Source organism: Solwaraspora sp. WMMA2101, from assembly GCF_049179175.1.
Lineage (GTDB): Bacteria > Actinomycetota > Actinomycetes > Mycobacteriales > Micromonosporaceae > Micromonospora_E.
In genome coordinates, this window is sequence record NZ_JBMHMA010000006.1 from 977,409 (window position 1) to 1,033,998 (window position 56,590).

Sequence of the window (56,590 nt, forward strand, 5' to 3'; positions counted from 1 at the left end):
ACCTGCGCCGTGGTCTGTCGGACTACCTGATCTGAAGGGGGTACGCCAGATGGACTTCGGCGTCGTGTTCCAGTGTGACCCGCCCGCCCGGGAGCTGGTGTCGCTGGCCCAGCGGGCCGAGCAGGCCGGCTTCAGCCACGTGTGGACGTTCGACTCGCACGTACTGTGGCAGGAGCCGTTCGTCATCTACAGCCAGATCCTCGCCGCCACCTCGTCGGTGACGGTCGGGCCGATGGTGACCAACCCCAGCACCCGGGACTGGACCGTCACCGCGTCGACGTTCGCCACCCTCAACGAGATGTACGGCAACCGTACGGTCTGCGGCATCGGCCGGGGCGACTCGGCCGTCCGGGTCCTCGGTGCCCGCCCCACCACCCTCGCCGAGCTGCGCGAATGCGTCACCGTCATCCGCGACCTGGCCGCCGGACGGACCGTGCGCTACCGCGACCGGGACATCACCCTGCCGTGGGTCGACGACGGGGCGCTGGAGGTGTGGGTCGCCGCGTACGGGCCGAAGGCGCTCGCCCTGGCCGGCGAGGTCGGCGACGGCTACATCCTGCAGCTGGCCGACCCGGACATCGCCGCCTGGATGATCGGCGCGGTCCGGGCCGCCGCGCAGCGCGCCGGCCGTGACCCCGACGCGGTCACCTTCTGCGTCGCCGCCCCCGCCTACGTCGGCGACGACCTGGCCCACCAGCGGGAGCAGACCCGCTGGTTCGGCGGCATGGTCGGCAACCACATCGCCGACATCGTCGCCCGCTACGGCGGTGACGGCGGCGGAGTGCCGAAGGTGCTCACCGACTACATCGCCGGCCGCCAAGGCTACGACTACGCCGAACACGGCCGGGCCGGCAACACCCACACCGACTTCGTACCGGACGAGATCGTCGACCGGTTCTGCCTGCTCGGCCCGGTCGACGAACACCTGCGCCGGCTCGCCGAGCTACGCGACCTCGGCGTCGACCAGTTCGCCGTCTACCTGCAACACGACGCCAAGCAGGAAACCCTGGCCGCGTACGGCGAGCAGATCATCCCCGCGTACCGCCGGGTGGTCGCGTCTTGACCAGCGGCCCGACCAGCAGCTGGGCGCGCCGGGCCGGCGTCGCCGGGGCCGCGCTGGGTGCGCTCGCCCTCGCCGCCGCCGCGTGGGAAGGCTACAAACTGGTCGGCGACCCGGACGGCACCGACCTGTTCGGCGTACCGCTGCTGCCGCGCGCCGACGACGCCGCCATGCCGCACCTGGCCGACGTGGTCGCCGGCCTCGGCGCCGTCGACGTCGCCGCCGGCCAGCCGGTGTGGCGGGTGGTCGTCGACGCCTGCCTGTTCACCCTCGGGGTGACCGGCGTCGGGTTCGCCGCCGGCACCCTGGTCGGGATGGTCCTGGCGGTGGCGATGCAGCGGCTGCGGATCGTCGAACGGGGACTTCTGCCGTACGTGGTGCTGTCGCAGACCGTGCCGCTGGTCGCCCTCGCCCCGGTGATCGCCGGCTGGGGCGGGCGGCTGTCCATCGGCACCTACCCGTGGCAGCCGTGGATGTCGGTCGCGGTGATCGCCGCGTACCTGGCGTTCTTCCCGGTCGCCGTCGGCATGCTGCGCGGCCTGCAGTCGCCGCCGGCCGCCGGGGTCGAGCTGATGCGCAGCTACGCGGCCGGCTGGTGGCGCACCCTGTGGAAGCTGCGGGCTCCGGCCGCGCTGCCGTACCTGTTCCCGGCGCTGCGGCTGGCCGGGGCCGCCGCCGTGGTCGGCGCGGTCGTCGGGGAGATCTCCACCGGCACCCGGGGCGGCATCGGCCGGCTGATCCTGGAATATTCCCGGCAGGCCACCAGCGCCCCGGCGAAGGTGTACGCGGCGATCCTCGGCGCCGCCGCCCTCGGCCTGGTCGTCGCCGCCACGGTGACCCTGCTGGAGCTGGGGCTGACCCGGCACCAGCGGCGGGTGGCGGTGACCGGATGAGCAGTGCATTCGCCGTCGAGATCACCGGGGTCGACAAGGTCTTCAACGCCGGCCGGGCCGACGCGGTCACCGCGCTGACCGGGGTGGAGCTGACCATCGGCCGGGGCGAGTTCGTGTCGCTGATCGGGCCGTCCGGCTGCGGCAAGAGCACCCTGCTGCGGCTGATCGCCGACCTGATCACCCCGACCGCCGGCACGGTCACCGTCAACGGCAAGGCCGCCCGGCAGGCCAGACTCGACCAGGAGTACGGCATCGCCTTCCAGCAGGCCGGTCTCTTCGACTGGCGGACGGTGCGGCGCAACGTGGAGCTGCCGCTGGAGCTGCGCGGGGTGCGGCGGGCGCAGCGCCGGACCCGGGTCGACGAGATGCTGGCCCTCGTCGGGCTCGCCGACTTCGCCGGCCACTACCCGGCTCAGCTCTCCGGCGGCATGCAGCAGCGGGTGGCGATCGCGCGGGCGCTCGCCGTACACCCGCCGTTGCTGTTGATGGACGAACCGTTCGGTGCGCTCGACGAAATGACCCGCGAACGCCTGCAGGACGAGCTTCTCGGCATCTGCGCCCGCACCGCGACCAGCACCGTCTTCGTCACCCACTCGATCTCCGAGGCGGTGTACCTGTCCGACCGGGTGGTGGTGATGTCGGCCCGGCCGGGGCGGATCACCGCCGTCGTCGACGTCGACCTCGGTGCGCGCACCGATCAGACCCGGCAGTCGGCGGAGTTCTTCACCGCCGTCACCGAGGTCCGCCGGGCACTGCGCGGCAGCGGCGCTGCGGCCACCGAGCCGGCAGCGACGTGAGGTCGTTGCGGGCGGCCGGGCCGCCGGTCGCCGTCGGGCTCGTCGGGCTGGCGCTGTGGGAAGCGACGGTACGGCTGGGCCGGGTCGCCTCGTACGTGCTGCCGTCGCCGTCGGCGATCGCCGAACAGTTCTGGGCCAGCCGTACGGTGGTGCTGTCCGCCGGGCTGGCCAGCGGCACCAACGCGCTGATCGGACTGCTCGCCGGGGCGGCACTCGGGGTGCTGGTGGCGTTGGCGGTCAGCCGGCTGCGGCTGCTCAGCGAGGTGTCGGTGCCGCTGGCGGCGCTGGTCAACGCGCTGCCGATCATCGCGCTCGCCCCGGTGCTGAACAACATGTTCGACGCGGCCAGCAGCGTGCCCCGGCGGATCGTCGTCGGGCTGGTCGCGTTCCTCCCGGTCTTCGTCAACACGCTGCGCGGGCTGCGTCAGGTGCAGCCGATCCACCAGGAGCTGATGGCCAGCTACGCCGCCGGTGGTTGGACCTTCGCCCGGCTGGTCCGGCTGCCCGGCGCGCTGCCGTTCGTCTTCACCGGGCTGCGGCAGGCGTCGTCGCTGGCGGTGATCGCGGCCGTGGTCGCCGAGTACTTCGGCGGGCTGCAGGACGGGCTGGGGGCGCGGATCACCTCGGCGGCGTCGCTCACCGCGTACCCCCGGGCCTGGGCCTTCGTGGTCGGCGCCTGCCTGCTCGGCCTGGTCTTCTACCTGGCGACCCTGCTGCTGGAGCGCCTCGCGATGCCGTGGCGCACCGGCCAGACCCCGTGACCTCTGCTTCCCCTGGCGCTCCCGTCCGCGCGCCGCAGTCCCCCGCTCCATCATCGCGACCAGGAGGAACACGAAGATGAGAAGACGGTTGGCCGCCGCGGCGGCATTGACGGGCGCCGCGCTGCTGATCAGCGCCTGCGGTACGGCGGACGAGGAGCCGGACGCCGGTGGCGGTGCCACCGACGGCACCACCACGGTGAAGGTGCAGTTGCAGTGGTTTTTCCAGGCCCAGTTCGCCGGCTACATCGCGGCCGTCGAAAAGGGCTTCTATGCGGAGGAAGGGCTCGACGTCGAGCTGCTCGAAGGCGGGGTGGACATCGTCCCGCAGACGGTGCTCGCTCAGGGGCAGGCCGACTACGCGATCGCCTGGGTGCCGAAGGCGCTCGCGTCGCGGGAACAGGGTGCTGAGATCACCGACGTGGGGCAGATCTTCGCCCGCTCCGGCACCTACCAGGTGGCGTTCGCCGACTCCGGCATCAGCGGGCCGGCGGATCTGCGCGGCAAGAAGGTCGGCAACTGGGGCTTCGGCAACGAGTTCGAACTGTTCGCCGCGATGACCCAGGCCGGGCTGGACCCGGGGTCGGATGTGACCCTGGTGCAGCAGCAGTTCGACATGCAGGCGCTGCTGCGCGGCGACATCGACGCCGCCCAGGCGATGAGCTACAACGAGTACGCGCAGCTGCTGGAGGCGGAGAACCCGGACACCGGTGAGCTGTACACGCCGGACGATTTCACGGTGCTCGACTGGAACTCCGTCGGGACGGCGATGCTGCAGGACGCCATCTGGGCCGACACCACCAAGCTCGACGACCCGGCGTACCAGGAGCAGACCGTCAAGTTCCTCACCGGCACCATCAAGGGCTGGGCGTTCTGCCGGGACAACCCGGAAGAGTGCCGGGACCTGTCCGTCGCGGCCGGGTCGACGCTGGGTGCCAGCCACCAGCTGTGGCAGGTCAACGAGGTCAACAAGCTGATCTGGCCGTCGACCGGCGGGATCGGGCTGATCGACGAGGCCGACTGGGCGCGTACGGTCGAGTTGTCGCTGGCCACGAAGAACCAGGACGGCCAGACGGTGCTGACCGCCGAGCCGGAGGGGTTGGCCTACACCAACGACTACATCACCCAGGCGCTCGAAGCGGCGGAGGCGGACGGCGTCGACGTCACCGGTGCCGACTTCACCCCGCTGACCGTGACCCTCAACCCCGGCGGCGCCTGAGCACCTGCTCTCTGGGAGTCGACGAGAACGCAGGCGCACATCGATGCGGTGACCGGGCCGGTGGCAACTGCCATCGGCCCGGCCGTCGATCCCGTAGGCATCCCCCGTCGAGACAGGGTGGTGGCGCCACCGGGTTTCTGGACTACGCGACGTCCAAGCGGACGTTCCCGATTCGCGCAACTATGTCGAGGTGCCCGCCAAGGCCCGTGACGTAGGCTCTCAGTGACTCGAGGCTCGTGGCCTCACCGTTCTCGATCTGGCTGATGCGCGCTTGCGACAGGCCCGCAGCCTCGGCCAGCTGCACCTGGGTGAGGCCCAGCTGCTTCCGAATCTCGGCGAGCTGGGCACCGCTCACGGAAGCCAGCATCTGCTGACGCATCGCGGCGCGTTGGGCGACGCGGGCAGGGCTGTCCCATTCAGGGTCGGCCGCCCGAGCCTTGGCTTTGACGTCTCGCCAGTTCGTCGGACTCACTCGTCCTCCTTGAGTCGCTTCAGGTGCTCGTCGAACCTCGCATCGGCCAGCGGGATCGCCGTCTCGTACCAGTCCTGCCACCGGCCAGACTTATCGCCCGCAACGATAAACACAGCCTCCCGAAACGGATCGAAAGCGAAGATCATCCGGATCTCCGAACCGCCAGTCGATCCCGGTCGAAGCTCCTTCATGTTGTGGAACAGGCTGCCTTTGAGCCGGTCCACAAGGGGTCTACCCAGAGCCGGACCGTGCTCGGCCAACAGGTCTACGGCTTCCGCCACCCGGTCGGCGGTGACTGGGTCGGTTCGGCAGAGTTCGATGAACCAAGCCTCGACTTCGGGATGTAACGACACCTCCCACACGACGTGATTATAAGCCAAGCTTATTGGCACGCGCTCGCCGGGCGTCCCAAGAAACCGCCGGACGCCAGGCGGAGAGCCTCGACGCCCAGGCGCTCGAAGCGGTGAAGGCTGACGACATCGACATCACCGCCTCCGGGTTCACCCCGCTGACCGGCACCCTCAACCCCGACTGCGCCCGAGCCGGGGTCAGCAGCCGGCCGACTGCGACACGCCCACTCCCCATGATCAGTTGACGAGGACCGGGCGGCACGCCGGCACCGTCTCGGTTTTCGTCAACTGATCTTGCTGGCCCCGCTCTAGCCAGCGCCGGCGCTACCGGTGGACACTTGGAAGTCGTATGATTTCCATATGGTAACCACAGTCAACCTGCCGGACGATCTTCACGCGCAGCTCAAGCAGATCGCTGAGACTGAGCACCGGTCGGCCAACGCCACCATCGTCGTCGCCGTCGAAGAGTACGTCGCCCGGCACAGCAAGCGCTCCAAGGTGCGTGGGTTGGCCGCCGAGGTGGCCGAGCGCCACCGTGAGCTGCTCGACCGGCTGGCCCAGTGACCGTCTACCTCGACGTCGAAGACCTGCTGGAGATCGGCTCGATCGTCTTCGGCACGCCGGCCAAGGTCCGCGACTACGGGCTGCTCGCCTCCGCCGCTGCCCGACCGAGCACGATCGTCTTCGGGCAGGAGGCCTACCCCGACCTCGCTGGCAAAGCGGCCAGCCTGCTGCACTCGATCTGCGGCAACCACGCACTTGTCGACGGCAACAAACGCCTGGCGTGGGCCGCCGCGCTGGTCTTCATCAACCTCAACACCGGGACGCCGATCCCGGACGTCAATGTCGACCGCGCCGAGGCGTTCATGCTCGCGGTCGCCGACGGCAGCCTGCACGAGGTCGACGCGATCGCCGCCGAGCTGCGACGGCTTGGCGTCGTCTACTGAGCGCCCCCGGTTCGTCGGTACTGCCGGCGCATACCGTTGATGGCGGGATGTTCGCGCCGAATTGAAAGCGTCGACTTTAGCGAGGCAGTTGGGCAGTGGTCAGTTCGCCGCAGCGGGGGCACCAGCGGCTCTTCACCTTGAACGAGAACAGCCCGGCGAGGTAGCCGAGCAACACGGCGCTGGTCAGGGCACAAACGTCCATCGTGATCCACTTTCCATTGCAGTTTGGAATGGGTCGGGCTGGTGGTTGCCGCCACCGGCCCGACCCCGGCTCAAGCGGACGGCGGGCAGCGGGCTGCAGAGGTCTACGGATGTGCGGCGGGGAAGGGGTCGACGCCGTTGGGCGGCTGGTGCCGCTGCAGTACGCCGGGACGAGCCAACGCGGACTTGTAGACGCCGATCGCGGCCATCCGCCCGTCCCGACCCGCCAACGTGATCGTGGCGAGGATGCCGACCACCGGGGAATCGGCGTCGTCCAGGCCGTACCGGATGTCGGAGACCCGGACCGTCATCGACCGGTCGCCGAACACCCAGTCGGCCTTGCCGAGATGCAGGGTGTCACCGACCCGCAGGAGTTCACCGTCGGCCATCAGTCGTCCCGCCCGTCGTGGACGTACCCGTCCGGCCAGAGCCCGGCGTACTGCAACACCGCCCGCACCCGACGCGCCTTGACCTGGTCCCACCGGTCCAGCACCGCCAACGCGCTGGTGAACGGCGGACACAGCGCCGGCCCGTCGCACGCCCGGCACTCGGCCAACCGACTCGGCATGTGCACGGCGACCGTCTCCCGCGCCCGGTCCAACACGTCAGCGTCCGGCCGGTTCCGCATCGCCGCCGCCACCTCGTCCAGCACCGCCCGCTCGGCGTCAACAGCCGCACGCTCGGCATCCGGCGCAGACGCCACCCCACGCGCGGTCAGCAGCCGGAAACGCGGATCACTCCCGATGTCCGTCTGCCCCGGCGTCCGTCGCGGCAACGGCGGCCGGTTCGGCGTCGGACCTTCATTGCGAACGACGTACGGCGACCCGCCATACCTACTGCGGGGACCTTGGTTCCTGGTCAAGAGCTTCTCCTTCGCAGGGAGGACTGTTGAGAGGTCTGCGGCAGGTACAGGGCCGAATTCAGGCACAGCGGGCAAGAGCACTGGGGTCACCAGTGCCCTCGATTCAACATCCGTGATCCGTGGGGGCCGGGATCCTTGGCCGACTGACCAGCGCAGGAACCTCAAGTAAGCAGAGCTTATAATGATTGTGATAAGGCTGCAGTGGCGTTGGCCAACAAGGTTCCCCACCCGAGTACGGTCAGTGAGCCAAGCCGCCACGCATCCGGCACCATGATCGGAGGCAGCAACCGGAGGCAACCATGACAGACCAAGGCTGGACCAGCAGCTCAGACCCGTACCTCGTCGCGCAGCAGCACGACGCGTGGTCCGCCGAGGCCGCCGGCCGGGGACGCGTCGGCACCCAACAGCTCCTCGGCGTCGAGACCGTCGACGCGGACACACAGGTCAGACGCGCACTCGGACTCGCCGCCGGCGAACGAGCCATCGTCCGCCGCCGACTCATCCTCGAAGACGACCGGCCCGTCGAACTCGCCGACTCCTACTACCCGGAACCCATCGCCGCCGGCACCCCACTCGCCGACAACCACAAGATCAAAGGCGGCGCGGTACGGGTCCTCACCGACCTCAACCTCACACCCCACCAGGTCACCGAACACGTCACCGCACGACGGCCGACCGACCACGAACAGGAACTCCTCGACATCGCCGCCGACGAACCACTCCTCGTCCTCACCCGCATCAGCCGCGCCGCCACCGGCCAACCCGTCGAGTACGCCGTCATGCGCACCGTGACCAGCCGCTCCACCGGCCACACCTACCAGATGCAGGTCCCACCCGCATGACCAACGAACCCGACCCCGCCGCTGCCAATGACGTACGCGACCGCCAGCGCCAGATCGCGGCCGATCTCCGCCGACAGATCCTCACCGGCGAGTTCAAGCCCGGCGACAAGGTGCCCTCCACGGCCCAGCTCTGCGAGCGGTACGGCGTCTCCAACCTCACCACCCAACGCGCACTCGCCATCCTCAAGAAGCAAGGATTCGTCCGTGGCGAGTCCGGGGTCGGCGTGTTCGTCACTGCCAACCAGCCGATCGTGGTCGAAGCGAACCACTACCCGGGCCAGACCAGCAGCGCCAATCCGTACCCGTGGATCAGTGAGATCGCCAGTCACGGCCGCCGCAAGACCAGCCGCCTGCTCTCCGTTGACGAGGTAGCGCCGCCGGTCGCGGTCGCCGCGGCGTACGACCTCGAACCCGACACCAGCGTCATCCGCCGGCGGCTTCTGCTCCTGCTCGACGACGTCCCGGCCGAACTGGTTACCAACTACTACCGCACCGACCTCGCGCATGGCACCTCGCTCGCCGAGCACCGCCTGATCAAAGGCGGATCCCTCCGGGTGCTCGCCGAACTCGGCAAGCACGCCGGACCAGCCGTCGACGACGTCGAAGCCACCATGCCCACCATCGACGAGTTCATCGCCCTACAGATGCCCGACGACATGCCCGTGCTGCGCCAGTTCCGCATCATCTACACCACCCACGGCGAACCCATCGAAGTGACCGAGATGATCAAAGCCGCCCACCGGCACAAGGCCAGATACCTCCTACCCGGACCGCAGGAAGGCTGACCCTTCGGTGCTTCCTGCCGGACCTGGAAAGATCGACGGCGCCGAGGCGGCGACTCAGTCAACCAGGTCAGCGCGGGGGTCGATCACCCAATGGTGCGACCGGATGACGCGGTCGGCGAACGGCACGCTGGTCTCGCCAAGCAACGTGAATCCGAGGCTTCGGCAGACACCGTTCGACGCGACGTTGGACACCGCCGGGTACGCGTGCACACTGCCCCAACGGCCGTCGGCGGCAGCCCGACGCAGCAGCGTACCGGCCGCCCACCTGGCAAGCCCTCGGCCCTGAAACTCGGGCAGCACCATCCACCCGATCTCGGACACCGGCCCGTCGTCGAGGTCATGGGTCCACAGAGCCACCGAACCGGCGACCGTGGTCGGGTCGGCCGCGTCCGGCACGATCATCTTGATCCACTGGGTGTCGGCGGCCGCCGACTGGACGTCCCGCTCGACCTTGGCCGCGATGCCGTCGACCGGCAGTGGCCCGCCGAGGTCGGCCATCATCACTGGGTCGCAGCGCATCCGGACGTACGCGTGGACATCATCGGGCCGTACGTCTCGTAGCAGCACGCTGACTCCCCCTGCTTCGTCGAGCACCGCCTTCAGGTTGGCACACCGTATGCACCCATGCCGGGCCGGCTGGTCGGACCCTCGATAGAGTCGAACGCGGTACCCGCACCCACGGAGAAGGTGACCGATCACATGGCGACGCAGGTCATCGTGCTCAACGGTGGTTCCAGCTCCGGCAAGTCCGGGATCGTCCGGTGCCTCAAGCACCTGCTGCCCGGCCCGTGGATCAGCTTCGGCATCGACGACCTGATCGAGCGGCTGCCGCCGACCGTGGTGACGTTCGGCGCACAGGGCGAGGTCATCCTCGGCGACGGCTTCGACGAGCTGCAGCACGCCTGGCGGGTGGGCGTCGCGGCGATGGCGAGGGCCGGGGCGCACATCATCATCGACGAGGTCTTCCTCGGCGGCGGTGTCTCCCAGGAGCAGGCGCGTCGATATTTGGACGGCCTGTCCGTGCTGTGGGTCGGGGTGCGGTGTGCTGCGGACATCGCGGCGGCGCGGGAGATCGCCCGTGGTGACCGGGTGGTCGGGATGGCAGCGTCGCAGGCCCAGATAGTCCATCAAGGAGTTAACTACGACATCGAGGTGGACACCAGCCACCTGGAGTCGCTGGACTGTGCCCAGACGATCGCCGCGCGGGTGGACGCCACGCCGCAGGGCTGACCGGCTCAGCCCTCCGTCTCTGGAGGCTCGACGTATCCAATTGGGCTGATCTCCGGCAGGTGCAGGAGGACGTCCACGGATCCGGCGAGGTCGTCGAGCGCGGAGTAGTGTCGCTCGTCCTCGTCGGGGTGATACATGCCCGAAACCAGGCGCACGGCGTGCCCGCCGGCCAGCCACCGCCCGACGGCTTCGGGCTTCGGGGCGGTGGTCAGGTCGACGGCGTACCCCGTGCCCAGCCTGGCCGCGACGTGGTCGAGGGTCTGGTCCAGGCTGCCGGGGCGCGGTGCCGGCAGGCGCAGGTCCCGGATGCGACCGGACCCGAAGGTGGTCAGCACGCAGCGGTAGCCCGTCCCGAGATGTGCGCGGAGTCGGGAGCCGAAACTGGTCCCCCGCGCCGCCAGGTGACCAATCCCGTCCCAGACGACGGCTCGCCGGCCGGTGGCCCGCAGGTGTTCGACCAGTCGATCCGCTGCGACCGCCTCCTCGTCCTCGCCGTCGTGGCCCTGGCTGAGGGAGGTGGCGTGGAATCGCACGATGCGGTCGAGCGCCGCGAGCGCCCGGGTCGCGTCGTCGGTGCCGGGTTCGAGTCCGGCTGCCGTCGCGGTACGGGCCTGCCGGGCCAGGTCGACGAAGGGCGCGCCGGTCCACCTGCCGTGGGCGCGTTCGACGTGTTCGCCGCCATCGTGTGCGACCCGGATCGTCGCCAGGAGCGCCGATATCCGCTCGTGGTCGCGGGTGCCCGCCGTCAGGGCGAGGACCAGGTCGTAGTCGGCGGGCACCGCCGTGGGGTGGGCGATCCCACGAATCTCCACCTGGTCGGCCGGGTGGGTGGCGTTGTGGGCGCGCAACCAGAGCAGCGCGCGGCGCAGCGACTCGGTGCGCCACGGACCCCAGGCGTCGGCCAGGATCGCCTCGGGACCGGAACCTGACGTCTCCCCGGTCCTGGCCCAGCGGTCGAGCCGGGCGCCGATCTCGGTGGTGTCCTGGAGGACGACGGTACGCACGCCTCGGGTCACCAACGCCTGGAGCAGGTCGACCTGCAGTTCGCTGACCTCGGCGCTCTCCCGGGTCGTCGGCGCGAGGCCGATGACCGTTGGCGCGGCATGTACATCGTGGTCTGCCCGGCTCGGCAGAAGGGCGTCGGCGACGTCGGTCACGACGTCCCGCCACGGGGTGTCGCCGTACGGTCGCATCGGTCGGGCGTGGGTGGACAGCCAGTCGAGGACCGCCGCCGGAGCGTCGGCGCTCATCGAATGCTGCCGTCGGCGGCGGGCGCGTGGGTGACGTCGAGCGCCCCGGCCAGCTCGGCCAGCAGGCAGGCGCGGGACTCGACATCGCCGGCCTTCGCCGCGTACCGGCCGTCGACGACCTGCTGCGGCGAGAGGCTCAGCGACGTCGGGACCGGGCGCATCCGCAGCTCCTCGGCCACCTGGCGCAGCTGCGCCACGGCGCGACCGCCGCCGGCCATCCCGTAGCCGACGAAGGCCACCGGCTTGTCGGCCCACTCGGCGTACAGGTGGTCGAGGGCGTTTTTCAGCACTCCCGGGAAGGAGGCGTTGTACTCGGGGACGACCATGACGTACGCGCGGTAACTGGCGATCGCGGCGGCCCAGCGGCGGGTGGTCTCATGCTCGTAGCTGCCGAAGACGGCGGCGAGCGGCTCCCCCAGCATCGGCAGGTCGACGGTGGCCAGGTCGACCACCTCCAGGCGGAGATCCGGCTGGCTGGTGTCCGACGCCACCCACTGGGCGATGGCGGGTGACCGTCGGGTGGGGCGGGTGCTGCCGGCGATCACGCCGACCCGCAGCGGTCCGGTCGGGCCGGCGACGTTGTCCGTTTCCATGCCATCGACGCTAAAACTTCAACATTGGTTGAAGTCAAGCGACGATGCGTCCCAGGTCCACCACCGTCCCGCAGAGACACTGAGCGCTCTTGTCCACCAGAGTCGCTGGGACCGGGGAGGATCACGGTGAGACAGAGTTCGGCTTCCGGCCGTCCGCAGTCGCCGGTGCGGCCGGCAGATCAGCCGGACACCAGGTGATAGCCGGCACCTCGGACGGTGCGTACCCGTGGCCCGTTCGGCAGCGCCGCGAGCTTGCGGCGCAGTCGCTTCACCGTCGCGTGCAGCGCGGCCCGGTCGCCCAGATAGGCGCCTCCCCAGACCGCCTCGAACAGCTGCCGGTACGTCCACAGCCGCAACGGTGGGCTGGCCAGCCGCAGCAGCGTCGCCCGCTCCAACGGGGTGAGCGCCAGCGCCTCGCCGCGCCAGGTGACCTCGGTGGAGACCGGGTCGATCAGCAGGTCGCCGAGGCGGGTCGGCCCGGCTCGCGACGGACCGGCAGCGGCAGATGGATCGGCCGCCGCCGGCAGCCCGTCGGCCGCTGACAGCAGCATGGTCCGCAGCTCGGTGAGGTTGTTGACGACCAGTACGGCGCCGAGGTCGTCGACGCGGGACACCAGCCGCTCGCGTACCGCCGGGTCGGTGGACACGCACACCACCAACGGCACCTCGCCACCCGTCACCGCGTCTCCCCCAGTGTGTCCCCGGAGGTCAGCCAACCGGGTGAACCGGCCCACGTCAACGCCCGCGTGGGAGCACTTCCAGCGCCGGGCGCTGTCCCGGTATTGCCCGGCGATTGCCCACCTTGATGCTTTCACCTGGTCATCGGGACACCGAGCATGGCCGGCAGGCGGGATCCGCCTGTCACCACTGTGAGGAGAACGATGATCCATCCACCTGGACGGACCGGCCCGCCACCAGCGGGTGTCCGGTACGCCGCCGCGATCGTGCGGTACGTCGCCGCGACGCTGGCGGTCGTGCTCGGCGTCACCACCGCCACCACGGCCGCGTCCGCAGCCCCGATCGGCGGCAACGGCGACGCCCCGGCGGCGGTCAGCGCCGAACTGCTGGCCGACCTCGCCACCGACGGCACCACCAGCTTCATGGTCTCCCTGCGGGAAAAGGCGACCCTGGACGCGGCGGCACGGATCAGCGACCGGGCCCGACGTTCCGTCGCCACGTACGAGCGGTTGACCGAGGTCGCCGAGCGCAGCCAACAGAAGCTGACCGCCGACCTGACCCGGCGCAAGGTGCCGTACACCAGCTTCTGGATCGCCAACGCGGTGCAGGTCACCGGGGACCGGGCGCTGGTCGACGCGATCGCCGCCCGGCCGGAGGTGGCGCGGGTGGAGCCGGTGCGCAGCCACGAGCTGATCGAGCCGGTCACGCAGCCGTCCGTCGCCGACGATCCGCAGACCCCGTGGGGGGTGGAGCAGATCGGCGCGCCCCGGGTCTGGTCGGAGTTCGGCGTACGTGGCGACACCGTGGTGATTGCCAGCATCGACACCGGAGTCCAGTTCGACCATCCGGCGCTGGTCGCCAGCTACCGGGGGAACCTCGGTGACGGCACCTTCGACCACGACTACAACTGGTTCGACCCGTCCGGGGTGTGCCCGGACGCGACGCCCTGCGACAACCAGGGGCACGGCAGCCACACCGTGGGCACGATGGTCGGTGACGACGGCGCCGGTACCCGGATCGGGGTGGCGCCGGGGGCACGGTGGATCGCGGCGAAGGGCTGCGAGGCCCGCAACTGCTCCGACCCGGCGCTGCTGGCCGCCGGCCAGTGGGTGCTGGCGCCGACCGACCGCAACGGCGAGAACCCACGCCCCGACCTGCGGCCGGACATTGTCAACAACTCGTGGGGTGGTGGCCAGGCCGACCCCTGGTACGAGCAGGTGGTGACCGCGTGGCGGGCGGCCGGGATCTTCCCGGTCTTCTCGGCCGGCAACGACGGGCCGGCGTGCAACACCGCCAGCTCCCCCGGCGACTACCCGGGCGTCTACACCGTCGGCGCGCACGACGTCGACGGCACGATCGCGGGGTTCTCCAGCCGGGGTGCGTCCGGGGTGGACGGCCACATCACGCCGGACATCGCCGCCCCCGGGGTGGGCACCGTCTCGGCGATCCCGGGCAGCCAGTACGGCACCGCCGACGGCACGTCGATGGCGGCGCCGCACGTCGCCGGCACGGTCGCGCTGCTGTGGTCGGCCGCGCCGGTGCTGCGTAACGACTACGACGCGACGGTCGCCCTGCTGGACCGGACCGCGATCGACGTCGACGCGACCGAATGTGGCGGCACGGTGGCGGACAACAACATGGCGGGCGAGGGTCGGCTGGACGCGTACCAGGTGGTGGCGCAGTCACCCCGCGCGCAGACCGGCCGGCTGACCGGCACGGTGACCGACGCGGCGGACGGCTCCCCGGTCGCCGGGGTGACCGTGACGGTCGCCGGGCGCAGTGTGCAGACCGGACCCACCGGCGGGTACACGACGTACCTGCCGGCCGGCACGCACACCCTGACCGTCTCCGGGTTCGGCTGGGCCACCCGGACGCTGACGGTGACGGTCGGCACCGCGCCGGTGGTCCAGGACGTCGCCCTCGACGCGGTGCCGCTGGTCACCCTCTCCGGTCGGGTCACCGACGGCTCCGGGCAGGGCTGGCCGCTGTACGCGCGGATCGACATCGCCGGCCGGCCCGGCCACCCGATCTTCACCGACCCGACCAGCGGGCGGTACGCCGTACCGGTGCCCCGGCACGGCACGTACCAGCTGACGGTGACCCCGCTGTACCCCGGCTACCGGACGGTGACCACCGAGGTGGCGGTCGGCGGCCAGGCCCGGACGGCGAACCTGACGGTAGCGGCGCACATCGCCTGCACCGCGCCCGGCTACACGGCCGGCACCGGCGCCACGGTGTTCGCCGCCGACTTCACCACCGAGCCGGCCGGCTGGTCGATCGTGGACCGCACGGACGGCGGCGGCTGGACCTTCACCGACCACCACCAGCGGGGCAACCTGACCGGCGGTACCGGCGGGTTCGCCATCGTCGACAGCGACGGCCACGGCGTCGGGCGCAGCCAGGACACCCTGCTGCACACGCCGATGGTCGACATCTCGCAGATCGCGGCACCGGTGCTGCGGTTCCGCACCGACGCGCGGATCGCCGGCAACGGCGACGTCGCCGCGATCGACGTCTCCACCGACGGCACCGAATGGGTCAACGTCTCCCAGGTGACCGAGAGCGTACGCGGGCCGCAGTTGGTGGAGATTCCGCTGGCACCGGTGGCCGGTGCCGACCAGGTGCAGGTCCGGTTCCGCTACCGGGGCGGGTACAGCTGGTGGTGGCAGGTCGACGACGTGGCGATCGTCGACCGCACCTGCACGCCGGTCGACGGCGGGCTGATCGCCGGGTTCACCAGCGACGCGAACACCGGGACGCCGGTGGTCGGGGCGCGGGTCGCCGACCCGCAGCGCCCGGACGAGTACGGGACGTCGGCGGCCACCCCGGCCGACGAGACGGTGCCGGACGGGTTCTACTGGTTCTTCGCCAGCGGGGCCGGGCAGCAGCGGTCGTTCGTCGCCGAGGCGGCACCGTACCAGCAGCGCAAGCGGACCGCCTCGGTGATCGCCGGCGGCTCCCGGCGGGTCGACTTCGACCTGCGCGCCGGGCAGTTGGCGGTCTCCGGCGCACCGGTCGGGGCGGAGCTGCCAGCCGGCGGCAGCGGCAGCGCCGAGTTCACCGTCCGCAACACCGGGTCCGCGCCGGTGACGGTGACGGTGCTGGAACGGCCCGCCGCGTCGGCGACGCCGCCGCTGTCCGGGCAGCCGCCGTGGCAGCAGTTGACCGACGCCCCGGACGGGTTGTCCGACAACGCCGCTGTGGTGCTCGACGGCGTCGTCTACTCGATCGGCGGTGGCACCCACCTGGGCACCACCCGGCAGGCGTGGGCCTACGACCTGGCCGCCGACTCCTGGCAACGGCTGCCGGACCTGCCCCGCGACCGGGGCAAACCGGCGGTGGCGGCGGTCGACGGCAAGGTGTACGTCTTCGGCGGCTGGGACACCGACTTCCGGCCGCAGTCGGCGGTCGACGTGTTCGACCCGGCGACCGGGGCGTGGCAGACCCTCGCCGGGGTGACCAACCCGGCGCCCCGGGCGGCGGCCGCGGCGGTGGTCGTCGAAGGGCTGATCTACCTGGTCGGCGGCTGCCGGGACGACCTGTGCCGGGCGTCGGCCGACGTGCTGGCGTTCGACCCGGCGACCGGCACGTTCCGGGCCCGCGCCGACTACCCGCACGAGGTGGCGTGGCATGCCTGCGGGGCGATCGACCTGCGGATCTACTGCGCGGGCGGGTTCAGCCACGACGGCGACTACGCCGATACCCTCGCCTACGACCCGGACACCGACCACTGGTCGACCCGCGCGGCCATGCCGGAGCACGTGACCAGCATGGCGTACTCGGTGGCCGCCGGCCGGCTGGTGCTGGCCGGCGGCATGCTCTCCGCTGGGGAGATCACCGATCAAACCATCGGGTACGACCCGGTGGCCGACGCCTGGCAGGAGCTGGCTCCGACCGGGCAGGCCGCGTTCCGGGGCGCCGGTGCCTGCGGTGGGCTGGCGATCGGCGGCATGTCGCCGCAGTGGGCGGCCCTGCCGTCGATCTCCCGGTGGTCCGGGGCGGCGGACGGCTGCGCGCCGCCGGCCGAGGTGCCCTGGCTGCGGGTACGCCCGGCGAGCTTCACCCTGGCGCCGGGCGCGTCGAAGGCCGTCACGCTGCGGTTCACCGCTGACGCCGTGAGCGGGGTCGACGGGCCCGGCCGGTACACCGCCTCGTTGGCGCTGCGGGCGCAGACTCCGTACCCGGTGCCGACGGTGCCGGTGGAGTTGACGGTGCGGCAGCGGTAGGTCGTACCCCGGTGAGTTGTCCGGGGTAGCTGGTGCGGGGCGTCGAATCGACGCCCCGCACCACCGCGTGCCGGACCGGACCGCTGGTGGCCGGTACGGCACGCGGTCGGAACGCCGCAGCGCATTAACCGGATCGTCGCCCGATAGTTACCGCACGTTGCGGGGACGCCCAGGTAACCGAGCTAGGTTCGGGCTCCATGCGTGTCAGCCCGCCCCTGAGCGACAGCGAGCAGCAGACGTCTGCCCAGGTCGCCGCGTCGGCTCGGGCACGCGACCGCAGCCCGTACATCGACATGCTGCGGGCGTTGGCGATCCTGCGGGTCTACCTGCTGCACACCCTGTGGCTGACCTGGCTGCCGCTGGCGTTCCCGGCGATGCCGGTGATGTTCGCGCTCGCCGGCTATCTCACCGCGGTGTCGCTGGACCGGGGCGCGCCGCTGCGGGTGGTCGGCTCCCGGCTGCGCCGGCTGCTGCCACCGCTGTGGGCGCTCGCCGCCCTCGCCGTACCGCTGATGGTCCTGGTCGGTTGGCGGCCCAGCCTGCTGGACGTCACCTGGTGGGTGGCGCCGCTGCGCAACCCGCCGTCCAGCGAGTGGGGCGGGCCGTTCTCCCTCGGGCTGTGGTACATCCGCGCCTACCTGTGGCTGGTGCTGTTCTCCCCGCTGTTGTGGTGGGCCTTCCGGCGGTGGCCGGTCGGCGCGCTACTGGGCCTGTCCGGGCTCGCCGTGCTGCTGACGTCGCCGCTGGTCGACCTGCCGGTCAACCCGGTCACCGACGTGGTCTGGTCGATGGCCGCGTACGGCAGCTGCTGGCTGATCGGCTACGCCCGGCACACCGGGCTGCTCGACCGGGTGCCGCTGAGGTGGTACGTGCTCGGTGTCGGCGCGCTGGCGCTCGGCGCGATGATGTGGCTGGCCGACCGGGGCGAGGACGACCAGCTCGGTGCGCTGGTGTGGGGCTGGGCGGTGGTGCTGCTGCTGATGCGGGCCCGGCCCCGGCTGGACTGGCTGGCGCAGGTGCCGTGGCTGGCCCGGCTGATCCGCATGATCAACGCCCGCGCGGTGACCATCTACATCTGGCATCTGCCGGTGTTGTACGCCGCCGGCGCGCTGCTCACCATGTCCGGACTCTACGCCGGCAAGTCGGCGATTCTCGGCGTCGGCACCGTGCTGCTGGTCGGCGTGGTGCTGGCGCTGGGCTGGGTCGAGGACCTTGCCGCCCGCCGGCGCCCGTCGCTGCTACCCCCGGGCTGACTCCGCCCGCCGCCCGGTTGTTCACCGCCCGGCCGGCGGAAGATGCCCCGGTAGGCGTACGGGCTGGTGCCGACGATCCGTTTGAAGCTGTCCCGGAAGGCGGTCGGTGAGCCGAAGCCGACCCGGCGGCTGATCTGCTCCACCCCGTCGTCGGTGGCTTCCAGCAGGTGCTGTGCCTGCCGGATCCGGGCCTCCTGCAGCCAGCGCAGTGGCGCGACGCCGGTGTGTTCGCGGAAGCGCCGGTGCAGGGTCCGTGGGCTCATCCCGGCCCGGTCGGCGATCCGGGCCAGCGTCAACGGCTCGGCCGCCTGCTCGCGCAGCCAGCACAACAGGGGCTCGATCGCCGGCTCGGGCGGCCCCGGCGGTGACTGGGCGGGGATGAACTGGGCCTGCCCGCCGCTGCGTTCCAGCGGCATCACCGACAGCCGGGCCGCGTCGGCCGCCGCCGCCGAGCCGTGGTCGCGCCGGACCAGATGCAGACACAGGTCGAGGCCGGCGGCGGCCCCGGCGGAGGTGAGGATCTGCCCGTCGTCGACGTACAGCACGTCCGGGTCGACCCGTACGGCCGGGTAGCGGGCGGCCAGATCGGCGGCGGCGCGCCAGTGGGTGGTGGCCGGTCGACCGTCGAGCAGGCCGGCGGCGGCCAGGACGAAAGCGCCGGAGCAGATCGAGGCGATCCGGGTGCCGCCGGCGGCGGCACGCAGCGCGGCCTGCACCGGCAGCGGCACCGGGGCCGACAGGTCGGCGCAGCCGGGGACGACCACCGTGTCGGCGGCGGCCAGCGCGGTCAGGTCGGCGGCGGGTCGCAGGGTGAACGCGCCGGCGTCCACCTCGGCGGTGGCCGCGCAGACCACCACCTGGTACGCGGCCCGACCATCGGGCAGCCGCAGCCGGCTGAACACCTCGATCGGGGTGGACAGGTCGAACGGGATCACCCCGTCGAGGGCGAGGATCGCGATCCGGTGCACCCGCTAGACGGTACGCCGGCCGTGGCGAGAATCCGTTGACGTGTGTCCTGCTGGCCACTCCTCGCGGCGCGGAACCGCCCATACCGTCGCGTCGTGACGAAATTTCTGCTCTCCGTACACGTGCTGGCGGCGATCGTGGCGATCGGTCCGGTGACCGTCGCGGCCAGCATGTTCCCGGCCGCCGCCCGGCGGGCGATCGCCGACCCGTACGACGCCGCCGCCCGCACGACGCTGCGGACGCTGCACCGGATCTGCCGGGTGTACGCCGCCGTCGGGATCGTCGTGCCGGTCTTCGGCCTGGCCACCGCCACCAGCCTCGGGGTGCTCACCGACGCCTGGCTGCTGGTGTCGATCGCGCTCACCGCGATCGCCGCCGCGCTGCTGGTGCTGCGGGTCCTGCCCCGTCAGGCGGCGCTGCTGGCCGGGATCGACGCTGCTGGCGTACGGCCGCAGCAGACGGCGACCGCAACGGCGACAGCGGCGGCGACCACGAGCACGCCGACCGCCGCGCCGGGGCGGCTGGCGGCGTACACCGGGGTGTTCAACCTGCTCTGGGCGACGGTCACCGTGCTGATGATCGTCCGTCCCGGCTCGACGACCGGGGTGTGAGGATGTCGGGCAGCCAGCGGCTGTTGCGGATCGCCGCCGGAGTCGAACTCGCGACCCTGATCATGATGCTGGTCAACCTGGCGACGGTGCACTGGCCGGCGGTGTCGTCGTTGCTGGGCCCGACCCACGGGGCGGCGTACCTGCTGGTGGTCGTCGCCACCGCGCAGCAGCCGGCCACGCCGAGGTCGACCCGGCTGCTCAGCCTGCTGCCCGGCGTCGGTGGCCTGCTGGTGCTGCGGGCGCTGGCGGCGCGCCGTCGACCGGCAGCGGACGCACCGGCGAGGCGTTGAGGACGCCGGCACCGTCAACGGAGGGCGTCGTCGGCGAGTCGGGCGTGCACGCCGACGACGCCGTTGACGATCTGCGTGACCCGGACGTCGACGACGACACTGGCCAGGGCGACCGCGTCGCCCCGGGACAGCCCGTGCCGGCGGGACATCAGGGTGATCATCGCGTCGAGCGCATCGGCGGCGGCGGCGTCGAGGGTGTCGCCCAGGCCCAGGGTCAGCCAGGCACCGTCGACCCGGGCCACCGGGCCGGTCAGCGGCTGGTCGTCGACCAGGTCCAAGGTGAGTGTGACCCGGTCCATCGGGCATTCGATCGCCGTACCGCAGATCTCGCCGTCGCCCTGGGCGGCGTGGCCGTCGCCGACGGAGAAGAGCGCACCGTCGACGGTCACCGGCAGCAGCAGGGTGCTGCCGGCGACCAGCTCCTTGCAGTCCAGGTTGCCACCGCAGCGCCGGGGCGGGATCGTCGAGTGTTCACCGGGCTGCGCCGGTGGCATGCCGAGCACCCCGAGGAACGGCCGCAGCGTCACCGTGTGGCCGAGCTGGTTGCGCCCGGTGCCGGCGGCCGGGTCCAGTTGCCAGGTGTGCACGGTCTCGGTGCCGGCGATGCCGTACCGGTCGCTGTGCGGGGTCAACGCGCTGCCGGCGAGGGTGGTGCCCCACTCGGCCGGCAGCACCTCGTCGACGCGTACCGACAGGGTCGTCCCCGGCCGGGCACCGCGCACCGCCACCGGTCCGACCAGCGCGTGGCCGAACCCCGGCCGGTACGCGGCGTGCCGGGGCCGCTGGTCGTGCGGCCCACCGGCATACGGCCCGGCCGACCACCAGCAGTCGAGGGTACGGACGGTGACCGTGTCACCGGGGTCGATGGTGAGCACCGGTGGATAGTCGGGTGAGAAGTAGCCGTGCAGGGTCCGGGCGTCCGGCTCCAGGGTGTGCCGCATCGCGGCAGGTTACCGCCGACGGGCCAGGTAGCGCAGCGACCGGCCGCCGGCCGGCAGGGTCCACGGTGTCGCGGCAGGCGTATCGTCGGACGGCGTGACCGGTGTGCCGTACTCGTTCTGCTCGTCCTGCGGTGTCGGCTACCCGGCCGATGCCGGCTGGCCCCGTCAGTGTGGCCACTGTGGTCAGCTGGTGTGGCGCAATCCGACGCCGGTGGCGGTCGCGGTGGTCCCGGTCGTCACCGAGAAAGGGCTCGGCGTGGTGGTGCAGCGCCGTGACATCGAGCCGGCGCGCGGCGAGTTGGCGCTGCCCGGCGGGTTCATCGAGTACGGCGAGGACTGGCGTACCGCAGTGGTCCGTGAGTTGCGCGAGGAGACCGGATTGGACGGTGCGGCCGACCAGGTGCGGCTCTACGACGTACGGAGCGTGCCGAGCGGTGCCAGTCTGCTGATCTTCGGCATGCTTCCGCCCCGGCCCGCCAAGATGTTGCCGCCGTCGGCACCCACCGACGAGGCTACCGAGTGGCTGGTGACGACCGAGCCGGTCGAGTTGGCGTTCCCGTTGCACACCGAGGTGCTGACCCGGGTGCTCGACGAGGCGTCCGGGGTCGCGGCGGCCGGTACCCTGACGACGTGAACGACGTTCCTGACCGGCTGCCGGCCGAGCGGCTGCGGGCCTCCGACGCCGACCGTGAGCGGGTGGCCGAGGTGCTGCGGACGGCGGCGGCCGAGGGGCGGATCGACCTGCCCGAGTTGGACGAGCGGCTCACCCAGGTGTACGCGGCCCGTACCTACGCCGATCTGGAGCCGCTCACCCGGGACATCCCCCGCGCGGTCTCCGACGCGGTGGCGCGCCGGGGCGGTGGCGACGTCGCCGTGTCCCGCCCGGCGGGCTGGGCGGTCGCGGTGATGAGCGGGTTCGACCGGCGGGGCCGGTGGGTGGCGCCGGGCGTGCTGCGGGCGGTGGCCTTCTGGGGCGGCGGGCGGATCGACCTGCGCCAGGCGCAGTTCGACGCGAACGTGATCCGGATCCGGGCCTGGGCGATCATGGGCGGTATCGACATCGTGGTGCCCGACGACGCGGAGGTGTCGGTCAACGGCCTGGGTCTGATGGGCGCCTTCGATCAGCGGGCCGCCGGGCTGGGCAGTCCGGGTGGGCCGAGGATCCAGATCAGCGGGTTGGCGTTCTGGGGCGGTGTCTCGATCAGACGGCGGGGCCGGCCGGGACGCTGATCGCCGCCACGATCAGCCCGTTGCGGACGAGCCAGCGACCGGTGAACGCGGTCAGCGGCGCACCGTCGGGCAGCACCGGTCCGGGCACCAGCAGCCGGGCGTCGAACCGCCCGGTTGCCGGGTCGGTCTGGTCGTCGGGTCGGGCGTCGACGTACGCCTGCTCGAAGCCGAGCCACCGCTGGGTCAGCGGGTACCAGGCTTTGTAGACGGCTTCCTTGGCGCAGAACAGCAGGCGTTCCCAGTGGATCTGGGGATGAGTGGCGCGGCGGGCGGCCAACCAGGTCGACTCGTTGGGCGCGGTGATGCTGTCCAGCACGCCGGCCGGCAACGGCTCGTGCGGCTCGGCGTCGATGCCGACCGTGACGAGGTCGGTGGACCGGGCGACCACGGCCGCCCGGTAGCCGGCGCAGTGGGTGATGCTGCCGACGACGCCGGCCGGCCAGCGTGGCTCCCGGCGGGGTCCGGCTGGCACCCCGACTCCGGTGAAGCCCAGTTGGGCGAGGGCCTCGTGGGCGCACCGCCGGGCGGTGCCGAACTCACGGCGCCGCTTGTCGACCGGGTTGCCCAGCGCCGCCTCCTCCTCGGGATAGAGGGTGACCGGCACGCTGTCGTCGAACGCCTCGCGGGCGATGACCGTCGTCGGCAGCAGGTCTTCGATCATCTGGCCCTCCGCGTCACCGGGTCGGGTCGATCAGCACACCCGCCACTGGCCGTTCTCCTCGACCAGTGTGATCACTTGCTGGCGTTCGGTGCCACCGTCGTCGGTGATGTCCACGGTGACCACGCCGGTGGCCTGCCCGTTGGTGCTGGAAACGGTGGTGCCGACGATGTCGTACCCGGTGATCTGCGGGCCGGCCGATTCCCGGTCGACGAACTCGGCCTCGGTCAGCAGGGCCTGCTGCTCGGCGCAGAGCCGCTGGTACGCCCCGGCGTGGTCGCCGGCACGCAGCGCGTCGAGGTGGTCGCTTGCCGCGTCCCGGACCGGGGTGGTGGCCGCCGAGATGGTCTGGTACAGCCAGAAGCCGACACCGGCGGCACCGAGGCAGCAGAGCAGGACGACAGCGAGCACGATCGCGACGACGATCATCGTGGTGCGCCGGCCCCGGCCGGGCTTCGGCTCGGGGGGCGGGGCGGGGGGCGGCGGATAGCTCATGACGCGGATGTTAGATGCCACGCGCCACCCGGCGGACAGCCCGACCAGCCTGCTCAGCCGCGTGCGACCAGCCGTACTCACCCGCGTGCGACCAGCCGGAGCCAGCAGATCACTACGCCCCGGGCGCCGGCCGGACCGGACCGGTCGACCGAGTCACGGGGCAGGCCACCAACTCCTTCGTCCGCACACCCTGCGGTACGGATGTCCGAGGCCGATCAGTTGACCGATCTGGCCGCTCGATCGGTGGTCGGCGGCGGGTTCCGGGTCCCGCCCAGCCCTTGACGTCGAGGGTGCAGGCGGTTAACACTCTCGCAACCGCCGCGTGACAGCGACGAATCGGGCGAGGCCAGGACCGGCATCTCGGAGAGAGGCCGCCGGCAGCGCCGCCCGTCTGTCGCCCCTGACCGGGCGGCCCAGCCCTGTGACCATTCGACGACCCGGTAGCACCGCACCCCGCAATGTTAACGCGAACATCCATCGAGCTCGGCGAGTTGGGACCGACGTCCACCGCCCGCCCGGACCGATCAGGAGGAACACCCGATGCCCCGACGTGCCCGACCGCCGGCCGTCAGACCGGCGCGAACAGCGCTGGCGTCCCTGGCCGCCCTCGCCCTCACCGCCGGCCTGCTGGCCGCCGGACCGACCGCCGCCACCGCTGCCGAGCTGACCGACGGTCTCGTGCTGTGGTACAAGCTGGACGCCGCAGCCGGTACGGTCGCCACCGACGCCTCCGGCAACGCCCGCCACGGCACCGTCCGCGGTGGCGCGGACTGGTCCGGCGACGACGGGCTCGGCTTCAACGGCACCGACACCTACGTACGGCTGCCCGACGACGTGCTGCGCGACCTGACCTCGGTGACCGTCGCGTTCGACGTGTACGTCGACCCGGCGCAGGCCACGCCGTACTTCATCTACGGGATCGGCAACACCAGCGGCGGCACCGGCGACGGCTACCTGTTCGCCACCGGCGACCAGTTGCGGACCGCGATCGCCAGCGGGAACTGGTCCACCGAGCAGAACACCCGGCCGACCCCCGCCCGTAACCTCGCCCGGGGCGTCTGGAAGCACCTCACCTACGCCCAGACCGGCACCACCGGCGTGCTCTACGAGGACGGCGTCGAGATCGGCCGCAACACCGCGGTGACCATCACCCCCGCCTCGATCGGCGGCGGCACCACCACGGCCAACTACATCGGACGATCCGTCTACACCGCCGACCGCTACCTCGACGGCCGGATCCGTGACTTCCGGATCTACGACCGGGCGGTCGACGCCGACGAGGCTGCCGCACTCGGTGCCCGCGCGGCCGCCGGGGTCGTCGCCCGGGACACCGCCGCGCTGGACCTCGGCGACACCAGCGCGGTCACCGGCGACCTGACCCTGCCGGCCGTCGGCGCCGCCGGTTCCACGATCACCTGGGCCAGCAGCGACCCCGACGTGGTCTCGACGACCGGGAAGGTGACCCGCCCGGCGCTGGGCCAGCCGGACGCCACCGCCACCCTCACCGCCACCCTGGCCCGAGGGTCGGTCACCGACACGAAGACGTTCGAGGTGACCGTACTGGCGCAGTTCGACGACGCCCGGATCGTCGCCGCCGCCGCGGCCGCGCTGACCGTGCACGGCGTCGACGACGTACGCGGGAACCTGACCCTGCCCACGACGGGCGCCGACGGCACCACCGTGAACTGGGCGTCGGACGACCCGGCGGTGATCGCCACCGACGGGGTGGTCCACCGGCCGGCACCCGGCGACGCCACCGTCACCGTCACCCTGACCGCCACCGTCACCCGCAACGCGGCCAGCGCCAGCCGCGAGTTCACCGCCACCGTGCCGGCGCTGCCGGCACCGGCCGACCGCACCGGCTACCTGTTCAGCTACTTCACCGGCGAAGGCACCGCCACCGGCGAGCAGGTCTACTTCGCGCTCAGCCAGGGCAACGACCCGCTGCACTGGCAGCAGCTCAACGACGGCCGGCCGGTGCTGACCTCGACGTTGGGCGAGCAGGGCCTGCGGGACCCGTTCATCATCCGCTCCCCGGAAGGTGACAAGTTCTACCAGATCGCCACCGACCTACGGATCCACGGCAACGGCAACTGGGACGGCGCGCAGCGCCACGGCAGCAAGTCGATCATGGTCTGGGAGTCCACCGACCTGGTCAACTGGACCGACCAGCGCCTCGTGCAGGTATCCCCGGACACCGCCGGTAACACCTGGGCGCCGGAGACCTACTACGACCCGACGATCGGCGCGTACGTCGTCTTCTGGGCCTCGAAGCTCTACGCCGCCGACGACCCGGACCACACCGGAAACACGTACAACAAGATGCTGTACGCCACCACCCGCGACTTCCACACGTTCTCCGAACCGCAGGTGTGGGTCGACCCCGGCTACTCGGTCATCGACTCGACCGTCATCGACCACGACGGTGTCTACTACCGGTTCACCAAGGACGAACGCAACAACTCGTCGTCCACGCCGTGCAGCAAGTTCATCCTCGCCGAGACGTCGACGTCGCTGCGCAGTACCGACTGGGAGTTCCTGGCCGACTGCATCGGCCGGGGCGCGATGTCCCAGGGCGAGGGACCGACGATCTTCAAGTCGAACACCGAGGAGAAGTGGTACCTGTTCATCGACGAGTTCGGCGGGCGCGGCTACATCCCGTTCGAGACCACCGACCTCGCCTCCGGGGTGTGGACGCCGTCGAGTGACTACGCGCTGCCGACCAGCCCCCGGCACGGCACCGTCCTGCCGGTCACCCAGGCCGAGTACGACGCGCTGCTCGCCGCGTACGGACCGGACCCCGGGCCGGAGCCGACCGACGGGCTGCTGCTGCACTACGAGTTCGACGAGACCGGCGGCAGCGTCGCCACCGACGCCTCCGGGCAGGGCCGGCACGGCACCTACCAGCGCACCCCCGCGTTCGGCACCGGCGTCGACGGTGGCTCGTTCAAGATGAGCGGCGGCGCCAGCAACTCCACCACCGCGCCGTACGTCACCATCCCCAACGGCGTGTTCGCCGGGGTCACCAGCACCACCGTGGCGACCTGGGTCAAGTGGGACGCCTCCAGCACCGCCAACCAGTGGATCTACGGGTTGGGGCCGGACCGCAACCGTTACCTGTTCAGCGGCCCGAACACCAACGGGGTGCTGTTCTCGGCGATCACCACCGGCAGCTGGCAGGCCGAGAAGCAACTGCGGGCGTCGTCGGCGTTGACCGGCGGCGAGTGGAAACACGTCGCGGTGACCGTCGACTCGGCCACCCGTACCGCCGTGATGTATCTCGACGGCGTCGCGATCGCCCGGGCCACCGACGTGGCCGTGCGCCCGGCGGACCTGCACGACGCCACCGGCGGCAGTGCCGGCTACATCGGACGGTCGCTGTACGGCGAGGATCCGTACTTCGCCGGTGAGGTCGACGACTTCCGGATCTACGGCCGGGCGTTGACCGCCGACGAGGTGTACGCCCTCGGCGGCGACCCGGCGGCGATCACCGGGGCGGCCCTGCCGCAGCTCAAGGTGGACGCGATCGTCGACGCCGAGCTCCATCGGGTGATCCTGCCGGTCCGCCCGGACACCGACCTGACCGCCCTGGCCCCGGAGTTCACCCTGGCCCCCGGCGCGAACGTCGCACCCGCGTCGGGCACCGTCCGGGACCTGAGCGCGCCGGTGACGTACACCGTCACCGGCGCCGACGGTGCCACCGCGACCTGGACCGTCGAGGCCCGGCTGATGCGTTCCCCGGTCCTTCCCGGTCTGTACGCCGACCCGAACATCGCGGTCTTCGGCGACCGGTTCTACCTCTACGCCACCACCGACGGTTTCGCCGGCTGGAGCGGCACGAAGTTCTCGGTGTTCTCCTCGGCGGACCTGGTGAACTGGACCGACCACGGGGTCATCCTGGACCTGGAGACCGACATCTCGTGGGCGGACAACAGCGCCTGGGCGCCGACGATCGCCGAACGCGACGGCAAGTGGTACTTCTACTTCAGCGGTGGGAAGGCCACCGGGGACACCGGTAAGCACCTCGGGGTCGCCGTCGCCGACTCGCCGACCGGACCGTTCCGCGACGCGCTCGGCGAGCCGCTGGTGCCGGCGGGCACGTACCCCGGTCAGATGATCGACCCCGCGGTCTTCACCGACGACGACGGCCGCTCCTACCTGTACTGGGGCAACGGCTACGCCTACCAGGTCGAGCTCAACGACGACATGGTGTCGTTCGACCCTGCGAAGGTCACCTCGCACCGGCCGGCCGGCTACAACGAGGGCGCGTTCGTCATCAAACGGGACGGCCGCTACTACTTCATGTGGTCGGAGAACGACACCCGCAGCGAGGACTACCAGGTGGCGTACGCCGTCGGTGACTCGCCGCTGGGGCCGTGGAGCGAGCGGCGCGGCACGATCCTGCGCAAGGACCTGTCGCTGGGGATCAAGGGCACCGGGCATCACTCGGTGGTGCGGGTGCCAGGCACCGACGACTGGTACATCGCGTACCACCGGTTCGCCATCCCGGACGGCGACGGCACCCACCGGGAGACCACCATCGACCGGCTGGAGTTCGCCGCCGACGGCTCCATCGTGCCGGTGGTGCCGACCCTGGAGAGCGTCACGCCGATCCGGCCGGTCAACACCGCCCCGGTGGTCACCGCCGCGACCGGGCCGGGCGGGCCGGTTCCGGCCGGCACACCCGTCGAGGTCACCGCGACCTTCACCGACTCCGGTGCCGACGACACCCACCGGTGTGTCCTGGTCTGGGGCGACGGTGCCACCGGCACCGGCACGGTCGACGGGTCGACCTGTGTGGCCGGCCACACCTACACCGAGCCGGGCGTGTACCGGCCGACGGTCACGGTGATCGACGACCGGGGTGCCGCGCACACGCTGGCCGCCGGTTTCCTGGCGGTGCACCGCGCCGACGGCGGGCACGTCGCCGGATCCGGCTGGTTCACCTCGCCGGCCGGGGCGTACGTCGCCGACGGGCAGCTGGCCGGACGGGCCGAGTTCGGCTTCGTCGCGGCGGCCGGGCCGGACGCGGCCGGGCCGGACGCGGTGGCGCTGCGGCTGCGGCTCGGGGACCGGGAGTTCACCGCCAGCCGCCACCGGGGGTACGTGGTCGACGGGCCGCAGGTGCGGTTCAACGGTCGGGGCACCATCAACGGTGCCGGTGACTACACGTACATGGTCGGGTTGAACGACGAGGCGCTGCGGGAGCCCGCACCGGGCGACGGCGGCAGGGACCGGTTCTGGATCCGGATCACCGAGACGGCCACCGGGACGGTCGTCTACGACAGCCGGACCAACGCCACCACCACCGCGCTCGGCGGTGGCGCGGTCGTCGTCACACTGGGTTGACGCACGACTGGGTCGCCTTCCCGTGACGGGGAGGCGACCCGGTCAGTTGACGAGTGTCGGGAACGGGCCGACGCGCAGCCGGTAGCGCCTGCGCGTCGGCCCGTTCACCGTCGTGGGTCACTTGGCGAGCGGCTGGCCCTGCTTGTCGCTGAACTTGCCGATCAGGATCATGATGAAGTCGATCAGCGCCCAGATTCCCAGCCCACCGAAGGTGACCAGCATCAGCACGCCGGTACCGATCTTGCCAACGTAGAACCGGTGGGCACCGAACCCGCCGAGGAAGAAGCTGAGCAGCAGCGCGACGAGCCAGGACTTCTGCTCGGTTGCCGGTCCTGCCATGGTCTGCGACATTGTGTTTCCTTCCAACAATGAACCCCGGCCGGCACGACCGCGGCCGAGGTGGGGGTGAGTCGCCGTCCCGACCATCGATCTGGACGACGACGGGGCAGGCTACCGCAGTTCGCCGTGCCGGGTGGCCCCCACCCGGCAACTGCCGGGTCCAGTGGGTGGTCACCGTCGCAGGTGGTGCTTCACCCCGGCACCGTACGGTGTCGGCCGGCCGTCGTAGTCACGGATCAACGGCGGTACGCCCGGGTAGCCGTCGGTGTGCCAGACCGAGCCGAGGAAGCCGATCCGGCGCGTGTCGAGCCAGTCGATCGCCGTACCGACGAACCGGTGCCCGCCGGTGTCCTCACTCACCTCGACCGCGACCAGCGGCACCTCGGCGGCGACCGGCGCGACCTGCTGCTGCCAGCAGGTCACGGTGGCGCAGGCCGCGTCGTCGTCGACCCGCCAGGCGGCGGCGAGGTTGCGGCCGGCCGGGTCGTCCGGCCGGTACGCCAGCCAGCCGGACAGGTCGTTGCCGCCGTCGAGGCCGCCGATCAGCAGGGTGTTGTGGCTGCCGGCGAAGTGCCGGATGTTGTAGATCAGGGTGTCCGCTCCGAACTCCGGCCAGTCGGAGGGCAGGCCGGCCGACGGACGGCCGTCGCGCCACGCCTGCCACGCCGCGTCGGGCGGCAACTCGCCGACCGCCGGGTACGCGTCGCCGTACAGATCGAACAGGATGCTGTTGTCGTCGTCGAAGTGGGCGGCGACGTCCACCCAGAACGTCCGTTGCAACGAGGTCGCCGGGCCGTGCCAGGCCAGGATCGGGGTGATCCCGTGCCGGACGAGCCGCTGCGCGTACCCGCTGATCGCGTCCCGGTAGGCGGCACCCCGGAAGGCCGGCGGGACGGTGTCCCGGCTCAGCCAGCATTCGGGGTCGACCAGAACCCGTACGGCGTTGATCCGCCACCGCCGCATCGCTTGCACCGAGTCGTCGTCGACCGGGCCGTGGAAGATTCCCGAGCCGTCGCGGCAGAGTGTCTCGGCGCCGGCCCGGACCACGCCGCGCAGCTGGTACGGCCGGGGTGGCTGGTCGACGGTGACCAGTTGGTTGCCGGCCATGGTCAGCGCCGGGGCGTGACCGGGCGGCGCGGGGCTCACCACCCGGACGCCACGGACCTCGGCGGTGGCGTGGGTGCCGGCGTCGTCGTAGGCGGTCGCCGTGATCCGCGTCCCGTTGGTCGGCTGGGCACCGTGCCAGGTGAAGGCGTACGGGGCGGTGGTGTCGGTGTGCAGCAGGGTGCCGGCGGAGCGGAACTCGACCCGGGTGATCCGACGCCCGGCGGCTGCGGTGGCATCGGCCGCCACCGGGATCGGCGCGGTCGTGGCGAAGATCTGGTTCATCTGCGGGCTGCGCAGCGCGACGACCGGTGGGAACGATTCGGTCGGCGGGACACTCGGGCTGGGCGGAATGCTCGGGCTGGGCGGCAGGTCGGGGTCCATGTTGCAGGCCTGGCCGTTGAAGTGGTAGCTCGTCGGTGGCGGGTTGGCCACGGAATAGCTGCCACTGAACTGCACCCGCACCGACTCGCCGGTGTCCAGGTGGTACGCCCCGGCGTCGGAGCGCAGCTCGTACGGCCAGGCGAGCGCGCTCAGGACGAGACCTGGCGGCACCTGCCGGTAGGCGGAGTTGATGGTCTGTCGGGCACCCGGAGTGAAGGTGAGTCGCCAGGTGGAGACCGGCGGACCCAGATTGGTCAGTGTCATCCTGGCGATGAACCCGGTCGACCATTCCCTGGTCACCTGGTAGTCGACCGTGCAGGCGGGCGCGGCGTACGCCGGGCGCAGGGCGAACCCGAACACCATGCCAGTGGCTGCCAGGACGGCAGCGATCAATGAGGCGATGATTCGTCGCAATTGAATTACCCCCGTTGCATTGATGAGCGTATTTGCTTTCATCGATGGTCGCCCTCCGCGTACCGCCCGTCAAGGCCACCGCCCACGACCGGGCAGATGGCGCAGGCCGCCCCGGGGTCGCACCGCCCACAGCCGAGTCGCTCCACGTACGTGACGTACTTGACGTACGTGACGACCGGGTGGGACGATCCTTGCGGGAAGGGGGCAGGCATGTCCGCGGTGCACTTCGACAGCTACTCGCAGGCTCGAGCCCACCTCAAGGATCTGCTGGACGCAGCCGATCGGGGCCAGGTGGCGACCGTCAGGCGGGACAATCGGACGGCCGCTATCGTCGATCGGGAGCGGCTGCGTTTCTTCCTTGCCTCGGTGACCCCGTCCGGGGCCCAGGTGGTCGCTGAGTCCGGTGGATGGTCGATCTTCGTCCCTGGACTACCGGTCGCCGCCGACGGGGAGAGCCTCGACGAGGCGGTGGACGAGCTGATTCTCGCCCTGCGCGAGTACGCCGAGGATTGGCAGGACCGGCTCCTCGACGCGCCCAACCACTCGAGCAACTGGGGGCTGGTCCAGCTGATCACCATCAGCAGCGACGATCAGCTTCGCGAGTGGCTGGTCGGGTCGTCCCGGTGAGGTGGCCTACGCCGAACCGTCAGGACCACGAGAAGTTCTGCCATACCGAACAGTGGGTTCGGGTCCGGGACTCGCGCGGACGTACCGGCACACATCACGTCACCTTTGAGCTCAGGTTGGCGGACGGACGCATCCTGCGGACCCGCATCTCCCACCCGGTCGACCGGACCGCGTACGGGCCGAGCCTGTGGAGCCACATCCTGCGCGATCAACTGGACGTCGCCGAGGACGAGTTCTGGGCCTGCACCCGGGACGGGACGCTGCCCAAGCGGAGCGATCCGACGGTTCCCACCGCGTCACTTCCCGCCGAACTCGTTCATCTCCTCGTCCACCGGGTCGGCCTCACGGAACCCGAGGTCGCGGCGATGACCAAGGAACAAGCGGTCGCCCGGCTGAACCGGTACTGGGCTGACGGGTCCTGACGCCGGACCGCCGGGACGCGCCGGTTGATCACCGTTCGTCACCCTGCGTGTCCTGCGTATGGTTACCGGGGCCGGCCGGGACGACGAAGGGACGCCGATGACACCGCGCGACCACGCGTTCTGGCTGCGCGCGCCCGGCGACGGCGAGATCAGACCGGTCGAGGTCGGCCCGCCCGGCCCCGGTGAGGTACTGGTCCGCACCCTGTTCAGCGGGTTGAGCCGGGGCACCGAGACGCTGGTCTTCCGCGGTGAGGTGCCACCCAGCCAGTACGCGGTGATGCGCGCCCCGCACCAGGAGGGCGACTTTCCCGCCCCGGTCAAGTACGGCTACCTCAACGTCGGGCGGGTCGAGCAGGGCCCGGCCGCGCTCGTCGGGCGTACCGTCTTCTGTCTCTACCCGCACCAGACCCGCTACGTGGTGCCGGCCGACGCGGTCACCGTGGTGCCGGAGACCGTGCCGGCCCGCCGCGCGGTGCTCGCCGGCACGGTGGAGACCGCAGTCAACGCGCTGTGGGACGCCGCTCCCCTGCTCGGCGACCGGATCGCCGTGGTCGGCGCCGGGATGGTCGGTGCCACGGTCGCCGCGCTCGCCGCCGGATTCCCCGGCGTCCGGGTCGAACTGGTCGACGTCGACCCTGACCGGGCGCGGGTCGCCGCCGCGCTCGGCGTCGGGTTCGCCCACCCGGACACCGCCACCGGCGACTGCGACCTGGTGCTGCACGCCAGCGCCACGGCTGCCGGGCTGGCCCGGTCGTTGGAGTTGCTCGCCGTCGAGGGCACGGTGGTCGACCTCAGCTGGTACGGCGACCGCCCGGTCACCGTACCGCTCGGCGAGCACTTCCACTCCCGCCGGTTGACCGTCCGCAGCAGCCAGGTCGGGCTGGTGTCGCCGGCCCGCCGCGACCGGCGCGGGTACGCCGGCCGGCTCGCCGTCGCCCTGGACCTGCTCGCCGACGACCGGTTCGACGCCCTGCTGACCGGCGAGAGCGACTTCGCCGACCTGCCACGGGTGCTGCCCCGGCTCGCGGCCGGCGAGCTACCGGCGTCGTGCCACGTGATCCGTTACCCGACTGGAGGATGAAAAATGTTCAGCGTCACCGTCCGTGACCACATCATGGTCGCCCACAGTTTCACCGGTGACGTGTTCGGGCCGGCGCAACGACTGCACGGAGCGACCTTCGTCGTCGACGCGACGTTCAAGCGCACCGACCTCGACAGCGACAACATCGTCGTCGACATCGGCCTGGCCACCGAGCAGCTCAAGGCCGTACTGGCGGAGTTGAACTACCGCAACCTCGACGACGAGCCGGCATTCGCGGGGGTCAACACCTCCACCGAGTGGCTGGCCAAGCTGATCGCCGACCGACTGGCCGACCGGGTGCACGCCGGGGACCTCGGTGCCGGTGCCCACGGCCTGGCCGGGATCAGCGTCACGCTGCACGAGTCGCACGTCGCGTGGGCGAGCTACGAGCGGGCGCTCTGACCCGGATGGTCGTCGTGGTCCTGCCCGCGAACGTGGACGATCCGGCGACGCCCAGCGGCGGCAACGTCTACGACCGGCGGGTCTGCGCCGAACTGGTCGCCGCCGGCTGGCCGGTCCGCGAGGTGGCGCTGCCCGGTGCCTGGCCGCGCCCGGACGCGCCGGCCCGTGCCGCGCTCGGCGACACCCTCGCCGGGCTGCCGGACGCGACGGTGGTGCTGCTCGACGGGCTGGTCGCCTGCGGGGTGCCCGAGGTGGTCACGCCGCACGCCGACCGGCTGCGGCTGGCGGTGCTGGTGCACCTGCCGCTGGCCGACGAGACCGGGCTGGACCCGGCCGATGCCGCCGACCTGGACCGGGCCGAACGCGCCGTGCTCGGCGCGGCGGCGGTCATCGCCACCAGCGACTGGACCGCGCGGCAACTGGCCGATCGGCACGGGTTGCCCGCACACCGGGTCCGGGTGGCGGTGCCCGGCGTCGCCCGTGCTGAGCTGACCGCCGCGGATCCGGCCGGCCGCCGGCTGCTCTGCGTCGCGTCGGTCACCCCACGCAAGGGCCACGACGTGCTGGTCGACGCGCTGGCCACCGTCGCCGACCTGGACTGGAGCTGCCAGTGTGTGGGGGCGTTGGACGCCGCCGGGCACGTCGGGCGGGTCCGGGGCCGGATCGCCCACCACGGCCTCGACGACCGGGTCACGCTCACCGGCCCCCGCCACGGTGCGGCACTGATCGGCAGCTACGCCGACGCCGATCTGCTGATCCTCGCCTCGTACGCCGAGACGTACGGCATGGTGGTCACCGAGGCACTGGCCCGGGGCATCCCGGTGCTGGCCAGCGAGGTGGGTGGGGTGCCGCAGGCGCTCGGGCGCGGCGACGACGGAGTCCTGCCCGGGCTGCTGGTGCCACCGGGCGACCCGGCGACACTCGGCGCGGCGGTGCGTCGTTGGCTGACCGACGCCGACTGGCGGCAGCGGCTGCGGGCGGCGGCGGTGCAGCGGCGGGCGACGTTGCCCGACTGGGCGCGGACCGCCGCCGGGATCGGCGCGGTCCTGCACGACCTGCGACGGCGCTGACGTCGGCCGCACCAGAGCAGGCACCAGAGCCGCACCACACACTCGGCGCGACGGATCCGGCACCGCACGGATCCTGCGCCACACCGGCACGGCGCCGCGTCAGCGGCGGAGGGAGCGCACATGGAGACGATCGAGTCGTCCGGGTACAGCCCGGCCTGGCTGGGGCTGCGGGAACCGGCGGACGCGCAGGCCCGGTCGACCGAACTGGTCGCCGAACTGGGCCGGTTGCTCGCCGGCGGCACCCGGACCGAGGTGCACGACCTCGGCTGCGGCACCGGATCGATGGGCCGGTGGCTGGCACCGCGCCTGGCCGGGCAGCAGCACTGGGTGCTGCACGACCGTGACCTCGAACTGCTGCGGTACGCGGAGGCCGCGATGGCCCCGGCCGCGGCCGACGGCGCACCGGTCACCGCGACGGTCCGCCGCGACGACGTCACGGCGCTCACCGCCGACGACCTCGCCGGTGCCGGGCTGGTCACCGCCTCCGCGTTGCTGGACCTGCTCACCCGCGACGAGGTCGACACCCTGGCGGCGACCATCCTGGCGGTGGGCTGCCCGGCGCTGCTGACCCTGACGGTGGTCGGCGAGGTACGGATGCACCCGGCCGACCCGCTCGACGACGCGCTGTCCGCCGCGTTCAACGACCACCAACGGCGACACAGCGGCGGTCGGCCGCTGCTGGGCCCGGACGCCGTGGAGGCCGCCACCGAGGCGTTCACCCGACGCGGGGCGAGCGTGCTGGTGCGGCCCAGTCCCTGGCGGCTCGGCCCCGAGCAGGCCGAGCTGACCTCCCGCTGGCTCGACGGCTGGATCGCGGCGGCGTACGAGCAGCAGCCGGAACTGGCCGGGCGGCCCGGCGGCTACCGGCAGCGCCGGCTCGCCGCCGCCGCAGCCGGCGAGCTGCAGGTCACCGTCGAGCACCGTGACCTGCTGGTGGTGCCGAGGTGAACCGCAGGGGTCGTCACCGCGTATCTGACAACGGAGGCTCACCAAGGAGGACAGGCATGTACAGGGCGATCGGCCCGTGGCGTACGGTCGGCATCGGCCGTGGCGCGCCGTGATGGGCAGGATCTGGCCCTGGCTACGGCTGGTCGGCGGAATCGCGATCCTGGCCGTACTGGTCTGGCGGCTCGGCACCGGGGCCTTCCTCGACGGGGTACGGGTGATCGAGGCCCAGACGCTGCTGCTCGCCATCGGGATCGGCCTGCTCAGCACGGTCTGCAGCGCGGCCCGCTGGTGTCTGGTCGCCCGGGGCATGGGGCTGCGGCTGCCGGTGCGCACCGCCGTCGCCGACTACTACCGGGCGATCTTCCTCAACGCGGCGCTGCCCGGTGGGGTGCTCGGTGACGTGCACCGGGCGGTCCGGCACGGCCGTACGGTCTCCGACGTCGGTGGCGGGGTCCGGGCGGTGGTGCTGGAACGCACCGCCGGTCAGATCGTGTTGTTCGCGGTCGCCGCGGGTGTCCTGCTGACCCTGCCGGTGCCGGTGCCGGCGGGTGTGGTCACCGGCGCACAGCTCACGGTGGCCGTGGTGGCGCTGGTCGCGGTGACGGTCGGCGTGGTCGCGGTGCTGCGGCGGCGGGCGACCGCGCGATCCGTACGGGCGGAGTCGTCCGTACCGGCGGGTCAGCCGAGGCCTGCGGGTCAGTCGAGGCCGGCTGGCTGGTGGCGGCGGGCCCTGCGGCGTACCGCCACCGATCTACGCGGCGGGCTGCTGGCCCGACGGACCTGGCCGGGCGTGCTGCTGCTGTCCGTGGTGGCGCTCGCCGGTCACCTCGCCACCTTCCTGGTCGCCGCCCGGGCCGCCGGGGCGACCGCGCCGCTGCACCTGCTGCTGCCGTTGATGGTGCTGGCCTTTCTGGCGATGGCGGTGCCGCTCAACGTCGGCGGCTGGGGGCCACGCGAAGGGGCGACCGCGTGGGCGTTCGGCGCGGCCGGGCTCGGCGCGGAGCTGGGTCTGACGGTCGCCGTCGTCTACGGTCTGCTGGCGCTGACCGCGAGCCTGCCGGGGGCCGCCGTGCTGACCCTGCGTGGGCTGCGGAAGATCCCGGTCGGACGGCTGCGGGTACGGCTGCGACCGCAGCCCGCGACGTGACACGACCGGCGGCGGCAGTCGTGGCGGCGGCGCGCCGGCTACCGGTCGCCGAACCGGGGCGACATCGCGTAGCGCAGCAACGCCACGTCGCCGATCTGCCGTACCTCGGCGAGGGTGGCCCGGGAGTCGGCGTGCCACGGGAACCGGCCGTCACCGACGAACCGGGGCGCCCGCGAGTCGCCGACGAAGATCGGGGCGACCACCAGGTGCAGTTCGTCGACCAGCCCGGCGGTGAGGAACTGGGTGTGGATTCGGCCGCCGCCCTCGACCATCAGCCGCCCGACGCCGCGCTCGTGCAGGTCGCCGACGACCCGGAGCAGGTCGACCGGGTCGCCGCAGTCGACGACCGTGGCGACGGCGGCCAGCCGTCGCCGGGCCCGGTCCAGGTGACCGGTCGCGCAGTAGACCAGCTTGTCCACGTCCCCGTGGGTGAAGAACCGCGACCCGGGGTCCAGGTCGCCGCGCCCGGTGACGGTGACCTTCAGCGGGCTGGGCCGCTGCCCCCGGGCCTGCCGCTGGCGGCGCCGGTCCGCCGAGCGGACCAGCAGCCGCGGATCGTCCTGCCGGATCGTGCCCGCCCCGACCAGGATCGCGTCACAGTCGGCCCGGACCGCGTCGACCCGGTCGAAGTCGGCGTCGTTGGACAGCAGCAGCCGCTCGCCGGCGGCGTCGTCCAGGTACCCGTCGATCGACATGCCGCAGCTGAGCAGGACGTAGGGTCGCTCAACCACTGATGGCTCCTCCGCGTCGATCGACAGATAGCCTGCAGGTGAGGCCGGCACACATTCTTCCGTACCGCCCACGCGTCGACACCGGCCCTGCCGATGTCGACGTCGCCGCAGCCCCGTCACCGAAGAGGAAGTACCGATGCTTGAACCGCCGCCCCACGCACCTGTCAACGGTAAGCTCGCCGCCGGTCCGACGGTCGCCGTACCGTCGCCCGCTGCGGTCCGTCGGCAGGTCACGGTGCCGCTGCGGTTCGCTGACGGCTACACCACCAAGGCCCGGGTGTTCACCTTCGACGGGTTGGCCGACCGACGCGAGCACGTCGCACTCGGGCTGGGCGACTGGCGTCAGGTGCTGGACCGGGCCGCCGACGGTGGTGATCCACCCCTGGTACGCCCGCACAGCGAGTGCCTGACCGGTGACGCCTTCGGCAGTCAGCGGTGCGACTGCGGCCCCCAGCTGCGCGAGGCGGTGGAACGGATCGCCACCAGTGGTGGTTTCCTGCTCTACCTACGCCAGGAGGGACGCGGCATCGGGCTGTACGCCAAGCTGGACGCCTACGCGCTGCAGGACGCCGGGCTGGACACGTTCGAGGCCAACGTGGCGCTGGGCCGGGGCGAGGACGAGCGGGACTACACGGTCGCCGCGCAGATGCTGATCGCGCTCGGCGTCCGACGGGTCGCGCTGCTGAGCAACAACCCCGACAAGGCGGCGCAACTCACCCAGCTCGGGGTCACCGTCAGCGAACAGATCCCGACCGGTGTACACGTGTCGGCGGCGAACGTGCGGTACCTGGCGGCGAAGGCCAACCACGCGGCGCACACCATCGACCTGTCGGTGGCCGAGTGATCCCGGCCCGCCCGCCGGGTCGGTATCGGTACCCGGTCGTAATCAGTGGAGGTACGGCCAGCCCGCCGCGTCGTAGCCGAGCCGGTTGATGCCGAGCAGGGCGGCCCCGTTGTCGGCGTAGTAGTGGTAGACGAGGTAGTCACCGTCGGCGTCGGTCAGCACGTCCTGGTGCCCGGGGCCGTTGATCGCGCCGTGTCCGGCCAGGATCTGGGTGCCGCCGCCAGCGGTCATCGGGGCGCCGGAGCGGTCGACGAACGGTCCGGTGACGCTGGTGGAGCGCCCGACCATCACCCGGTAGGTACTGGCCGCGCCCTGGCAGCACCGGTCGAACGAGACGAACAGGTAGTAGTAGGCACCTCGGCGGATCAGCGTGGGTGCCTCGATCGCGGCCCCGCCCCGGCCGGCGAGGGCGCGCACCGTCGCGTCGGCGCGTCGGCCGGTCGCCGGGTCGATGGCGACCATCTTGATGCCGGACCAGAAGGATCCGAAGCTCAACCACCAGCGGCCCTGATCGTCGACGGTCAGGTGCGGGTCGATCGCGTTGAAGTCGTCACTGGTCCGGGACTCGATCACGAGTCCCCGGTCGGTCCAGCTGCCGGACGTCCCGGTGGGGCTGGTGGCCAGGAAGATCGCCGACCGGTTCGAGCCGAACGTGGAGGCCGAGTAGTAGAGGTGGTACTGGTTGTTGCGGTACGTCAGGTGCGGAGCCCAGAGGTTGCGGCTACCACCGGTGTACGGGGTGGTCCACGGCGCGCCGCCGGGGAACACCGCTCCGGCGTCGCGGAAGGTCACCCGGTCGGTGGAGGTCTTCAGCGCGATGTCGTTGCCGGTGTGGGCCAGCAGGTAGCCACCGTTCGGGCGGCGTACCACCGTCGGGTCGTGCACGCCGATGTCGCCGGCCACCCGCATCGGGGCCGGGTAGGTCCCTGGCGGCGACGTGGCCGGTGGCGGGGTCGGTCCGTCGACGGTGCCGACCGGCACCAGTTGCCACTGCTGGTTCTGGCCGTCCCAGTCGGTCCACTGGCTGACCCGCGCACCGTCGGAGGTCGAGCGTTCCCAGACGTCCAGTGCCTTGCCGCTGTGCCGGTTGATCAGCCGGACGTGCCCGCCGGCCGAGTCGGCGAGCCGGAACTGCTGACTGGCCCGGTTCAGGTCCGCCCACTGGACCACCTGTGCGCCGTCGGCGGTCGAGGAGCCACGGATGTCGAGCACCTTGCCGCTGTGCCGGGACCGCAGCCGGTAGTGGCCGTCGCCGGAGTCGACGAACCGCCACTGCTGCCAGGCACCGTCGTTGCGGGCCCACTGCACGATCGGGGCGTCGTCGGTGGTGGCGAGGTCGTAGAGGTCGAGTGCCTTGCCGCTGTGCCGCGCGAGCAGGACGTACCAGGTCGAGGTGTCGACGGTCGCGGCGTACGCGGCCGGCGCGGCGACGACGGGCGCGACGAGGACGGCGCCGGTCAGGGTCGCCGCCAGCGCCGCCAGAGCGCCGGTCAGCCGGGCGTGGCGGCGCCGGGGTGGGTGCGGTCGATGCATCGGTACGGCTTCCTTCCGGTCTGTGTCACCGCGCGGTCGACCGGCGTGGTGACGCCATGCCCGGACGTACCGGAAAGGTAGCGTCGACATCGATTAACGTCAAGATATCAACTAAGTTCGGCCTGGTCGGGGCGGTAGCCATGATCCGACCAGACCGATACTTGGCACCTCGGGTCAGCCGACCTGGCAGGGGGCACCGTTGAGTTGGAAGTCCGACGGACGCGGGTTGCTCGCGCTGTACGTCGCCTGGAAGCCGAAGCTCACCGTACCGTTCGCCGGCAGGTTGCCGTTCCACGCGGCGTTGCGCGCCGTCACCCGCTGGCCGGACTGGCTGACCTGCGCGTTCCACCCGTTGGTGATCTGCTGGTTGCCGGGGAACGTCCAGGTCAGCGTCCAGCCGGTGACCGACGCGCCCCGGTTGGTGACGCGCACGTCGGCCGTGAAGCCGTTGCCCCACTGGTTGACCTGCCAGGACACGCTGCACCCACTGGCCGGCGGTGCGGTCGTGGGCGGTGCGGTGGTCGGCGGAGCCGTCGTGGGCGGAGCCGTCGTCGGCGGCGCGGTGGTGGGTGGGGCGTCGGCGGGCGGGAACCGCAGGATCCGGTCGTCGGTGGCCGCTGGCGTCCCCCGGCCGTCGCGGTTGCTGGTCGTCACCCAGAGCCAGCCGTCCGGACCGTACTCGACGGTGCGCAGCCGACCGTAGGCACCGACCAGCTCCGGGGTCGGGGTGCCGACCCCGCCGGCGGCGTCGAGCGGTACGTTCCACAGCCGGTTGCCGCGCAGTGCGGCCACGTACAGCCGGTTCCCGGCGATCGCGGCGCCGCTGGGCGACGCCTCGGCCGGGGTCCAGACCAGCAACGGGTCCCGGAACCGGGGATCGTTGGCCCGGCCCTCGACGGTCGGCCAGCCGTAGTTGCCGCCCGCGACGATCAGGTTCACCTCGTCCCAGGTGTTCTGTCCGAACTCGGTGGCGTACAGCCGACCCTGCGCGTCCCACGCTAGTCCCTGCACGTGGCGGTGCCCCAGGCTGTAGACCAGCGAGCCCGGCGTCGGATTGTCCGCCGGGACCGTACCGTCGGGGCGCATCCGCAGGATCTTGCCGTTGCGGCTCTGCGGGTTCTGCGCGGAGGCCGTCTGACCGGCGTCGCCCACCCCGGCGTAGAGCATTCCGTCCGGGCCGAACGCGATGCGGCCGCCGTTGTGGATGGTCGCCCGGGCGAGCCCGGTCAGGATCGGCTGCTGGTTCTGCGGGGCGCTGAGCCGGAACCGGGCGATCCGGTTGTCGGTGGCCGTGGTGAAGTAGACGTAGACGTAGTCGTCCTGCGCGAAGGTCGGCGAGACGGCGAGACCGAGCAGTCCGCCCTCACTGACCGGCGTGATGCCGGAGATCGTCACGACCGGCTGCGGCTGCGCGCCGGGCCTGACCCGGACCACCTGGCCGGTGCCGCGTTGGGCGACCAACGCACTGCCGTCCGGCAGGAAGTCCATCCCCCAGGGCACCGTCAGGCCGGTCGCGACCACCTCGGGCCGGGAGAAGTCGAAGTCGCCGAGGGCGAGCAGGCCGGTGGCGCGGTCGGCGGCGGGCACGGTGGCGGCCGTCGCCACTGCGGCGAGCCCGGTCGCCGCCAGCGCTGCGGCCAGGACGGCACCGACCACGGATCTGAGTTTCATGGGCACACCTCTCAGATCGAGCGATCTTCATCAATGTAGCAACGCTCGATGACTGACGCCTCACTCAGCCACGCGTACGCCGTCGACGGGCAAACGAGTCTACTATCGACGGCTCGCATCAGGTTCGTCAGATGTCGACAATCATCGATGTTGCGGGGTGGGCCGAGGCATGCTGAAATGGCTCATATCGCCGCAGCGCGGGGGCAACCGCGTTGAGCGACGGCAGGCTCGGGAGCAGCCCAGGGCTCGGTGGCGATCCAGTGGCGCGGACGCGCACTCACCGACGTGGCGCGAGACGGCAGCACTCCCGAAGCGCCGCACGGCTGTACCGCGCACCTCGACGGCCCGGCGCCACGACACCGACGCAGTTCATCACCGCACCACGACCGGCTACCAGGGTGAGGAGCAACCGATGGCTTTCCAGAAGATCTTCGCGGGGTGGTACCGCAACCGCGTGGTGTGGGTGGCGGCGATCCTGCTGGCGACGGCGACCGGGGCGGTCACGTTGACCGGCGGCGCCGACCGGAACGCGGCACCGGCGGATCTGGTCGGCCAGCTCGAAACCCGGATGCGCGTCCTGCTCGAGCAGGCCGACCCGCAGCAGCACAACCACGCCGGCCACACGGTCGAGCTGGCGGCCGCCACCCAGCAGCAGACGGTGATCTGCGGAGTCCGCATCTACGGCTACGAGCCGGCCGACGTCACCGCGCTCGCCGAGGTGCGGACGGTCTACGGCTTCCACCTCTGCGGGGTGGCCGAACCGCAGCGACCCTGGGACGTGGCGGTCAAGCTGGCCGGTCCGCTGATTCTGGACATGTCCACCGAGCCACCGGGCATCGAGGTGGTCGAGGCCACCGCCGACGTCATGTTCGTCGACCGGCTGCGGCAGATGTTCCCGGACAAGTACGCGGAGCTGGCGATCGCGGAGGCACTGACCGACTCCGAGGCCGCCGACCTCCGCCGTCGCTACGACGCCGCAGCCGGGATCTGACCTGGTCCACCGGTACGGGCGCCGACCCTCACCGGCGGGCCGCAACACACCCGTCCACCGACCGGGCGAACCCGCCAAGATTAGACATAGATGATCATTGATATTTGAATCCCTGGATGTCATAGTTTGCTGGGAGCGCTCCCGCCCGATCTCGCTCCGAGAAACGGAGGATCCACAGTGCGTCTACTCACGTCCGACCGGTCCGACGGACCCACCCGGACCCCCGCCCGCAAGTCCCTGCGAGTCCTCGTCCTCGTGTCGGCCCTGATGGTCGCCATGCTGCCCTGGACCGGCGCGGCCCAGGCCCACGGCACGATCATCAACCCGGCAAGCCGCGCCTACCAGTGCTGGAAGAGCTGGGGCAACCAGCACACCAACCCGGCGATGCAGCAGCAGGACCCGATGTGCTATCGCGCGTTCCAGGCCAACCCCGACACCATGTGGAACTGGATGAGCGCGCTGCGCGACGGCCTCGGCGGCCAGTACCAGGCCCGCACCCCGGACGGGCAACTGTGCAGCAACGCCCTCTCCCGCAACGACAGCCTGAACCAGCCCGGAGCGTGGCGGACGACCACCGTCGGCCGTAACTTCACGGTTCAGCTCTACGACCAGGCCAGCCATGGTGCCGACTACTTCCGGGCCTACGTCACCAAGCAGGGGTTCAACCCGGCCACCCAGCGGGTCGGGTGGGGCAACCTCGACCTGATCGCGACGACGGGCCGCTACGCGCCGTCGCAGAACATCTCGTTCAACGTCTCCGTCCCCAGCGGGCGCTCCGGAAACCACGTCCTCTTCGTGATCTGGAAGGCGTCGCACATGGACCAGGCGTACATGTGGTGCAGCGACATCAACATCGTCTGACCGACACCCGGCACCACCCCGGCCCAGGACCGCTGCGTCCTGGGCCGGATCGCGTCGCGGACACCCGGCACCCGGCACCCGGCACCCGGCACCCGGCACCCGCGATACCGCCGCACGCATTCGGCAACGAGTCGATCTCGGTTCAGACGAGGTCGGGTCACGATCCGAGCATGGTCACGTCACGGGGACGATCCACGCGAACCCTCGGTCCCACTCACCGCATCAAGAAAGGGAGTGCGGATGCCCTGTCGCGGGCACCGGCGCCGACGACGGCCGCCGGCGAAGGTCCGCCGCCGACACCGAGCGAGGATCGATGGGACTGGTCCACCGGCGGGCCCGGGCAGCAACGGGGTTGTTGCTCGCGGCGGCCGCAGCGGCGTCGCTCGCCATCGTCGCGCTGACCGGTCTGACCGGGTACGGCCGGCAGGTGGTCGACGCCGGCACCCGCACCGCCGTCGACTCCGCCCCGGCCCGGGAGCGCTCGATCCTGGTACGGGGACCGGCCGGCCGGTCGACGACCGAGCTCGCCCAGCGCGACGCCGCCCTCCGGGCGGCCATGGCCGACGGGGTCGGTGGCCGGCCCACGGTGGTGACCGCCGCCGGCTACGCCACCGGACGCCAGTTCACCAGCCCGACCGGTGAGGCCACCCCGGACGCCGACGACGTCGTCTACGCCTCCGTGGGCTTCCTCGACGATCTGACCACGCACGCCGCGCTCGTCGCCGGGGCCTGGCCGGCAGGATCAGCCGCCGGCGACGGCGCCCTGATCCAGACCACGCTCGCCGAGCCCACCGCCGACCTGCTCGGAATCGAGGTGTCAGACCGGGTCTCGGTCCTGGACCGGCTCACCGGCCGCACCACTGACCTGCAGGTCACCGGGGTCTGGCGGGCGGTCGACCCACAGGACACCTTCTGGCGGCTGGCACCCGACGCGGTCACTGGCGCCGAGGCCACCGCACAGTCCGTGGGCAGCACCTACGGTCCGCTGGTCGTGCACCGTACCGACTTCGACACCCACTTCGCCGCCAGCGCGTCGGCAGCCTGGCTGATCGACCCGGACCTGACCGGGCTGGCCAACGCCGACCTCCGCCAGCTACGGGCCGCTGCGGTCGAACTGCCGCAGGAGCTACCGGAGATCACCGGACTCGGCTCCGCGGCGTCAGTCGACACCGACCTGCCTCGGCTCATCGACCGACTGCACCGGGCGAGACTGGTCGGTGCGTCGGCGTTGGTGACGCCGGTGCTGCTGGTGGCCATGCTCGCCGGCTACACCCTGCTGCTCGTCGCCCTGCTGCTCGTCGCGCGCCGGCGCGACGAGACGGCGTTGCTGCGTGCCCGGGGTTGTGGACCCGGCCGGCTGGCCGGCATGGCGCTGCACGAGGCGGCTTTGGTCGTGCTGCCGGCCGCGCTGATCGCGCCCCCCGTCGCGGTCATGATCGTCGGGTACGCCGGTCGGCTGCCCGCCGTCACCGCCGTCGGCCTGCGGGTCCAGCCTCAGTTGGACGGCGCCACCTGGCTGGTCGCCGGGTCGGCGGCGGCGGGCTGCATCCTCGCGATCGTCGCACCGGCGCTGCGCGGCGGCGGCACGTACACCAGTGAGCTGGCAGCACATTCCCGGCCCCGACGGGCGGTCCTGCAACGAGCCGGCGCGGACCTCGCCCTCGTCGGCCTCGCCGTGCTGGCCTGGCTGCAACTACGCCAGTACGCGTCCCCGCTGACCGCGACCGGCGCCGGCCTCGGCATCGACCCGCTGCTGGCCGCCACACCGACGCTCGCGGTGCTCGCCGGGACCGTACTGGCGCTGCGGCTGCTCCCGGTCGCCGCCCGGCTCGCCGAACGACTGCTCGACCGACGGAGCTGGCCGGCCGCGCTGCTCGGCACCTGGCAGGCCAGCCGCCGACCGCACGCCGGGCCGGTGCTGCTGCTCGCCCTGGCCGTCGCGGTCAGCACGTTGGCCTGGAGTCTGTCGAGCACCGCCGGACGGTCCCTGGCCGATCAGGCAGACCATCTGGTCGGTGCCGACCTGCGGCTGGTCGAGACTGCGGGTTTCCCGCCGGAGGGTCGGCTCGGGCAGCTCGCCGACCTGCCCGGCGAGCCGACCGTACTGCCCACCTGGCGGGACACCCTGCGGCTCGGTCCCGTCGCCGCCGCGGCGTCGCTGGTCGCCATCGACACCCGGGCGGCCGCCGGGGTGCTGCGGGTGCGCGACGACCTCGCCGGTGGCTCCGCCGCCGCGCTGCTGAGCGGGGTGACCGACGACCGGGCCGTCGCGCCGGTGACGGAACTGCCCGCCGACGCGGTCCGGCTGACCGGCCGGATCGACACCACGCTGCGTACCGAGACCGACGATGACCGGCCAACGCGGATCCGCAGCTACGCGGTGTTCGCCACCGCCGCCGGATACCGCCGGATCCTGCTCGGCGTCAGCGCCGACCGGGCCCCGCTGCGCTTCGCCGTGGAGGTGCCCACCGACGCCGGCCCGGTCAGCCTGGCGGGTTTCCAGGCCAGTGGCGAAGGCGTGCCTGGCACCGTACTGACCTGGCGGCTGGCCCAACTGCGGGCGGTGTCCGCAGCGGGACCCGCCGACGGCGTACCGCTGCCGCTGGCCGACACGGACTGGCAGGTCGTCGACGCCGGGGCGGAGGCACAGCCGGTCCGGTCCACCGGCGACGCCCTGACCGCCGACTACCAGTCGCGGAGCACGGTGAGCTCGACGTGGCGGGCCGTACCCATCCGGATCGGGGTGGCCCGTGCGCTGCCGCCGCAGCCGGTACCGGTGCTGGCGACCCCGGCCACGTTGACCGCACTCGACCTGACCGTGGGCGACGACACCCGGCTGTTCCTGGCCAGTGCACAGGTGCCGGTCCGGATCACCGGCGTCGTGCAGGCGCTGCCGGGTGACACCGCACCCGCCGCCGTACTGGCCGATCTGCCCGCCCTGGCAGCCCGGCTGTTCCATGGACATGGCGTGGTGCGACACCCGCAGGAGTGGTGGGTGCGGACCGGGTCGCAGCCCGCCGACCAGGTGACCGCTGCGGCCAGAGCCCTCGGCGGACTGCAGGTGCTCGACCGGCGGTCCGTCGCCGACGACCTCGCCGACGACCCGTACCGGGTCGGTGCCCAGTCGGCGTTGTTCGCCGCCGCGCTCGGCGCACTCGGGCTGGCCGGCATCGGCCTGGCCGTGGACCTGCGGGCCACCGCCCGCCGGCGCCTGGCCGAGCTGGCGGTCCTGCGTACCCTCGGAGCCGGCCGTCGGATGCTGGCCCGCGCGCTGCTGGCCGAACAGACGTTCCTCGCCGCGATGGGGGTGCTGGTGGGCGTCGTGGTCGGCCTGGCCGTCGCGGCGACGACGGCACCACTGGTGATCCTCACCCCGGCGGCTGACCGTCCGATACCGGAGCCGGTGCTTGCGGTGCCCTGGTTGCCGGTGACCGCGACCGCCGTCGGACTGCTCGTGCTGGCGTCGGCGACGGGTCTGCTGGTCACCGCCGGGCTCCGCGACCGGATCGACGTCTCGCTCCTGAACGCGGGTGGCGACCGGTGAGCGCCCTCGGCCGCCGGCTCCGCGCGTACGCCGGTCACATCGCGCTGCTCGCGGCGCTGGGCACGGTGGCGGCCACGATGGTGACGGCGGTGCCACGGGCGGCCAACACCGCCGTCGACCAGGCGCTGCGGCCGCACCTGTCCGCGATGCCACACCTGGCCCGTGACCTCGTCCTCACCGAACGGCCGACCATCGCCCCCGGCCCGGGAATCGTCACCCCACCGGTCGACTCCGCCGCCGGGCAGCGGCGGACCGGTACGCTGCGCGACCAACTGCCGCAGCCGGTCCCGCAGCTGGTCGGATCCGCCTGGTACGCCGCCGCGATCGGCCCGGACGGCGTCGACGCCCGCGCGGACGCACCACCGTTCCAGCGCAACCCGCCGCCGGTGTTCGGGCTCCGCGCCCAGACCGGTGTGCGGGAGGCGTCGCGGCTGGTCGCCGGCGCGTGGCCGGCGTCCCCGGGTGACGCCGGCGCGGCAGGTGATGCCGCGCCCACCCAGATCACCATCTCCCGGCAGGCGGCCGGGACACTGTCCCTGCGGATCGGCGACGTGCTGCAGATCTCCGGCGGAGCGGGCAACAACACGGCCCGGCTGGAACTTGTCGGGCTGTTCGAGCCGCTGGACGCCGCCGACCCGGTCTGGGACGACCTCACCTACGCGTTGGCACCGCTGCGCCCGGTCCTCGACCGGGACCCCTGGTACCTGGCGGCGGTGACCGACTGGACCGGGCTCGACGCCGCCGCCCGCACGCTGGGCATCGTCCGGTACGAGTGGCGGTACCGGATCGCGACCGACCGGATCGACGCCACGCACACCGGGCCGCTCGCCAGTGCGGCGGCCGCCGCCCGCCGAACTCCGCCGGACGGGACCACGCTGACCAGTTCGCTCGACACCGTACTGGCCGATTTCGACGGGCAGGTCCGCGCCGCGCGGGCGCTGCTGGCCATCGTCGGCGCCGGGTTGTTCGCCTGCCTGTTCGGACTGATCTGGCTGGCCGCCGGCCTGCAACTGCGCCGCCGCGCCGACGAACTGTCGCTGCTGCGGGCCCGGGGCGCTGCGGTGCCGGCCCTCGGCCGGTACGTCCTCGTCGAGTCCGTCATGGTGGCACCGGCCGCGGTCGTCGCCGGCTGGCTGCTCGGCTCGGCCGTGCCGGGCCGCCCCGGCGCCGACGAGCTTCCGCTGCTGCTGGTCGTCGCGGCGCTCACCACCGCAGCCGTGCCGGCACTGCTGGCCGCGCGTACGACGGCCGCCGCCGGCACGGTCCGACACGGCGGTACGCCGTCGGCGGTCGACGCGGACCGGGGCGACCTTGCCCGGCGGCGGTCCTCGCCAGGTCGGCTCACCGCCGAACTGAGCGTGGTGCTGGTGGCCGTCGGCGGACTGTGGCTACTGCGGCGGCGTGGCCTCGAGGCCACCGACGGCGGCGTCGACCCGTTCCTGGTCTCGGTACCGGTGCTGCTCGCGGTCGGCGCGGCGCTGGTCACCCTGCGGACGCTCCCGTGGCCGCTACGGCAGCTGGACCGGCTCGCCGCCCGCACCCGGGGAGCAGTGTTCTTCCTCGGCCTGGCCCGCGCCGGGCGTGGCGCGCCGGTCACTCCTGGTCCGTTGGCCGTGCTGGTGACCGCCGTGAGTGTCGGTCTGTTCAGCGCGGTGGTGGCGACCACCATCACCGACACCCGGGACCGGGTCAGCGACCGGGAGGTCGCCGGGGACGCCGTGGTCACCGGCTTCGGCTTCGCCGTGGACACCGGCGACGAACTCGCCGCGCTGCCCGGGGTGGCGGCGGTCGCGCCGGCGGTGCTGGCGACGAACCGGCAACTCGTCGCCGCCGTCGGCGCCTCGGCCCAGGAACTGGGCCAGGCCCAGGTGCTGGTGGTCGACGTACCCGCCCTGGCGGAGGTGGCCGAGGTCAGCGGGGTCCGGCTCGACCTGCCGGCCGTACTGCGCGACGCCGTGGCGGACCCGGCCGGCGGCCCGGTGCCGGCGGTCGTCTCACCGGACATCGCGCGGCTGCTGGCCGAGGATCTGCCCGACGGCACCACGGAGGTTCTGGTCGACGTGCAGGGGCGTCGGCGCGGTTTCTCGGTGGCGGCCGTCGCCGACGGCTTCGCGGGGCTGCCGGTGGATGCCCGTGGGTTCGTCGTGCTGCCGATGCAGGCGCTGACGGTGCCGCCGTACCAGCCGGTCGTGCCGCAACGATATCTGCTGGCCGGTGACGGTTTCGACCCGGCCGCGGTGGTCGCGCTCGCCGACGCCGGACAGCGGCAGCGGATCGCCGAGGTGGTGGGCACCGCGCCCGACGATCTGCCCCAGCCGGCCACGCTCACCACCTGGTCGGCACACCGTCAGGCGTTGGAACGCACCGGCGCGAACGAACTGCTCAGCTTGGTCTTCACGCTGGGCACCGTCGGCGCGGTGGTGCTGGCGCTGGTCACCGTCGGGTTGGCGGTGCTCGCCGGGTCGACGACCCGGGGGCGGGCGCTGTCCCGGCTGCGCACGATGGGGCTGTCCCGCCGGCAGGGGCAGCTGCTGCTGGTATACGAACTCGTACCGGTCGTGGGCGCGGCGGTGGTAGCCGGCGGCGCGGTCGGGGTGGTCCTGCCCCGCCTGCTCGATCCGGTCCTGGGCCTGGCGGCGTTCACCGCCGGGGTGGCCGCGCCGCCGCGCTTCGATCCGGTGGTGATCGTCGGCGTGCTGGCGAGCGTGACCGTCGGGCTCACCGCGGCCCTGGTGATCGACAATCTGGTGCACCGCAGCGCCCGACTCGGGCGGGTGCTGCGGGTGGGAGGAGACGACCGTTGACCACGACCGAAACGCCGGACCTGGCACAGTTGCAGCGAAGGGCCGCCGAGCGGGCCGCAGTCCGGGCCGGCGGGATGGACCGGCTCGACGGGCACATCGTCTGCGAGGGCCTGGTCCGCATCTTCAAGGCCGACGGGATCGAGGTCGTCGCCCTGCAGGGCCTGGACCTGTCCGTCGAGCGCGGCGAACTGCTCGCCATCGTCGGCGCCTCCGGCTCAGGCAAGTCGACGCTGTTGAACATTCTGTCCGGGTTGGACACACCGACCGCCGGGGTGGCCCGGGTCGCCGGGGTGAACCTGCTCGGAATGTCGGCGGCCACCCGGCTGAGGTACCGACGGCGCACCGTCGGGTTCGTCTGGCAGCAGACCAGCCGCAACCTGCTGCCGTACCTGACCGCCCAGGAGAACGTCGCGCTGCCGATGACGTTGGCCGGTCACGCGCGGGGGCGGGCCGCCCGGACCAGGGCCGGTGAGCTGCTGGAGCTGGTCGGGATCGCCGACTGCGCGGAGCGACGGCCGGACCAGCTCAGCGGAGGCGAGCAGCAACGCTGCGCGGTGGCGGTGGCCGTGGCCAACGACCCGGAGGTGCTCTTCGCCGACGAGCCGACCGGCGAGCTGGACGAGGCCACCGCCGGGGAGGTCTTCGCCGCGTTGCGGACGATCAACGCCGAACTGGGGGTCACCATCGTCGTGGTCACCCATGACCGCGCCGTCGCCGGCCAGGTCCGCCGGACCGTCGCGATCCGCGATGGCCGGACAGCCTCCGAGGTACGCAGGTCCGCCCGCATCGGGCGCGACGGGGTCACCGAGACCGTCACCGAGGAGTACGCCGTACTGGACCGCAGTGGACGGCTGCAGTTGCCGGCCGCGTTCGTCGACGCGCTGTCCCTGCGGGACCGGGTACGACTGAACCTGGAACCCGACCATGTCGAGGTCCGCTCCGGTGACGTCGAGGGCCGCTCCGGTGACACGGACGCGACGGAGGAGCGACGGTGAGCGACGAGATGGTCCGGGTCGACGGCGTGAGTCGCGACTTCCACGGCGGTGGCCGGGTGGTGCACGCGTTGCGGGACGTATCGCTGCGGGTGGGCCGGGGCGAGCTGGTCGCCGTACAGGGCCGGTCCGGGGCCGGCAAGACCACCCTGCTGAACCTGATCGGCGGGCTGGACCAGCCGACCGCCGGTACGGTGTGGGTCGCCGGCCGCGAGGTGTCCGCCGCCACCGAGGCACAGCTGATGGAGTTGCGCCGGTCGACCATCGGCTTCGTGTTCCAGTCGTTCGGGCTGATCCCGATCCTGTCGGCGGCGGAGAACGTCGGGGTGCCGCTGCGACTGGCGAAGGTGCCGTACGCCGAACGCGAACAGCGGGTCGCGCTGCTGCTGGAGCTGGTCGGCCTCGGCGGCCAGGCGAGACAGCGACCGTACGAGCTGTCCGGCGGTCAGCAGCAGCGGGTGGCGATCGCCCGCGCGCTCGCCAACGACCCGCCGTTGCTGATCGCCGACGAGCCGACCGCCCAGCTCGACTCCGAGACGGGCCGGTCGATCATGGACCTGATCCGGTCGTTGGTACGGGCCCGTGGCATGTCCGCGGTGGTCGCCACGCACGATCCGGAGCTAATCGAGCTGGCCGACCGGGCGGTGTCGTTGCGTGACGGCGCACTGGTCGACCCGGTGCCGGCTGCCCGGTCGGGACCCGGCCCCGCCTCGATTCCCGCCCCGGCAGGTACCTAGCCGACCATTGACATCCCGCCGACACCCGGCTGTGACTTGCGCCACAGTAATCGATGTACGTCGATTTATAGCTCCCGCAGTCCTGGCCAGATCAAGCGGAAGACGGTGACATGATGGACGAAACACCCGGTGCCAGCTCGACCCGCAGGCGGCGCGGCCGGATCAGACTGCTGGTCAGCACCGCCTGCGCCGCCCTGCTGGCGGTCACGGTGACCGCACCGGCCAGCACCGCCCACGCCGACGCGGCCGGCACCCGCCCGGTCGTCACCACCAACCAGACCGGCACCCACGACGGCTACTCCTACGCCTACTGGAAGGACATGGGCGACAGCACCATGGTCCTGGGCCCGCAGGGTCAGTACAGCGCCCGGTGGACCGGCATCAACAACTGGTTCGGCGGCAAGGCATGGGCGACCGGCGGCCGGCGGACCTTCGACTACTGCGGCACCTTCCACCCGGGCGGCAACTCGTACCTGGCCCTGTTCGGATACACGACCAACCCGCTGACCGAGTACTACATCGTGGAGAACTGGGGCACCTACCGTCCGACCGGTACGCCGATGGGCACCGTCGTCAGCGAGGGCGGCACCTACGACATCTACCGCGCGCAACTCGGCGTCGGCAGCACGCCGTACTACCGGTACTACAGCGTCCGCCAGCAGAAGCGCTCCGCCGGCACCATCGACACCGGCGACCACTTCGACGCGTGGGCGCAAGCCGGGATGCGCCTCGGTACCACCATGGGCTACATGATCATGGCAACCGAGGGGTACCAGAGCAGCGGATGGTCCCAGGTCACGGTGGACGGCACCCCGACCGGCCCGGCGCGGTGCGCCCCCAGCCGTACCTGACGAGCGCACCCCGGCAGCCTCCACTATCGGCGTTCGTAGAAGGTGATGCTCACCCCGCCCGGTGCGAAGCCCGGATCGGAGCTCAGCCAGGTGTCGGCGTTCAGGAAGGCGTACGGGCCGGCCGCCCGGGTCTCGAAGGTCGGCACCAGCCGGCCGAACTGCCCACAGTTTCGGACCAGGATCAGCTCACCGTCACTGGTCGACAAGGTGTACCGGGCATCCAGGGTCGTAGCCGAACCACTGAGCTGGTAGTCCGCTCCGCCGGCGAGGATCGACCCGGTCACCCGGCCGCTGAGTGTCCCACCGGTGATGGGAATGATCGTGCGGGTGCCGCGTTTGCTGGCACCGACAGCGAGGGTGGAACCGAGCGTGACAGCGGCGGTGAACACGCTGGCGCCCCGCGTGCCACTGCCCGTCGCGCAGTTCCAACTCTGGTGGGGCAGGCCGACGGGGTCCGTGAGCTGGACCTGCGGGGCGGTCGGGGAGACACCGGCGACGTCGTAGATGGCGAGGGTTCCAGTGTTGGTCGCGGTGTCGACCGTCCGGGTGCCGACGAACGTGCCGGAGTTGAGCCAGGCGTGCGGGCTGGAGTTCGGTGCCTCGAAGTCGGGCACGATCCGGACCGGGGCGCCACCGGCGGGGGCTGCACCGCAGCTGCGCAGGTAGATGAGGGTGCCGTCACTGGCGCGCAGCACGTTGATCTGCTCGACCTCCAGCGCCCCGTTGGTGAGGGTGAGCTCCAGGTCGAGTCCGCCGGTGAGCACGGTGCCGCTGAGCCGCTCCACCATGAACGATCCGCCCGTCACGTCGAGCAGACGGCGATGGCCGTACGGAGTGGTGCCCACCTCACGGACGGCACCAAGTCGGGCCGTCACGGTCAGCACCAGCCGACCCCGCGTCGGGGACACGATGCCTGTGGGCATGCCGCACGTCCAGGAAGGGTCAGGCACGATCGTCGGCTCCGTCCCACCGGGCGACGTGCTCGGGGTGGGCGAGGTCGGCGGCGACGGCGTGCTGCTCGGTGTGGGTGTGGGGCTCGGCGTCGGCGATTGCGGCGCGGACGGTGAACCCGACGGGGTCACGCTACCCGTGCACGGCGTGCCGTTGAGCGCGAAATCGGTCGGAGCCGGATTGCTGGCGTTGTTCCACGATCCGTTGAAACCGATCGCCGTGCCCGCTCCGGTGGCTAGGCTGCCGTTCCACGCCGCGTTGACGACGGTGACCTGCGTGCCGGCCTGACCCACGGAGCCGTTCCAGAGCTGGGTGACCTGTTGTCCGGCGGCGAACGACCAGGTCAGCCGCCAACCGCCGATCGGGTCACCGAGGTTGGTCACGGCGACGTTGGCACCGAATCCGCCCGGCCACTGGCTGGTGACCGTGTAGGTCACCCGGCACCCGGTGGCGGCGTACGCCGAGGTGGCGATGCCACCGACGGCGACGGTGACGGCGACGGCGATCGCCGCGACGAGCAGGCGCCTACCGTGGGCGACGATCCTCATCCGACCCTCCCGCAACGACCACCCGACGCCAGGCACGAAGGGTTACGTTGCAGAAAGTGTCCCGACCGGACAAGAATCTGTCAATCGACGGTTCCCGATCTATGCAGGTGCGGCGACCAGCAGGTAGGCCCGGTCCGATCAGATGACCCCGCTCCGCCGTGTCCTCGTGCCGATCGGTGCCACTCTCCTCGCGGCAGCCATCGCCACACCCGCGACGGCCGCGCCCGCCCCGACGCTCCTCGAGAGCGCGCACGTCGGCTTCGACGATCCGAACACCAGCCGGACCCTGACCGTCGACCTCAGCCGCATCGACGGGGTGGCCCAACTGGATGTCGAATACTGGTCCCGCTCCTGCACCGAATCCGCTGGCCTGGAGACCTGCGAGACGATTTTCCGGCAGGCGTACGACCAGACGCCGTCACGGGCCAGGATGTCGCTGCAGGGCGCCTCGGCCGCCGGGGTGGTGACCTACTCGCAGACCGTGCGGACGTGCACGTACGGACCGGTCGACGAAGCGGGCGAACGCCCGGAGTCGTGCACGGATGCCCCGGAGACCATGGGCACGACCAGCGTGAAGATCACCTGGACTGGGACCGGCGAGGTGGTTCAGGAATTCCGGACTGACGAGGAGGGCACCCGCTACGTCACGCAGCGGCGGACTGCCGCCGTAGTGGGCACCGCGTTCGGCGAGTCGTTCCCGGTCGAGCAGTCACTGATCACGTCGCTGGGCCGCACCTGGAAATTCCCGGCGGCCTGACCGGCACTGCCAGCAGGCCCAGGCCATGCCGAGGAGACAAGTCTCCGATCTTGGCCCGGGCATTCGGGGCACCCCGGGAAGGGCCGTGACAGCAGCAGGCCCGCTACCGGATCTCCGGCAACGGGCCACGTGACGTGCTCGTACAGCTGGTGGGCGATACTGGGTTTGAACCAGTGACCTCTTCCGTGTCAACATTGCCCGGACACCGGCCGTGACCTGCTCAAACGCGGTTCGGGCAGGTCACGACGAGTCCCCTGAGCGCCGCTGACATCCGTTCGACGCCGCTCACGCCCGGTCGCCGCACCCCATGATCCAACCCGCCAGGCAGGACAGCCCGGAGCACCACACCCGCGACTTCCCGATCACCCCGACAGACATTGCCCAACGCTCCCCCGCCCACCCGGATCACTGCACCCCGGCCAGCGCAAACACCCCCACCTGCGCGGAGCACTCATACCGCTACCACGTGGACGACGCGCCGATTGAGGCGGCGTTGACAGCCGTCGGACTCACCACCTGATGATCAAGCAGCTACTTTGAGTGTCGGAGACGCGACAGCTCGGATGACTTCTTGTCATGTCGACAAAAAGCTATGGTCGAGCGGTGCCCGACAACACTTGGGAACCACCCCGAATCCTGCTCACTGTCGATCTCGTGATCCTCACCCTGCGCGATGGCCGTCTACACCTGCTTCTCGTGCGGCGCGGCGTCGAGCCGTTCGCCGGGCAGGCGGCGCTACCTGGTGGATTCCTCGCCGATGAGCGCGAGGACATCCTCGGCGCCGCCCGCCGGGAGCTACAGGAGGAGGCAGGACTCACCGACATCCCGCACCTGGAGCAGCTCGGTACATACGGCGACCCCGACCGTGACCCTCGTGGACGCGTAGTCTCCATCGCCCACCTCGCCGTCGTGCCGCGCCTTCCCGAGCCCATCGCCGGAACCGACGCCGCAGCCGCCGAGTGGACGCCGGCCGACGATGTACTCGCCGCGCGGGTACCGCTCGCCTTCGACCACCTACGCATCGTCGTCGACGGGGTGGAGCGTGCCCGTTCCAAGTTGGAGCACACGGGACTCGCGACCGCTTTCTGCCCCGAGGTCTTCACCCTCACGGAGCTGCAGCAGGTCTACGAGGCCGTCTGGGGCACGCCGCTCGACCCCCGCAACTTCTACCGCAAGGTCCAGGGCACGAAGGGCTTCGTTGTCCCCGCCGGTCCGCCGCGCGCCACAGGCACCGGCCGCCCGGCCCGCGTCTACCGCGCTGGTCCGTGCCAGAACCTCTACCCACCCATGATCCGCACGGCTTCGGCCGTCACACCCAGAGGAAATGAGAGATGACCAGACCTGTGGTCGTGCTCACCGCACTGGACCTCGAGTACAACGCAGTCCGCGAACGTCTCACGAAAGTCGAACCGCACGTTCATCCGATGGGCACGCGATTTGAACGTGGCACGGTGACCGGAGGCTCCTGTGAGATCATTCTCGGCCTTGTCGGCAAGGGTAACCACCCTTCTGCCGTCATCGCCGAGCGCGCCATGACCGAGTTCGATCCGGAAGCGGTCATCTTCGCCGGCGTGGCCGGGGCGCTCTGGCCCTCTATCGGCCTCGGCGACGTCGTCGTGGCCACCCACGTGTACGCCTATCACGGCGGCACCAGCGAGAGCGATGCGTTCCGCACCCGACCTCGTGTGTGGGAGATCCCCCATGTCTGTGATCAGCTCGCCCGGCACCTTGAGCGGGAGCGGCGCTGGGCGCAGGGCCTCGCCGGAGGAGCGCCCCGTGTGTGGTTCGGCCCGATCGCCGCCGGAGAGGTCGTCCTCGATTCAGCGTCCTCGCCCGAGGCGACGCGCATTCGTGATCATTACAACGACGCGTTGGCGGTGG

The 56,590-nt window shown here is 71.8% G+C and carries 55 protein-coding genes and 1 pseudogene (2 of these 56 only partly in view); 37 read left to right on the forward strand and 19 right to left on the reverse strand.

From position 1 onward, the window contains the following. The 6 genes from hydA to ACN28F_RS04970 all read left to right on the forward strand — a co-directional run. Positions 1–35, forward strand: the 3' end of a protein-coding gene (gene hydA / locus ACN28F_RS04945) for a dihydropyrimidinase (RefSeq protein WP_421357105.1). 1,372 nt of this gene lie to the left of the window's left edge; the window shows 35 of its 1,407 coding nt (coding positions 1,373–1,407); its start codon lies beyond the left edge, outside the window; the stop codon is at positions 33–35. Positions 36–49: 14 nt separating this feature from the next. Further along, the gene (locus ACN28F_RS04950; RefSeq protein ID WP_421357106.1) at positions 50–1,063 is read left to right on the forward strand and encodes a TIGR03842 family LLM class F420-dependent oxidoreductase; all 1,014 of its coding nucleotides are present in this window, start codon (positions 50–52) and stop codon (positions 1,061–1,063) included. Continuing rightward, positions 1,060–1,953 carry an ABC transporter permease gene (locus ACN28F_RS04955; RefSeq protein WP_289206914.1) on the forward strand — a complete coding sequence of 298 codons (894 nt, stop codon included), beginning with the start codon at positions 1,060–1,062 and terminating at the stop codon, positions 1,951–1,953. The genes ACN28F_RS04950 and ACN28F_RS04955 overlap by 4 nt, the downstream gene beginning before the upstream one ends. After that, positions 1,950–2,750 carry an ABC transporter ATP-binding protein gene (locus tag ACN28F_RS04960; protein ID WP_289206915.1) on the forward strand — a complete coding sequence of 267 codons (801 nt, stop codon included), beginning with the start codon at positions 1,950–1,952 and terminating at the stop codon, positions 2,748–2,750. The genes ACN28F_RS04955 and ACN28F_RS04960 overlap by 4 nt, the downstream gene beginning before the upstream one ends. Further along, positions 2,747–3,511 carry an ABC transporter permease gene (locus tag ACN28F_RS04965; RefSeq protein WP_289206916.1) on the forward strand — a complete coding sequence of 255 codons (765 nt, stop codon included), beginning with the start codon at positions 2,747–2,749 and terminating at the stop codon, positions 3,509–3,511. Before ACN28F_RS04960 ends, ACN28F_RS04965 begins: the two co-directional genes overlap by 4 nt. Positions 3,512–3,587: 76 nt before the next feature. Further along, the gene (locus tag ACN28F_RS04970; RefSeq protein WP_289206917.1) at positions 3,588–4,727 is read left to right on the forward strand and encodes an ABC transporter substrate-binding protein; all 1,140 of its coding nucleotides are present in this window, start codon (positions 3,588–3,590) and stop codon (positions 4,725–4,727) included. Positions 4,728–4,869: 142 nt separating this feature from the next. On the opposite strand, the gene ACN28F_RS04975 is transcribed toward ACN28F_RS04970, so the two are convergent. Then, on the reverse strand, positions 4,870–5,199 hold the full coding sequence (locus tag ACN28F_RS04975; protein WP_289206918.1) for a helix-turn-helix domain-containing protein: 330 nt from the start codon (positions 5,197–5,199) through the stop codon (positions 4,870–4,872). Further along, positions 5,196–5,561 (reverse strand): type II toxin-antitoxin system RelE/ParE family toxin, encoded by a 366-nt coding sequence (locus ACN28F_RS04980; protein WP_289206919.1) that lies wholly within the window; start codon positions 5,559–5,561, stop codon positions 5,196–5,198. Before ACN28F_RS04980 ends, ACN28F_RS04975 begins: the two co-directional genes overlap by 4 nt. Before the next feature lie 23 nt (positions 5,562–5,584). On the opposite strand from ACN28F_RS04980, the gene ACN28F_RS04985 reads away from it, so the two are divergent. From ACN28F_RS04985 to ACN28F_RS04995, 3 genes are all read left to right on the forward strand, one after another. Next, on the forward strand, positions 5,585–5,794 hold the full coding sequence (locus ACN28F_RS04985; RefSeq protein ID WP_289206920.1) for a hypothetical protein: 210 nt from the start codon (positions 5,585–5,587) through the stop codon (positions 5,792–5,794). Between the two features lie 115 nt (positions 5,795–5,909). Next, on the forward strand, positions 5,910–6,113 hold the full coding sequence (locus tag ACN28F_RS04990; protein ID WP_289206921.1) for a CopG family ribbon-helix-helix protein: 204 nt from the start codon (positions 5,910–5,912) through the stop codon (positions 6,111–6,113). After that, the gene (locus tag ACN28F_RS04995) at positions 6,110–6,496 is read left to right on the forward strand and encodes a type II toxin-antitoxin system death-on-curing family toxin (RefSeq protein WP_289206922.1); all 387 of its coding nucleotides are present in this window, start codon (positions 6,110–6,112) and stop codon (positions 6,494–6,496) included. The genes ACN28F_RS04990 and ACN28F_RS04995 overlap by 4 nt, the downstream gene beginning before the upstream one ends. Before the next feature lie 76 nt (positions 6,497–6,572). Here the strand turns inward: ACN28F_RS04995 and ACN28F_RS05000 are convergent, their stop codons facing one another. The 3 genes from ACN28F_RS05000 to ACN28F_RS05010 all read right to left on the reverse strand — a co-directional run bounded on the left by ACN28F_RS05000 (position 6,573) and on the right by ACN28F_RS05010 (position 7,400). After that, positions 6,573–6,698, reverse strand: coding sequence for a hypothetical protein (locus ACN28F_RS05000; RefSeq protein WP_289206923.1), 126 nt, complete (start codon positions 6,696–6,698; stop codon positions 6,573–6,575). A 103-nt stretch (positions 6,699–6,801) separates the two neighbouring features. Beyond that, positions 6,802–7,086, reverse strand: coding sequence for a hypothetical protein (locus ACN28F_RS05005; protein ID WP_289206924.1), 285 nt, complete (start codon positions 7,084–7,086; stop codon positions 6,802–6,804). Beyond that, positions 7,086–7,400, reverse strand: a complete 315-nt coding sequence (locus ACN28F_RS05010; RefSeq protein ID WP_421357107.1) for a hypothetical protein — start codon at positions 7,398–7,400, stop codon at positions 7,086–7,088. Before ACN28F_RS05010 ends, ACN28F_RS05005 begins: the two co-directional genes overlap by 1 nt. Positions 7,401–7,858: 458 nt before the next feature. On the opposite strand from ACN28F_RS05010, the gene ACN28F_RS05015 reads away from it, so the two are divergent. Both ACN28F_RS05015 and ACN28F_RS05020 read left to right on the forward strand, forming a co-directional pair. Further along, positions 7,859–8,401 (forward strand): GntR family transcriptional regulator, encoded by a 543-nt coding sequence (locus ACN28F_RS05015; protein WP_289206926.1) that lies wholly within the window; start codon positions 7,859–7,861, stop codon positions 8,399–8,401. Continuing rightward, positions 8,398–9,186: a GntR family transcriptional regulator gene (locus ACN28F_RS05020; protein ID WP_421357108.1), complete on the forward strand. Its 789-nt coding sequence runs from the start codon at positions 8,398–8,400 to the stop codon at positions 9,184–9,186. The genes ACN28F_RS05015 and ACN28F_RS05020 overlap by 4 nt, the downstream gene beginning before the upstream one ends. Before the next feature lie 54 nt (positions 9,187–9,240). Here the strand turns inward: ACN28F_RS05020 and ACN28F_RS05025 are convergent, their stop codons facing one another. After that, entirely contained in the window at positions 9,241–9,780 is a 540-nt protein-coding gene (locus ACN28F_RS05025) for a GNAT family N-acetyltransferase (RefSeq protein WP_289206928.1), read from the reverse strand. A 105-nt stretch (positions 9,781–9,885) separates the two neighbouring features. Between ACN28F_RS05025 and ACN28F_RS05030 the strand changes: the two genes are divergently transcribed. Further along, a complete protein-coding gene (locus ACN28F_RS05030; RefSeq protein ID WP_421357109.1) occupies positions 9,886–10,416 on the forward strand; it encodes a chloramphenicol phosphotransferase CPT family protein in 531 nt (176 codons plus the stop codon). A 5-nt stretch (positions 10,417–10,421) separates the two neighbouring features. On the opposite strand, the gene ACN28F_RS05035 is transcribed toward ACN28F_RS05030, so the two are convergent. The 3 genes from ACN28F_RS05035 to ACN28F_RS05045 all read right to left on the reverse strand — a co-directional run bounded on the left by ACN28F_RS05035 (position 10,422) and on the right by ACN28F_RS05045 (position 12,939). Beyond that, complete coding sequence (locus tag ACN28F_RS05035) at positions 10,422–11,666, reverse strand: erythromycin esterase family protein (RefSeq protein ID WP_421357110.1); 1,245 nt, start codon at positions 11,664–11,666, stop codon at positions 10,422–10,424. Then, positions 11,663–12,259: an NADPH-dependent FMN reductase gene (locus tag ACN28F_RS05040; RefSeq protein WP_421357111.1), complete on the reverse strand. Its 597-nt coding sequence runs from the start codon at positions 12,257–12,259 to the stop codon at positions 11,663–11,665. The genes ACN28F_RS05035 and ACN28F_RS05040 overlap by 4 nt, the downstream gene beginning before the upstream one ends. Positions 12,260–12,438: 179 nt before the next feature. Then, positions 12,439–12,939: a winged helix-turn-helix domain-containing protein gene (locus ACN28F_RS05045; RefSeq protein ID WP_421357112.1), complete on the reverse strand. Its 501-nt coding sequence runs from the start codon at positions 12,937–12,939 to the stop codon at positions 12,439–12,441. A 201-nt stretch (positions 12,940–13,140) separates the two neighbouring features. Between ACN28F_RS05045 and ACN28F_RS05050 the strand changes: the two genes are divergently transcribed. Both ACN28F_RS05050 and ACN28F_RS05055 read left to right on the forward strand, forming a co-directional pair. After that, complete coding sequence (locus tag ACN28F_RS05050) at positions 13,141–17,163, forward strand: S8 family serine peptidase (RefSeq protein WP_421357113.1); 4,023 nt, start codon at positions 13,141–13,143, stop codon at positions 17,161–17,163. Positions 17,164–17,456: 293 nt separating this feature from the next. Beyond that, positions 17,457–18,293: pseudogene (locus ACN28F_RS05055) on the forward strand (acyltransferase family protein); the annotation flags it as partial. Here the strand turns inward: ACN28F_RS05055 and ACN28F_RS05060 are convergent. Beyond that, positions 18,293–19,384, reverse strand: a complete 1,092-nt coding sequence (locus tag ACN28F_RS05060) for a GlxA family transcriptional regulator (protein WP_421357114.1) — start codon at positions 19,382–19,384, stop codon at positions 18,293–18,295. The pseudogene ACN28F_RS05055 and the gene ACN28F_RS05060 sit on opposite strands and share 1 nt — an antisense overlap. Before the next feature lie 93 nt (positions 19,385–19,477). Here ACN28F_RS05060 and ACN28F_RS05065 point away from each other — a divergent pair, with 93 nt between their 5' ends. Further along, positions 19,478–19,993: a hypothetical protein gene (locus ACN28F_RS05065; protein ID WP_421357115.1), complete on the forward strand. Its 516-nt coding sequence runs from the start codon at positions 19,478–19,480 to the stop codon at positions 19,991–19,993. Positions 19,994–19,995: 2 nt separating this feature from the next. Continuing rightward, complete coding sequence (locus tag ACN28F_RS05070; protein ID WP_421357116.1) at positions 19,996–20,283, forward strand: DUF3817 domain-containing protein; 288 nt, start codon at positions 19,996–19,998, stop codon at positions 20,281–20,283. Between the two features lie 14 nt (positions 20,284–20,297). Here the strand turns inward: ACN28F_RS05070 and ACN28F_RS05075 are convergent, their stop codons facing one another. Next, positions 20,298–21,224, reverse strand: a complete 927-nt coding sequence (locus ACN28F_RS05075) for an acetamidase/formamidase family protein (RefSeq protein WP_421357117.1) — start codon at positions 21,222–21,224, stop codon at positions 20,298–20,300. A gap of 94 nt (positions 21,225–21,318) precedes the next feature. Between ACN28F_RS05075 and ACN28F_RS05080 the strand changes: the two genes are divergently transcribed. Then, positions 21,319–21,858: an NUDIX domain-containing protein gene (locus tag ACN28F_RS05080; RefSeq protein ID WP_289206941.1), complete on the forward strand. Its 540-nt coding sequence runs from the start codon at positions 21,319–21,321 to the stop codon at positions 21,856–21,858. After that, positions 21,855–22,454 (forward strand): DUF1707 SHOCT-like domain-containing protein, encoded by a 600-nt coding sequence (locus ACN28F_RS05085; protein ID WP_289206942.1) that lies wholly within the window; start codon positions 21,855–21,857, stop codon positions 22,452–22,454. Before ACN28F_RS05080 ends, ACN28F_RS05085 begins: the two co-directional genes overlap by 4 nt. On the opposite strand, the gene ACN28F_RS05090 is transcribed toward ACN28F_RS05085, so the two are convergent. Both ACN28F_RS05090 and ACN28F_RS05095 read right to left on the reverse strand, forming a co-directional pair. Continuing rightward, positions 22,426–23,115, reverse strand: a complete 690-nt coding sequence (locus tag ACN28F_RS05090; protein WP_289206943.1) for a 4'-phosphopantetheinyl transferase family protein — start codon at positions 23,113–23,115, stop codon at positions 22,426–22,428. The genes ACN28F_RS05085 and ACN28F_RS05090 overlap by 29 nt on opposite strands. Positions 23,116–23,145: 30 nt before the next feature. Next, positions 23,146–23,607 carry a DUF4878 domain-containing protein gene (locus ACN28F_RS05095; protein ID WP_289206944.1) on the reverse strand — a complete coding sequence of 154 codons (462 nt, stop codon included), beginning with the start codon at positions 23,605–23,607 and terminating at the stop codon, positions 23,146–23,148. Positions 23,608–24,147: 540 nt separating this feature from the next. Between ACN28F_RS05095 and ACN28F_RS05100 the strand changes: the two genes are divergently transcribed. Next, positions 24,148–28,956 (forward strand): family 43 glycosylhydrolase, encoded by a 4,809-nt coding sequence (locus ACN28F_RS05100; RefSeq protein WP_421357118.1) that lies wholly within the window; start codon positions 24,148–24,150, stop codon positions 28,954–28,956. 117 nt (positions 28,957–29,073) lie between these two features. Here the strand turns inward: ACN28F_RS05100 and ACN28F_RS05105 are convergent, their stop codons facing one another. Together ACN28F_RS05105 and ACN28F_RS05110 are read right to left on the reverse strand one after the other, a co-directional pair. After that, positions 29,074–29,295 (reverse strand): TM2 domain-containing protein, encoded by a 222-nt coding sequence (locus ACN28F_RS05105; RefSeq protein WP_289206946.1) that lies wholly within the window; start codon positions 29,293–29,295, stop codon positions 29,074–29,076. 171 nt (positions 29,296–29,466) lie between these two features. Beyond that, positions 29,467–31,176: an Ig-like domain-containing protein gene (locus tag ACN28F_RS05110; protein ID WP_421357119.1), complete on the reverse strand. Its 1,710-nt coding sequence runs from the start codon at positions 31,174–31,176 to the stop codon at positions 29,467–29,469. Positions 31,177–31,407: 231 nt separating this feature from the next. Between ACN28F_RS05110 and ACN28F_RS05115 the strand changes: the two genes are divergently transcribed. The 7 genes from ACN28F_RS05115 (at position 31,408) to ACN28F_RS05145 (ending at position 36,894) form a co-directional block, all read left to right on the forward strand. Then, on the forward strand, positions 31,408–31,824 hold the full coding sequence (locus ACN28F_RS05115; RefSeq protein WP_289206948.1) for a hypothetical protein: 417 nt from the start codon (positions 31,408–31,410) through the stop codon (positions 31,822–31,824). Between the two features lie 116 nt (positions 31,825–31,940). Continuing rightward, entirely contained in the window at positions 31,941–32,246 is a 306-nt protein-coding gene (locus ACN28F_RS05120; RefSeq protein WP_289206949.1) for a hypothetical protein, read from the forward strand. Between the two features lie 97 nt (positions 32,247–32,343). Continuing rightward, positions 32,344–33,327, forward strand: coding sequence for a zinc-dependent alcohol dehydrogenase (locus ACN28F_RS05125; RefSeq protein WP_289206950.1), 984 nt, complete (start codon positions 32,344–32,346; stop codon positions 33,325–33,327). 3 nt (positions 33,328–33,330) lie between these two features. Then, on the forward strand, positions 33,331–33,729 hold the full coding sequence (locus ACN28F_RS05130; protein ID WP_282226571.1) for a 6-pyruvoyl trahydropterin synthase family protein: 399 nt from the start codon (positions 33,331–33,333) through the stop codon (positions 33,727–33,729). Beyond that, positions 33,726–34,799 carry a glycosyltransferase family 4 protein gene (locus ACN28F_RS05135; protein WP_421361264.1) on the forward strand — a complete coding sequence of 358 codons (1,074 nt, stop codon included), beginning with the start codon at positions 33,726–33,728 and terminating at the stop codon, positions 34,797–34,799. The genes ACN28F_RS05130 and ACN28F_RS05135 overlap by 4 nt, the downstream gene beginning before the upstream one ends. 120 nt (positions 34,800–34,919) lie before the next feature. Then, complete coding sequence (locus tag ACN28F_RS05140; protein ID WP_421357120.1) at positions 34,920–35,747, forward strand: methyltransferase domain-containing protein; 828 nt, start codon at positions 34,920–34,922, stop codon at positions 35,745–35,747. A 112-nt stretch (positions 35,748–35,859) separates the two neighbouring features. Then, a complete protein-coding gene (locus tag ACN28F_RS05145; protein WP_421357121.1) occupies positions 35,860–36,894 on the forward strand; it encodes a lysylphosphatidylglycerol synthase transmembrane domain-containing protein in 1,035 nt (344 codons plus the stop codon). A 38-nt stretch (positions 36,895–36,932) separates the two neighbouring features. On the opposite strand, the gene ACN28F_RS05150 is transcribed toward ACN28F_RS05145, so the two are convergent. Further along, complete coding sequence (locus ACN28F_RS05150) at positions 36,933–37,625, reverse strand: RibD family protein (protein ID WP_289206953.1); 693 nt, start codon at positions 37,623–37,625, stop codon at positions 36,933–36,935. 136 nt (positions 37,626–37,761) lie between these two features. Here ACN28F_RS05150 and ACN28F_RS05155 point away from each other — a divergent pair, with 136 nt between their 5' ends. Continuing rightward, the gene (locus ACN28F_RS05155) at positions 37,762–38,469 is read left to right on the forward strand and encodes a GTP cyclohydrolase II (RefSeq protein WP_289206954.1); all 708 of its coding nucleotides are present in this window, start codon (positions 37,762–37,764) and stop codon (positions 38,467–38,469) included. Between the two features lie 42 nt (positions 38,470–38,511). On the opposite strand, the gene ACN28F_RS05160 is transcribed toward ACN28F_RS05155, so the two are convergent. Next, positions 38,512–40,002, reverse strand: coding sequence for a family 43 glycosylhydrolase (locus ACN28F_RS05160; RefSeq protein WP_421357122.1), 1,491 nt, complete (start codon positions 40,000–40,002; stop codon positions 38,512–38,514). A 174-nt stretch (positions 40,003–40,176) separates the two neighbouring features. Next, positions 40,177–41,673 carry a PQQ-dependent sugar dehydrogenase gene (locus tag ACN28F_RS05165; protein WP_289206955.1) on the reverse strand — a complete coding sequence of 499 codons (1,497 nt, stop codon included), beginning with the start codon at positions 41,671–41,673 and terminating at the stop codon, positions 40,177–40,179. Positions 41,674–42,085: 412 nt separating this feature from the next. Between ACN28F_RS05165 and ACN28F_RS05170 the strand changes: the two genes are divergently transcribed. The 7 genes from ACN28F_RS05170 (at position 42,086) to ACN28F_RS05200 (ending at position 52,453) form a co-directional block, all read left to right on the forward strand. Then, positions 42,086–42,664: a hypothetical protein gene (locus ACN28F_RS05170; RefSeq protein ID WP_289206956.1), complete on the forward strand. Its 579-nt coding sequence runs from the start codon at positions 42,086–42,088 to the stop codon at positions 42,662–42,664. Positions 42,665–42,841: 177 nt separating this feature from the next. After that, positions 42,842–43,525 carry a lytic polysaccharide monooxygenase auxiliary activity family 9 protein gene (locus tag ACN28F_RS05175; RefSeq protein ID WP_289206957.1) on the forward strand — a complete coding sequence of 228 codons (684 nt, stop codon included), beginning with the start codon at positions 42,842–42,844 and terminating at the stop codon, positions 43,523–43,525. 313 nt (positions 43,526–43,838) lie between these two features. Continuing rightward, complete coding sequence (locus tag ACN28F_RS05180; protein ID WP_421357123.1) at positions 43,839–47,069, forward strand: FtsX-like permease family protein; 3,231 nt, start codon at positions 43,839–43,841, stop codon at positions 47,067–47,069. Continuing rightward, positions 47,066–49,873 (forward strand): ABC transporter permease, encoded by a 2,808-nt coding sequence (locus ACN28F_RS05185; RefSeq protein ID WP_421357124.1) that lies wholly within the window; start codon positions 47,066–47,068, stop codon positions 49,871–49,873. The genes ACN28F_RS05180 and ACN28F_RS05185 overlap by 4 nt, the downstream gene beginning before the upstream one ends. A 74-nt stretch (positions 49,874–49,947) precedes the next feature. Then, a complete protein-coding gene (locus tag ACN28F_RS05190) occupies positions 49,948–50,868 on the forward strand; it encodes an ABC transporter ATP-binding protein (RefSeq protein ID WP_421361266.1) in 921 nt (306 codons plus the stop codon). A gap of 8 nt (positions 50,869–50,876) precedes the next feature. After that, positions 50,877–51,602: an ABC transporter ATP-binding protein gene (locus tag ACN28F_RS05195; RefSeq protein WP_421361268.1), complete on the forward strand. Its 726-nt coding sequence runs from the start codon at positions 50,877–50,879 to the stop codon at positions 51,600–51,602. Between the two features lie 113 nt (positions 51,603–51,715). Then, positions 51,716–52,453, forward strand: a complete 738-nt coding sequence (locus tag ACN28F_RS05200) for a glycoside hydrolase family 11 protein (RefSeq protein ID WP_421357125.1) — start codon at positions 51,716–51,718, stop codon at positions 52,451–52,453. A 23-nt stretch (positions 52,454–52,476) separates the two neighbouring features. Here the strand turns inward: ACN28F_RS05200 and ACN28F_RS05205 are convergent, their stop codons facing one another. Then, positions 52,477–53,952, reverse strand: coding sequence for a DUF3237 family protein (locus tag ACN28F_RS05205; RefSeq protein WP_421357126.1), 1,476 nt, complete (start codon positions 53,950–53,952; stop codon positions 52,477–52,479). A gap of 166 nt (positions 53,953–54,118) precedes the next feature. Here ACN28F_RS05205 and ACN28F_RS05210 point away from each other — a divergent pair, with 166 nt between their 5' ends. The 3 genes from ACN28F_RS05210 to ACN28F_RS05220 form a co-directional block, all read left to right on the forward strand. Beyond that, a complete protein-coding gene (locus tag ACN28F_RS05210) occupies positions 54,119–54,709 on the forward strand; it encodes a hypothetical protein (protein ID WP_421357127.1) in 591 nt (196 codons plus the stop codon). A 576-nt stretch (positions 54,710–55,285) separates the two neighbouring features. Next, entirely contained in the window at positions 55,286–56,044 is a 759-nt protein-coding gene (locus ACN28F_RS05215; protein ID WP_421357128.1) for an NUDIX hydrolase, read from the forward strand. Further along, positions 56,041–56,590, forward strand: the beginning of a protein-coding gene (locus ACN28F_RS05220) for a purine phosphorylase (protein WP_421357129.1). It continues 602 nt past the right edge of the window; 550 of the gene's 1,152 nt are visible here — the first part of the coding sequence; it begins with the start codon at positions 56,041–56,043; its stop codon lies beyond the right edge, outside the window. Before ACN28F_RS05215 ends, ACN28F_RS05220 begins: the two co-directional genes overlap by 4 nt.

Bases quoted from the DNA above. Each gene is read 5' to 3' on its own strand.
- ACN28F_RS04950 (WP_421357106.1), top strand. From the start codon at position 50: ATGGACTTCGGCGTCGTGTTCCAGTGTGACCCGCCCGCCCGGGAGCTG.
- ACN28F_RS04960 (WP_289206915.1), top strand. From the start codon at position 1,950: ATGAGCAGTGCATTCGCCGTCGAGATCACCGGGGTCGACAAGGTCTTC.
- ACN28F_RS04970 (WP_289206917.1), top strand. From the start codon at position 3,588: ATGAGAAGACGGTTGGCCGCCGCGGCGGCATTGACGGGCGCCGCGCTG.
- ACN28F_RS04990 (WP_289206921.1), top strand. From the start codon at position 5,910: ATGGTAACCACAGTCAACCTGCCGGACGATCTTCACGCGCAGCTCAAG.
- ACN28F_RS05000 (WP_289206923.1), bottom strand. From the start codon at position 6,698: ATGGACGTTTGTGCCCTGACCAGCGCCGTGTTGCTCGGCTACCTCGCC.
- ACN28F_RS05005 (WP_289206924.1), bottom strand. From the start codon at position 7,086: ATGGCCGACGGTGAACTCCTGCGGGTCGGTGACACCCTGCATCTCGGC.
- ACN28F_RS05015 (WP_289206926.1), top strand. From the start codon at position 7,859: ATGACAGACCAAGGCTGGACCAGCAGCTCAGACCCGTACCTCGTCGCG.
- ACN28F_RS05020 (WP_421357108.1), top strand. From the start codon at position 8,398: ATGACCAACGAACCCGACCCCGCCGCTGCCAATGACGTACGCGACCGC.
- ACN28F_RS05030 (WP_421357109.1), top strand. From the start codon at position 9,886: ATGGCGACGCAGGTCATCGTGCTCAACGGTGGTTCCAGCTCCGGCAAG.
- ACN28F_RS05035 (WP_421357110.1), bottom strand. From the start codon at position 11,666: ATGAGCGCCGACGCTCCGGCGGCGGTCCTCGACTGGCTGTCCACCCAC.
- ACN28F_RS05040 (WP_421357111.1), bottom strand. From the start codon at position 12,259: ATGGAAACGGACAACGTCGCCGGCCCGACCGGACCGCTGCGGGTCGGC.
- ACN28F_RS05050 (WP_421357113.1), top strand. From the start codon at position 13,141: ATGATCCATCCACCTGGACGGACCGGCCCGCCACCAGCGGGTGTCCGG.
- ACN28F_RS05070 (WP_421357116.1), top strand. From the start codon at position 19,996: ATGTCGGGCAGCCAGCGGCTGTTGCGGATCGCCGCCGGAGTCGAACTC.
- ACN28F_RS05075 (WP_421357117.1), bottom strand. From the start codon at position 21,224: ATGCGGCACACCCTGGAGCCGGACGCCCGGACCCTGCACGGCTACTTC.
- ACN28F_RS05090 (WP_289206943.1), bottom strand. From the start codon at position 23,115: ATGATCGAAGACCTGCTGCCGACGACGGTCATCGCCCGCGAGGCGTTC.
- ACN28F_RS05095 (WP_289206944.1), bottom strand. From the start codon at position 23,607: ATGAGCTATCCGCCGCCCCCCGCCCCGCCCCCCGAGCCGAAGCCCGGC.
- ACN28F_RS05100 (WP_421357118.1), top strand. From the start codon at position 24,148: ATGCCCCGACGTGCCCGACCGCCGGCCGTCAGACCGGCGCGAACAGCG.
- ACN28F_RS05105 (WP_289206946.1), bottom strand. From the start codon at position 29,295: ATGGCAGGACCGGCAACCGAGCAGAAGTCCTGGCTCGTCGCGCTGCTG.
- ACN28F_RS05115 (WP_289206948.1), top strand. From the start codon at position 31,408: ATGTCCGCGGTGCACTTCGACAGCTACTCGCAGGCTCGAGCCCACCTC.
- ACN28F_RS05125 (WP_289206950.1), top strand. From the start codon at position 32,344: ATGACACCGCGCGACCACGCGTTCTGGCTGCGCGCGCCCGGCGACGGC.
- ACN28F_RS05130 (WP_282226571.1), top strand. From the start codon at position 33,331: ATGTTCAGCGTCACCGTCCGTGACCACATCATGGTCGCCCACAGTTTC.
- ACN28F_RS05140 (WP_421357120.1), top strand. From the start codon at position 34,920: ATGGAGACGATCGAGTCGTCCGGGTACAGCCCGGCCTGGCTGGGGCTG.
- ACN28F_RS05145 (WP_421357121.1), top strand. From the start codon at position 35,860: ATGGGCAGGATCTGGCCCTGGCTACGGCTGGTCGGCGGAATCGCGATC.
- ACN28F_RS05155 (WP_289206954.1), top strand. From the start codon at position 37,762: ATGCTTGAACCGCCGCCCCACGCACCTGTCAACGGTAAGCTCGCCGCC.
- ACN28F_RS05160 (WP_421357122.1), bottom strand. From the start codon at position 40,002: ATGCATCGACCGCACCCACCCCGGCGCCGCCACGCCCGGCTGACCGGC.
- ACN28F_RS05165 (WP_289206955.1), bottom strand. From the start codon at position 41,673: ATGAAACTCAGATCCGTGGTCGGTGCCGTCCTGGCCGCAGCGCTGGCG.
- ACN28F_RS05170 (WP_289206956.1), top strand. From the start codon at position 42,086: ATGGCTTTCCAGAAGATCTTCGCGGGGTGGTACCGCAACCGCGTGGTG.
- ACN28F_RS05180 (WP_421357123.1), top strand. From the start codon at position 43,839: ATGGGACTGGTCCACCGGCGGGCCCGGGCAGCAACGGGGTTGTTGCTC.
- ACN28F_RS05190 (WP_421361266.1), top strand. From the start codon at position 49,948: ATGGACCGGCTCGACGGGCACATCGTCTGCGAGGGCCTGGTCCGCATC.
- ACN28F_RS05195 (WP_421361268.1), top strand. From the start codon at position 50,877: ATGGTCCGGGTCGACGGCGTGAGTCGCGACTTCCACGGCGGTGGCCGG.
- ACN28F_RS05200 (WP_421357125.1), top strand. From the start codon at position 51,716: ATGGACGAAACACCCGGTGCCAGCTCGACCCGCAGGCGGCGCGGCCGG.
- ACN28F_RS05205 (WP_421357126.1), bottom strand. From the start codon at position 53,952: ATGAGGATCGTCGCCCACGGTAGGCGCCTGCTCGTCGCGGCGATCGCC.
- ACN28F_RS05215 (WP_421357128.1), top strand. From the start codon at position 55,286: ATGTCGACAAAAAGCTATGGTCGAGCGGTGCCCGACAACACTTGGGAA.